Below are 41260 nucleotides of genomic sequence, written 5' to 3'. Positions count from 1 at the left end.
ATCTTCGTGAAGGGCGAGGTCATCAAGACCGTGCCGGAGTCGAAGATCGTGGAGACGCTGATCGATGAGGCGATGAAGATCGCCGAGCAGATGGAAAAGGACGGCGTCGCTTCGGGCGAGCCGCAGGTGTCGGTAGCAGGCTGACCCTTCCCTCCCACGCCCCGGCCCCCCCGCTCTCAACCGCTGGGGGGCTGGAGTTTGCTGGCTGGGTCAGGGGTGGATCCCCGAGGGCGAAGCTCCCGGAGCTGTTCGAGGAGCGCAGCCCCTGACCGGGTCCGGGGCGAAGCCCCGAGGAGGACTTGGGGCGAAGCCCCGACCGGGGGTCCGGGGCGGGGCGCCCCGAAGAGGGTTCAGCGAGCGGAGCCCGCGGGAGGGTGCAGGGAGCGGACCCCCCCGAGCGAGGTGCGGCGGGCGAAGCGCAAAGGGGTGCAGGGGGCGGAGCCCCCGCCGGGGTCGAGGGGCGGAGCCCCTCGTGGGGGTAAGGGGGCGAAGCCCCCAGGGGGTCTGGGGCGCAGCCCCAGGGCTCAGCCATCCCAACCCCTTGCACCGGCGGGCGGGTGGGCAACGCCCGGGGGTCCGGGGGGCGGAGCCCCCGAGGGGGTCTGGGGCGGAGCCCCAGGGGCCGGGCCTTCCGACCCCGAGTCGCGGGCGGGTGGGCAGCCCCCCGGTCTGGGGCGGAGCTCCGGGGTGTGGGGGCGCTGTCCCCAGGGTGGCGGGTACAGTGCGGAGATCAGCAGAACCGTACCCGTGAGGCCCCCTCGTGTTGACGCAGACCACCACCCGGGTCCTCGAACCCGGCGACCTCGGCGCGGCGCTCGCCATCCTGGAGAGCGACCCGGTCGCCAACGCCTTCGTGACCTCCCGCGTACAGATCGCCGGCCTCGACCCCTGGCGGCTCGGCGGCGAGATGTGGGGCTGGTACGCGGACGGCCACCTCCGCTCGCTCTGCTACTCCGGCGCCAACCTCGTACCGATCTGCGCGACGCCCGAGGCGGTACGTTCCTTCGCCGACCGCGCCCGCCGCACGGGCCGCCGCTGCTCCTCGATCGTCGGCCCCGCCGAACCCACCGCCCAGCTGTGGCGCCTGCTCGAACCGCACTGGGGCCCGGCCCGCGACGTACGCCCGCACCAGCCGCTCATGGTCACCGAGCGGATGCCGGACGACATCGCCCCCGACCCGTACGTCCGCCGGATCCGCAAGGACGAGATGGACACGATCATGCCGGCCTGCGTCGCCATGTTCACCGAGGAGGTCGGCGTCTCCCCGCTGGCCGGTGACGGCGGCCTGCTCTATCAGGCCCGCGTCGCCGAACTCGTAGGATCCGGCCGCTCGTTCGCCCGCATCGAGGACGGCAAGGTCGTCTTCAAGGCCGAGATCGGCGCCGCCACCACCCAGGCCTGCCAGATCCAGGGCGTCTGGGTCGCCCCCGAACACCGGGGCAGGGGCCTGTCCACCGCCGGCATGGCGGCCGTACTGCGCTACGCCCTCGCCGACGTCGCCCCCGTCGTGAGCCTGTACGTGAACGACTTCAACGCCCCCGCCCGCGCCTGCTACCGGCGGGTCGGATTCCGTGAGACCGGGGCGTTCATGAGCGTGCTGTTCTGAGGTTAGGGTGCGCCCATGCCTCCTGACTCTGACGCAGTGGTCGGACCGCTCGACCTCGCGGCCCGCGTGGACGAGGCGCTCGCCGTGCAGGCGGTCGCCTTCGGACTGAGCGCCGACGAGGTCGAGGTCCGCCGCCACATCGTGCTGCGCCACCTGTCCCAGCCCGGCGCGAGGGCGCTGGGGGCCACCACCCCCGAGGGACGGCTGGTCGGCTTCGTGTACGGGATGCCCAACGACCGCACGCACTGGTGGTCCACCGTCGTGGAGCCGTATCTGCGCAGCAACCGCACCGACGGATGGCTCGACGACTCCTTCGTCATCACCGAACTGCACGTCCACCCCGCCCACCAGGGCCGGGGCCTGGGCCGGGCGCTCATCACCACCATCACCGACACCGCCGCCCAACCCCGCTCGATCCTCTCCGCGATCGACACGGAGAGCCCCGCCCGAGCCCTGTACCGGGCGCTCGGCTACATCGATCTGGCCGGACAGGTGCACTTCCCGAGCGCGGCGCGGCCGTACGCGGTGATGGGCGCGCCCCTTCCACTGCTGCGGCCCGGACGAACGGCATTCGGCTAAACGGATTTCCGCGCACTCGGGCCGCCCGGCTAACCTCCAGGCATCACCCCGTGCACGTACAGGAGAGAAATCCATGGCAGCCGCCCACGTCCAGCGCATGTCCCGTCTGATGGCCAAGACACTGCGCGACGACCCGGCGGACGCCGAGACGCTCAGCCACAAGCTCCTGGTCCGCGCCGGATACGTGCGCCGCAACGCCGCCGGCATCTGGACCTGGCTGCCGCTCGGCAAGAAGGTCCTGGACAACATCTCCACCGTCGTACGCGAGGAGATGGACGCCATCGGGGCGCAGGAGGTCCTGCTGCCCGCGCTGCTGCCCAAGGACGCGTACGAGGCGAGCGGCCGCTGGGAGGAGTACGGCGACCTGCTGTTCCGCCTCAAGGACCGCAAGGGCGGCGAGTACCTGCTCGGCCCGACCCACGAAGAGATCTTCACGCAGACGGTCAAGGACCAGTGCACGTCCTACAAGGACCTGCCGGTGATGCTGTACCAGATCCAGACCAAGTACCGCGACGAGGCGCGCCCGCGCTCCGGCGTGCTGCGCGGCCGCGAGTTCCAGATGAAGGACTCGTACTCCTTCGACACCACCGACGAGGGCCTCGCCGAGTCGTACGCCCTGCACCGCGCGGCCTACCAGAAGATCTTCGCGCGGCTCGGCCTGGACTACCGGATCGTCTCCGCGGTGTCCGGTGCGATGGGCGGCTCGGCCTCGGAGGAGTTCCTGGCGCCGGCCGCCGCGGGCGAGGACACCTTCGTGGACTGCCCGGCGTGCGAGTACGCGGCGAACACCGAGGCCGTGACGTTCGTGGCCGCCCCCGTCGACGGCTCGGCGCACGGGCCCGTCGAGGAACTGGCCACCCCCGACACCCCCACCATCGAGACCCTCGCCGCCCACCTGGGCGTCCCGGCCTCGGCCACCCTGAAGAACCTGCTGGTCAAGGTGGACGGCGAGATCGTCGCCGTCGGCGTCCCCGGCGACCGCGAGGTCGACCTCGGCAAGCTCGGCGAGCACCTGGCCCCCGCGGTCGTGGAGCTCGTGACGGCCGAGGACTTCGCCGACCGCCCCGATCTCGTCCGCGGCTACGTCGGCCCGCAGGGTCTGGAGAAGGTCCGCTACATCGCCGACCCGCGCATCGCGCCGGGCACGGCGTGGATCACCGGCGCCAACAAGGCGGACACGCACGCCCGCAACGTGGTCTGCGGCCGGGACTTCGAGGTCACCGACTACCTCGACGTCGTCGTGGTAGAGGAGGGCGACCCCTGCCCGTCCTGCGGCGCGGGCCTGAAGCTCGACCGGGCCATCGAGATCGGCCACATCTTCCAGCTGGGCCGCAAGTACGCCGACACCTTCCAGCTCGACGTGCTCGGCCAGCAGGGCAAGCCGGTGCGGGTCACGATGGGCTCGTACGGCATCGGCGTCTCGCGGGCGGTCGCCGCGCTCGCCGAGCAGACGGCGGACGCGCAGGGGCTCTGCTGGCCGGCCGAGATCGCCCCGGCGGACGTGCACGTCGTCGCCGCGGGCAAGGCGCTCCAGACGGAGGTGGCCCTCGACGCCGCCGAGCAGCTGCGGGCGGCCGGGCTGCGGGTCCTGGTGGACGACCGGGCCGGGGTCTCCCCGGGCGTGAAGTTCACCGACGCGGAGCTGATCGGCGTCCCGAAGATCCTGGTCGCCGGCCGCCGCGCCGCCGAGGGCGTCCTGGAACTGAAGGACCGCCGCACGGGCACCCGCGAGGAACTCCCCCTGGCCGAGGCGATCGCCCGCCTCACCACCTGATTCCGACGCGACTGGAGCACGGTCGGGGGCTCTGCCCCCGACCGTGCTCCACGGCAACTACAGCCAGCCGGCGAACTCCAGCAGGAGCTCCGCGTCCCGGTGGCGGCCCGCCGCGCGGGCGCGGAGGCCGGACTCCACCGCTCGGAACAGGGTCCAGCCGTGCAGCCGTACGGGGTCGACGTCCAGCGAGTCGGCCAGTTTGCCGACGCGGCGGCGGGCCGCGGACGCCCCGCTCGGTGCCGCGATCAGGTCCTCCACCCGGTCGCGGACCAACCGCGCCAGGTCATAGGCCCGTTCACCCACCAGCGGCTCGGGACCCACCGTCAGCCACGGCGCCCGCTCGCCCGAAAGCACCTTGCTCTGCCGGAAGTTGCCGTGCAGCAGGACCAACTCGCCCGCCGATGAGGCCAGTTCGTCGCGGGCCGCGAGCGCGGCCGAGACGAGCGGGGCGAGTTCGGGGTCCTGTGGTGCCCGCATCGGCACGGACTGGCGCTCCGAGCGCTCGGCCACCGTCTCGAAGGCGTGGCCGCCCGGCGGCTCCACCCACAGGCGCCGCACCGTGCCGGCCGCCTCCAGGAGCGCCTTCGCCTCGGGCAGCGAGCGCAGCGACACCTCGGGGTGCAGCCGTTCGAGGAGCAGCGCGCCGTCGGGCGCCTCCTCGTCGAGCAACTGGGCCGCGCCCCAGCCGTTCCAGTGCGCCAGGGCCGCGCGCTCCAGGTCCGGGCGGGCGAAGTCCGGGGCGACCTTGAGTGCGGCCGGGCTGCCGTCCGGACGGTGTACGAGGGCGACCAGGCTGGAGCGGCCGCCGGGCGCCTGCACCCGGTCGACGGTGAGACCGCGGCGGGCCGCCGCCTGCTCGGCCAGCTCGGGCAACCGGTCGAGCCAGGGCCCGGCCAGCTCGTCCCCGTACGTCTCGCCGAGCGCGCGGACCAGCCGCTCAGGCGGTTCGAAAGCCATGCGTGTTGTGCCCCTTGCTCAGGTACTAGCTGGTGGAACCGGTGCGCTCGGGCGTTCCGCGAGCCCAGGAAAGGCTACGCTGCCGCCCCGCCAGCGCACGGCCCGCACCGCTGCCTCCCGCAGCGCTGCGGCCGCATCCTGGCGCAGCGGCCCCTCGGCGGCCCGCACCAGATCGGAGTACACACCCGCGACCCGGTCCTCCAGCTCCGCGGCGAGCCGCAGCGCCGACGCGGCGTCCGGCACGGCGAACGGCAGGGCGTAGGCCGCGGCCGCCGCCACCGGCGATCCGCCCAGGTCACGCACCGTACGGGCGAGTGAGTCGCGCCGGGAGCGGTGGGCGGCGTAGGCCTCGCGGGCCTGGGCGCCGCGGGCGTCGGCGAGCCGGCCGCCGAGCGCCCCGTACCCGTACACCGCGGCGTGTTCGGCGGCCAGCGCGGCCTGCGCCGCATCCAGTGCCTGGGCGGTCACAGGGCACCTCCGGCGAGCAGATACGCGTGCCCGGCGCCGGACGCCGCCACCGAGGCGAGCAGCCGGGCCAGCTCCGGCGGCGCGGTGGCGAGGGCCGCCAACTGGGCGTCGGAGGTGCGCCGTTCGGCGTCCGCGAGCTCCTTGACGGCCTCGTCGGCGTCGGCCGGAACCGCCGAGATCGCGGGCGTCGAGGAGGGAGCGGGGGAGGAGGTGGGGGCGGGGCCGAGTGCGGTGGTGTGCCGGTCCGCCTCGTCGCGCAGGGGCGCGAGGCGGGGGCGCAGCGCGGGGTGCATCGCGAGGACCGCGTCGTACCGGTCGACGAGCGCCCGGCTCGCGGCCGAGGTGCGGGCGCGCAGCGCCGCCTCCGCGCGGGCCGCGGCCTCCCGCGCCCCGGGTGCGCGCGTACCGCCGTCCGATGCGCCGTCCGATGTGCCGGACGAGCAGCCGGTCAGCAGCCCGGCGGCGGCCGCGCCCGTCACGGCCAGCACACGTCGTCGTGTGGTCCCCGTGTGCCGCACGTGCGTCTCCCCTGTGTGCCGGTCCGCCGGTGACCGAGTGATCACCGCAGGCGAGCGTACCCGCGGGCGCCGGGCCGTGGACGGCAACACCCCCCGGGACCGGATACCCTTTGACCTGACGGCGGCGGTTCGATGACGGCCGCCGTACGCGACGATCCCCACAACAGCAGACGCGGCCGAGGAGTCACCCGGATGAGCACGACCCAGAGCGACAGGCTGCGCGGTCTCCTTGAACCGCTCGTCAGCGCGGAGGATCTGGACCTCGAGGAGATCGAGGTGTCCCGGGCGGGCCGTCGTCGCGTGCTGCGGATCGTGGTCGACTCGGACGAGGGCGTGGAGCTGGACGCCTGCGCGCAGCTGAGCCGGGCCGTCTCCGAGCTGCTGGACCAGAGCGATGCGATGGGCGACGAGGAGTACGTCCTCGAAGTGACGTCCCCGGGCGCCGAGCGCCCGCTCACCGAACCGCGCCACTACGTGCGCGCCACCGGACGGCTCGCCAGGCTGCACCTGCACGACGGCGGCGAACTGGTCGCGCGGATCCTCAAGGCCGACGACGAAGGCATCGACGCCGAGATCCCGGGCGTGAAGGGGCGCAAGCCCACCGCCCGCCGGATCGCGTTCTCGGAGATCGCCAAGGCGCGGGTCGAGATCGAGTTCAACCGCAAAGACAAAGACATCAAGAACGACGTTGACAACGAAGAGGAGGCGTAGCCGTGGACATCGACATGAGTGCCCTGCGGGGTCTGGTCCGGGAGAAGGAGATCTCCTTCGACCTGCTGGTCGAGGCGATCGAGTCGGCGCTCCTCATCGCCTACCACCGCACCGAGGGCAGCTTCCGGCGTGCGCGCGTGAAGCTCGACCGTGAGAACGGTCATGTCACGGTGTGGGCGAAGGAAGACCCGGCCGACCTCGAAGAGGGCCAGGAGGCCAAGGAGTTCGACGACACCCCGTCCGACTTCGGCCGGATCGCGGCGAGCACCGCCAAGCAGGTCATCCTGCAGCGGCTGCGCGACGCCGAGGACGACATCACCTTCGGTGAGTTCGCCGGCCGTGAGGGCGACGTCATCACCGGCGTCGTCCAGCAGGGCAAGGACCCGAAGAACGTGCTGGTCGACATCGGCAAGATGGAGGCCATGCTGCCGGTGCAGGAGCAGGTGCCGGGCGAGGAGTACACGCACGGGCTGCGCCTTCGCACGTACGTCGTACGGGTGGCGAAGGGCGTGCGCGGTCCGTCCGTGACGCTGTCGCGCACCCACCCGAACCTGGTGAAGAAGCTCTTCGCCCTCGAAGTCCCCGAGATCGCCGACGGCTCGGTGGAGATCTCGGCGATCGCCCGCGAGGCCGGTCACCGCACCAAGATCGCGGTGCGCTCGACGCGCAGCGGCCTGAACGCCAAGGGCGCCTGCATCGGCCCGATGGGCGGCCGGGTCCGCAACGTCATGGCCGAACTGCACGGCGAGAAGATCGACATCGTCGACTGGTCGGACGACCCGGCGGAGATGGTGGCCAACGCGCTGTCCCCGGCCCGGGTCTCCAAGGTCGAGGTCGTGGACCTGGCGGCCCGTTCCGCCCGGGTGACCGTGCCGGACTACCAGCTCTCGCTGGCCATCGGCAAGGAAGGGCAGAACGCCCGGCTCGCCGCCCGCCTCACCGGCTGGCGCATCGACATCCGTCCGGACACCGAGCAGCCCGCTCGGGACTCCGGGGAATAACGAGTGGCCCTGCCCCTGTTCTTGGGGGCAGGGTGGGCTTTCTGGACAACAACCGTTCGATTTTTGCCCCCAAGGGGTGAGGTCGGTGCGGGGAGGTAGACTTAAACGTGTCTGGCCGGACGCACGCCCGCGCCTGCCCTGAGCGAACCTGCGTGGGATGCCGGGAGCGAGCGGCCAAGAGCGATCTGCTGCGCATCGTGGCGGTCGAGGGTGCTTGCGCCCCCGATCCTCGCGGTACGCTGCCCGGCCGGGGTGCCTATGTGCACCCTGCCTCGGTCTGTCTCGATCTGGCGGTCCGCCGCCGGGCGTTCTCCAGGGCCTTCAGGACCAAGGGAGCGCTCGACACCGCGGTACTGCGGGAGTACGTCGAGCAGGCAGCAACGTAAGAAGAAGTACGGCACGGAATCCCGTGCGGTCAGGTACCTCGCGAGTTGGAAGTAGGTCGAGATTGCGATGAGCACTCGATGAGTACGCGATGAGTACGCCCATGAAGTAGCGACGGTCCGGCGGTAACCCGGACCTAAAAGGAGCGAAGTGGCTAAGGTCCGGGTATACGAACTCGCCAAGGAGTTCGGGGTGGAGAGCAAGGTCGTCATGGCCAAGCTCCAAGAACTCGGTGAATTCGTCCGTTCGGCGTCCTCGACGATCGAGGCGCCGGTTGTACGCAAGTTGACTGACGCACTGCAGGGGCCCGGCGGCAACGCCGGCAAGTCCGCTGCCAAGCCCGGCGCGCCTCGCAAGGCCGCGCCCGCAAAGCCCGCGGCGCCCGCCGCGGCACGTCCTGCTGCCCCGAAGCCCGGCGCCCCGGCCCCCAAGCCGGCCCCCGCCGCGCCTGCGGCCCCGGTCACCCCGGCCGCCCCGGCGAGCAGCACCCCCGCTTCTCCGGCTCCGGCCGCCTCGGGCCCCCGCCCGGGTCCGAAGCCCGCCCCGGCCAAGCCGGCCCCGGTCACCCCGGTGCCCGCCGCCGAGTTCTCGGCGCCGGCCCCGGCCCAGCCCGCGGCGCCCCAGGCCCCGCGTCCCGCCGGTGCCACCCCCGGTCCGCGTCCCGCCGCTGCCCGTCCGGCTCCGGCCGGTCAGCGTGACGGCGGCCAGCGCGACGGTGGCCGTGGCGGCGACCGTCCGGCCCGTCCCGCGGGTCAGGGTGCCCCCCGGCCCGGCGGTTCCCGTCCGGCCGGTCCGCGCCCCGGCAACAACCCCTTCACCTCGGGCGGCTCCACCGGCATGGCGCGCCCGCAGGCGCCCCGTCCCGGCGGTGGCGCCCCGCGTCCCGGCGGCGACCGTGCCGTTCCGGGTGCCCCGCGTCCGCAGGGCGGCCCCGGCGGCGCTCCGCGTCCCCAGGGTCAGGGCGGCGCCCGTCCGAGTCCGGGCGGCATGCCCCGTCCGCAGGGCGGCGCACGTCCCGGCCCCGGCGGACCTGGCGGCGCTCCCGGTGGTAACCGTCCGAACCCGGGCATGATGCCGCAGCGTCCCGCTGCCGCACCGCGTCCCGGTGGTGGCCCCGGTGGCCGTCCGGGTGGCCCCGGTGGTCGTCCGGGTGGCGGCGGCGGTGCCGGTCGTCCCGGTGGCGGCGGCGGCTTCGCCGGCCGTCCGGCCGGTCCCGGTGGCGGCGGTCGTCCCGGTGGTGGCGGCGGCTTCGGCGGCCCCCGTCCGGGTGGCGGCGCTCCCGGTGGCGGTGGCGGCGGCTTCGGCGGTCGTCCCGGATTCCAGGGCCGTCCCGGTGGCCCGGGTGGCCGCGGTGGCACGCAGGGTGCGTTCGGCCGTCCCGGCGGGCCCGCCCGTCGTGGCCGCAAGTCGAAGCGCCAGAGGCGCCAGGAGTACGAGGCCATGCAGGCCCCGTCGGTGGGCGGCGTCATGCTGCCCCGCGGCAACGGACAGTCCGTCCGCCTGTCGCGCGGTGCCTCGCTGACCGACTTCGCGGAGAAGATCAACGCCAACCCGGCGTCGCTCGTCGCCGTGATGATGAACCTCGGCGAGATGGTCACCGCCACGCAGTCCGTCTCCGACGAGACGCTGAAGCTCCTCGCGGATGAGATGAACTACATCCTTGAGATCGTCAGCCCCGAGGAGGAGGACCGCGAGCTGCTCGAGTCCTTCGACATCGAGTTCGGCGAGGACGAGGGCGGCGAGGAGTTCCTCGTCGCGCGTCCGCCGGTCGTGACCGTCATGGGTCACGTCGACCACGGCAAGACCCGCCTCCTGGACGCGATCCGCAAGACGAACGTCGTTGCGGGCGAGGCCGGTGGCATCACGCAGCACATCGGTGCGTACCAGGTCGCCACCGAGGTCAACGGCGAGGACCGCAGGATCACCTTCATCGACACCCCGGGTCACGAGGCGTTCACCGCCATGCGTGCCCGTGGTGCGAAGTCCACCGACATCGCGATCCTCGTGGTGGCGGCGAACGACGGTGTGATGCCCCAGACGATCGAGGCGCTGAACCACGCCAAGGCGGCCGACGTGCCGATCGTGGTCGCGGTCAACAAGATCGACGTCGAGGGCGCGGACCCGACCAAGGTGCGCGGTCAGCTCACCGAGTTCGGTCTGGTGGCCGAGGAGTACGGCGGCGACACGATGTTCGTCGACATCTCCGCCAAGCAGGGCCTCAACATCGAGTCCCTCCTGGAGGCCGTCGTCCTCACCGCCGACGCCTCGCTCGACCTGCGGGCCAACCCGGAGCAGGACGCGCAGGGCATCGCGATCGAGTCCCACCTCGACCGCGGCCGCGGCGCCGTCGCGACCGTCCTGGTCCAGCGAGGCACCCTGCGGGTCGGCGACACGATGGTGGTCGGCGACGCGTACGGCCGAGTCCGCGCGATGCTCGACGACAAGGGCGAGAACGTGGAAGAGGCGGGTCCCTCGACCCCGGTCCTCGTCCTCGGTCTCACCAACGTCCCGGGCGCCGGCGACAACTTCCTGGTCGTCGACGAGGACCGTACGGCCCGTCAGATCGCCGAGAAGCGTGCCGCCCGTGAGCGCAACGTCCGCTTCGCCCGCAAGGGCGTGCGGTTCTCCCTGGAGAACCTGGACGAGGCCCTCAAGGCCGGTCTGGTGCAGGAACTCAACCTCATCATCAAGGGCGACGCGTCCGGTTCGGTGGAGGCCCTCGAAGCCTCGCTGCTCCAGCTCGACGTCGGCGACGAGGTCGACATCCGCGTCCTGCACCGCGGTGTGGGCGCGGTCACCGAGTCCGACATCAACCTGGCGACCGGCTCCGACGCCATCGTCATCGGCTTCAACGTCCGCGCTGCGGGCCGCGCGGCGCAGATGGCGGAGCGCGAGGGCGTCGACGTCCGGTACTACTCGGTGATCTACCAGGCCATCGAGGAGATCGAGGCGGCCCTCAAGGGCATGCTCAAGCCGGAGTACGAAGAGGTCGAGCTCGGCACGGCGGAGATCCGCGAGATCTTCCGCTCGTCCAAGCTGGGCAACATCGCCGGTGTGCTTGTCCGCTCCGGCGAGGTCAAGCGCAACACCAAGGCGCGCCTGCTGCGCGATGGCAAGGTCATCGCGGAGAACCTCAACATCTCCGGTCTGCGCCGCTTCAAGGACGACGTCACCGAGATCCGCGAAGGCTTCGAGGGTGGTATCAACCTCGGAAACTTCAACGACATTAAGATCGACGACGTCATCGCGACGTACGAGATGCGCGAGAAGCCGCGCGGCTAGTCCGCGAGGCTGACCCGTACCTCAGCAGTCGGGGCCGATCGGCGGGAAGATATTTCCGTCGATCGGCCCCGGCCGTTCCGGTACGGTTCTGATGTCCCTGCCAAGTCTTTGGCGGGGTCCTCTAACCCGGACCGGCGGGACATCCGGACATCCATGTATGTGGGGACGCTGTCCTTCGATCTACTCCTCGGCGACGTACGGTCGTTGAAGGAGAAACGCTCCGTCGTCCGGCCGATAGTCGCCGAACTCCAGCGCAAGTACGCGGTGAGCGCGGCGGAAGTCGGCGACCAGGACCTGCACCGCAGGGCCGAGATCGGCCTGGCGGTGGTCTCCGGGGACACGGGGCACCTCACGGATGTGCTCGACCGGTGCGAGCGGCTCGTCGCCGCCCGGCCCGAGGTGGAGCTGCTCTCGGTGAGACGCAGGCTCCACAGCGACGAAGACTGAACACTGAGCAAGGCTTGAGAAGGAGAAGGACCAGTGGCCGACAACGCGCGGGCGAAGAAGCTGGCGGACCTCATCCGGGAGGTGGTGGCCGAGAAGCTGCTGCGGGGTATCAAGGACCCGCGCCTGGGAACGCACGTGACCATCACGGACACCCGGGTCACCGGCGACCTGCGGGAGGCCACGGTCTTCTACACGGTGTACGGGGACGACGAGGAGCGGGCGGCGGCCGCGGCCGGCCTGGAGAGCGCCAAGGGCATCCTGCGCTCCGCGGTCGGCTCCGCCGCCGGCACCAAGTTCACGCCGACCCTGACGTTCATCGCGGACGCGCTCCCCGAGAACGCCAAGACCATCGAGGACCTCCTCGACAAGGCGCGGGCCTCGGACGCCGCGGTGCGCGAGGTGTCCTCGGGCGCCAAGTTCGCCGGTGACGCAGACCCGTACAAGAAGCCCGGCGACGAGGACGACGCCTCCGCATGAGCACCGCAGCAAAGACGCCCGACGGCCTGGTCATTGTCGACAAGCCGTCGGGCTTCACTTCGCACGACGTCGTGGCCAAGATGCGCGGCATCGCCAGGACCCGCCGCGTGGGCCACGCGGGCACCCTCGACCCGATGGCGACCGGTGTGCTCGTCCTGGGCGTGGAGCGGGCCACCAAGCTGCTCGGGCACCTCGCCCTGACCGAGAAGGAGTACCTCGGTACGATCCGGCTCGGCCAGGACACCGTCACGGACGACGCCGAGGGCGAGATCATCTCGTCCACCGACGCCTCCAAGGTGACCCGCGAGGGCATCGACGCGGGGGTCGCCGCGTTGACCGGCGACATCATGCAGGTGCCGTCCAAGGTCTCCGCGATCAAGATCGACGGCAAGCGGTCCTACGCGCGGGTGCGCGGCGGCGAGGAGTTCGAGATCCCGGCCCGTCCGGTGACCGTCTCCTCCTTCCGCGTGTACGACGTCCGCGAGGCGGTCGCCGAGGACGGCACCGCCGTGCTGGACCTGGTCGTCTCCGTGGTCTGCTCCTCCGGCACCTACATCCGCGCGCTCGCCCGTGACCTCGGGGCGGGGCTCGGCGTCGGCGGCCACCTCACCGCGCTGCGCCGCACCCGGGTCGGCCCGTACGGGATCGACGCGGCCCGCACGCTGGACCAGCTCCAGGAGTCGCTCACCGTGATGCCGGTCGCCGAGGCCGCGGCCGCCGCCTTCGCGCGCTGGGACGTCGACGCACGCCGCGGCGGGCTGCTGCTCAACGGCGTCCGCCTGGACATGCCCGACGAGTACGAGGCCGGGCAGCCGGTCGGGGTGTTCGGGCCCCAGGGCACCTTCCTCGCGCTGGTCGAGAACCAGAAGGGCAAGGCCAAGAGCCTCGCCGTGTTCGGCTGAGCGCTGAGCGAAGTTCACCGTGGAGCGGGCGGTCGGCCCGCTCCACGATCCCCCTCGCAAGGTGTCTGTCCGCCCGGTCCCCGGGATTCACCCCATCGAGCAGGCGCTCGGAGTGAACCACGGGAGCGTGCGGGGGCGCTTTCGGCAGGCGTTCTTCTCGGGCAGATCGCCCCAGAACTACCGTTTCGACATGGGACGCGGGGCTGGGGGAGAGGACCGGGACACGCTCGTACGGATCTGTGATCTGGCCGGGCGGACCCGGGGCACCGGGTTCGTCGCCGACGACAAGGGGACCGTCGTCACCAGTCACGAGGCCGTCGACGGGCTGACCCGCGTGGTGCTGCACGCCCCTCGCGAGCGGACCTGGCTGGCCGAGGCCGACGACCTCACCGCGCTGCCCGAGGCGGGCCTCGCGCTGGTCCGCACCGACGGGCTCGGGGTGCGGCCGCTGCCCATCGCCGCGCGTGACGGGATCGGCGCGGGCACTTATGTACGGGTCGCGGCGCGCGGCTGGCGCGAGGCGCGGGTGCTCGGCACGTCCGTCGTCACCTACACCGCCACCGACCGCTTCCATCTCCTGGGCGGCGTACTGGAGTTGGCGATCGGCACCGACGGCAGCGAGGCCATGCGGCTCGGCGGCGAGGCCAGCGGGGGGCCGGTCGTCGACGCCGTGACCGGGGCGGTCGTCGGGGTGGTCGGCACCGCGCTGCACGCCGCACACCAGGCCTGCGGGTTCGCGGTGCCGCTGCGCGCCGACGAGGGACCGCTCACCGAACTGCTGCGGCGCAACGCCGCCACCGTGCCCGCCTACGGCCGCGATCTGAACCTGGCGGGGGCGCTCCAGCTGACCGCCATCTCCGTGGGCTCGGTCGGCGGGCCCGGCGTGTGGCAGGACCCGGTCGAACGGCGCTCCACCAGCAAGGAGTTGGGGGCCTTCTGCACGGGAGACGCGCTGGTGCTCGGGCTCGTCGGGGACCCCGGGACCGGGCGCACCACCGAACTCGCCGCGTTCGCCGGGCGCCGGGCGAGCGGCGCCGAACCCGCCCCGACCCTCTGGCTGCGCGGCGCCGACCTGCGCGCCGACGACGCCTCGGTGGCCGACGCGGTGGCCCGCGCGCTGCGCCAGGCCGGGCGGATCGTCGCCACCTCCGCCGCGCCCGGCGACCCGGACCCGGCCACCCCCGACCGGGTGGCACGCCTGGCCCGCGAGGCCGGACGGCCGCTGCTCGTGCTGCTCGACGGGCCCGAGGAGATGCCGCCCGTCCTCGCCCACCGGCTCGCCGAGTGGAGTGCGGGGACGGCCCGTTGGCTGCGGGCGGCCGGGGTGCGGATGGTGGTCGCCTGCCGGCCCGAGCACTGGGAGCAGGCCGGTAGGCACTATCCCGAGGGCGTCCTGCATCCGGCCCGGCTGCCGCGGCTGCCCGACGGCGTGCGCGTCGGTGACCTCGGGCGCAAGGACGCCGCGCGGGCCCGGGAGCGCTACGGCATCCCGGACGGCGCGCTCGCCGAGTGCGACGCCCGCCACCCGCTCACCCTCAGACTGCTCGCCGAGGTGCGCGCGGCGCTGCCCGGCGAGGTCTGCGGAAGGCCGGACCGGGAGGACGTCTTCTCGGCCCATCTGGACCTGATGTGCCTGCGCATCGCGGTACGCATCGCCGCCGCCGCGTGCCCGCCGGTGCGCGGGAGCGAGGTGCGGCGCCTGGCGGCCCGCGTCGCCGGGCAGGTGCACGAGGCTGCGAGGCGCTGTCTGGGCCCCGGCCAGGGCGGGCTGGACCGGGAGTCGTTCGAGGAGATCTTCCCGTGGCGTACGGGATCGGCGTCGGCGGTGCTGACCGAGGGGCTGCTCGTGCCGGCCGGCTCCGGCTACCGCTTCGCGCACGAGGAACTCGCCGACTGGGTGCAGGCCGCCCACCTCGACCTCGACGCGGCCCTGTACGCGCTGGTGCACCGCTGGTACGAGGAGAGCGATCCGCAGACCGTGGTGCGGCTGCCCGCGCGGCCCGCCGTCAGCGCCGTGCCCGACGGGCACCTGCCGCCACCGCCGGGCTCGGGGCCCGCCGCCCGCTCGCTGCCGGTGCCGCGGCACCGCATCGGGCCCGTCCTCCAGGCGATGCTGCTGCTCGGCAGCCACCAGGGATCCACCCAACTCGCCCTGAAACTCAAGGAGTTGGTGGACGTCCTCGACCGGCCGCCGCTGCCGGGAGCCGATGCCGCCCGGCTCGCGGACGCCCAGTGGTGGGCGGTCCGGCTGCTCGCCGAAACCCTGCTCAGGGTGCCGGACGTACGCCCCTATGTGGAGGTGCTCCGGCTGCTCGCGGACCGGATCAGCGGGCGGTCCGTACGGGACGGGGGGCCGCAGCACCTGGGCGCGCTCGGGGAGTTCGGGCCCTGGTTCTGGACGCGGCTGCGGCTCTGCGACGACCGCAGGCTCGAACTGCTGCGCCGCCTGGTGCCCGCCGACGGGGTGCCCGGCGCCGCGCCCGGCCTGCCGAGGTATCTGGACGCGGTGGACCGGCGGCTCACCGTCGAGCCCAGAACCGTGCAGCCGCTCCTGTGCCGCTGGTTCACCGACGAGCGGCCGCTGCCCGTGCCGCCCGGATCCGATGTGCGCCCCACCGTCGCGCGCGCCGCGCAGGCCCTGCTGTACGCGCGCCGGGCGCTGGCCGTCGACGACCTGACCGAGGCCCTCGTCGCCACCGCCCACGCCCGCGCCGACGAACTGCTCACCGCCCTCGCCGAGGACGAGCCGTCCGCGCTCTGCCGGGCCGTGGACCGCTGGGCCCACGACGACCGGCCCGAGCGGCGGCTCGCCGCCGCCACCTACGGCCCGCGGGTCGCCCCGCGCGCCGACACCCCCGCCGACCGCGACCTGCTCCGCTACGCGGCCCTCGCCCTGCTCGCCCGCCCCGGGGACGCGCCCCTGCACGGGGCCGCGCTCGCCCTGCTCGTCCGCGATCCGCACACCCGCGGCCCCCACCTGGGCAGGGCCCTCGCCGTGTTCGAGGCCGGGGACCCCGCGCTCCCCGCGTCCGCCCTCGTCACCGCCCTCGCCACCCACCCCGAGCCCGTCCTCGCCGCCTTCCGGACCGGTCTTGACCAGCCCGGCGGAGCGGCGGCCGAGGTCGTCGACGCGCTCGCCGGGATCAACACCCCGGCCCTTGCCCGCCGGGCCGCGGCCCTGGTCCAGGACCACGTGGAGCGCCACCCCGACGGCGCGGTGCACGCGGCCGCCTTCGTGGAGCGACGCCTGGAGTACGGTCCGGCGGCCCGCGCGGTCCTCTTCCCGATGGTCACCGGTCTGCTGCGGGGCCGCGCCCACCCCGTCCGCCGCGCCCTCGCCCCGGTCCTCGCGGCGCCCGGCACCGGCGCCTCGCGCCCGCTGCGCGCCGAGCTCCTGGACGTCCTCCTCGAAGGCGAGCGGTACGAATCGCGCGATCCGGCGGTTCTGGACGCGCTGCTGCGGGCCGCGGCCGACGGCTCGGGACAGCGGGCCGAGGCGCGCACCCGCGACCTCGTCCACCGCACCGGGCTCCTCTTCGTCCGCACCCCCGAGGGCGCGGCCGCGTTCGACCGGCGCCTGGTCGAGCTGTGCAAGGAGGTCCCGGGCTTCGCCGTGCAGGTCGCGGGATGGCTGGTCCAGGCGCCGCAGGAGTGGTCGGCGGTGGTCGGGCCGAGCGCCCGCCGCGTGGTGGAGACGCTGGGCAGTCCCATGCCGATGCGATCCCGGGCCGCCGGGCATGGCAGTCTTAGACCTGCATAACGCGTAAGGGTCAACGACGTACACGGGTTCGAGGAGCGGTCACAGTGCAGCGCTGGCGTGGCTTGGAGGACATCCCCCAGGACTGGGGACGCAGCGTCGTCACCATCGGCTCCTACGACGGGGTGCACCGCGGACACCAGCTGATCATCGGGCGGGCCGTGGAGCGGGCCCGTGAGCTGGGCGTGCCGTCCGTCGTCGTCACCTTCGACCCGCACCCCAGCGAGGTCGTCCGCCCCGGCAGCCACCCGCCGCTGCTCGCCCCGCACCACCGGCGCGCGGAGCTGATGGGGGAGCTCGGCGTCGACGCGGTCCTGATCCTCCCCTTCACCAGCGAGTTCTCGAAGCTGTCGGCCGCCGACTTCGTGGTGAAGGTGCTGGTCGACAAGTTGCACGCCAAGCTCGTCGTGGAAGGCCCCAACTTCCGCTTCGGCCACCGGGCCGCGGGGAACGTCGAGGTCCTCGCCGAGCTCGGCCGGACGTACGACTACGAGGTCGAGGTCATCGACCTGCGGGTGCGCGGCGAGGCGGGCGGCGGCGAGCCGTTCTCCTCCACTTTGACCCGCAGGCTCGTCGCCACCGGCGACATCGAGGGCGCCGCCGAGATCCTCGGCCGCCCGCACCGCGTCGAGGGCGTCGTCGTCCGGGGCGCCCAGCGCGGCCGTGAGCTCGGCTACCCGACCGCCAACGTCGAGACCCTGCCGCACACCGCGATCCCGGCGGACGGCGTGTACGCGGGCTGGCTCACAGCCCCCAAGCTCTCGACTTCGCTCGAACAGGGGGGACCCCCAGACGTCGAGCGGATGCCGGCCGCGATCTCGGTCGGCACCAACCCGCAGTTCGACGGCACCGAGCGGACCGTCGAGGCGTACGCCATCGACCGCGTCGGCCTCGACCTGTACGGCCTGCACGTCGCCGTGGACTTCCTCGCCTATGTGCGCGGCATGGCCAAGTTCGACTCGATCGAGGCCCTCCTCGAAGCGATCGGCAACGACGTGAAGCGGTCCACCGAACTGATCGAGGCGTACGAGGCCCGCCAGGACTGAGCGCTCCGCGCGGAGCGGCGTTCTTCGGCTGCCGCCGTGCCCTCACTCGTTCCCGACCGCCGCCGCCCAGTGGCAGGCCACCCGCGCGCCCGGGGCGCCGGGCAGGATCGGGAGGTCCTCGGTGCGGCAGCGGTCGGCCACGCCCGCCCGGTCCGCCTCGCCGGAGGCGAGCACGTGGCAGCGGGCGTGGAAGCGGCAGCCCGGCGGGACGCGGGACGGGTCCGGGGGCTCGCCCATCAGGACCACCGGGTCGCCGGGGGACTCCGGCAGGACCGACAACAGGGCCTGGGTGTACGGATGTTGAGGGCTCGTCAGGATGTCCTCGACGGGGCCCGTCTCCACGATGCGGCCCAGGTACATGACCGCCACCCGGTCCGCGATGTTCCAGGCGAGGCCCAGGTCGTGGGTCACGACCAGCGCGGAGAGCCCGAGTTCGTCCCGCAGGCGCAGCAGCAGCGCCAGGATCTCGCCGCGTACCGACGCGTCCAGGGACGCCACCGGCTCGTCGGCGACGATCAGTTCGGGGGACAGGACGAGCGCGCCCGCGATGACCACGCGCTGGCGCTGGCCGCCCGACAGCTCGTGCGGGTAGCGCAGGAAGAAGCGCTCGGGCGGGCGCAGCCCGGCCCGGGACAGCGCCTCGGCCACCAACTCCCGCTCACTGCCGGCCGAGCCGTGGATGCGCAGGCCCTCGGCGACCGCGTCGTACACCGTGTGCCGGGGGTTGAGCGAGCCGCTCGGGTCCTGGAGGACGAGCTGGGCCCGTCTGCGGTACGCCTTGAGCGCGCGCGGGCGGTGGTCCAGCGGGCTGCCGTCGAAGGCGACGCCGCCCCCGGTCGGGGTGACCAGGCCCAGCAGGGTGCGGGCGAGCGTCGTCTTGCCGCAGCCCGATTCGCCGACCAGCGCGACGATCTCGCCCGCGCCGACGGTGAGTTCGACACCGTCGACCGCGCGGGCCGGGGGAGCCCCGCGCCGCCCGGGGAAGGCGACCCGCAGGGCGGTGGCGGTGAGGAGGGGGGTGGGGGTCGTCGTGGTCATCGGGTCGCTCCTGCGTAGGGGGCCGGGCCCCGGGGTCGGGACGGGGTCAGCCCGCCAGGACGCACGCCGCGCTGCGCCCCGGGCCGGCCTCGCGCAGCGCCGGGTCCTCGGACGCGCACGAGGCGAGGGCGACCGGGCAGCGGGGGTGGAAGGCGCAGCCCGACGGCAGGGCGGCCGGGTCCGGCGGGTCGCCCGGCAGGCCGCGGGGGGCGCGCCGCGATGCCGCGTCGCCGATGCGGGGGAACGCGGCGGACAGCGCCCGGCCGTAGGGATGGGCGGCCGCCTCGTACACCTCGCGCGCCGGGCCCTCCTCGACGACGCGGCCCGCGTACATCACCGCGAGCCGGTCGCAGGTGTCGGCGAGCACCGCCAGGTCGTGGCTGATCATCAGCAGACTGATGTCCTGGTCGGCCACCAACTGCTCGATCAGGCGCAGGATCTGGGCCTGGATCATCACGTCCAGGGCTGTTGTCGGCTCGTCCGCCACGATGAGCCCCGGGTCGCAGGCCAGGGCCATCGCGATCATCACGCGCTGGCGCTGGCCGCCGGAGAGTTCGTGCGGGTAGGCGTCCGCGCGCGATGCGGGCAGGCCGACCTGTTCGAGGAGCGCGGCGACCCGTCTGCGGGCCGCGGCCGGGGTGGCGGGGCCGTGCAGCAGGACCGGCTCGGCGATCTGGTCGCCGATGCGGTGCACCGCGTTGAGCGAGTGCATCGCCCCCTGGAAGACGATGGACGCGCCCGCCCAGCGGACCGCCCGCAGCCGCCCCCACTTCATGGCGAGCACGTCCTCGCCGTCGAGGAGCACCGAGCCCGTCAGCTTGGCCGAGGCGGGCAGCAGCCGCAGCAGCGCCATCGCGAGCGTCGACTTGCCGCACCCCGACTCGCCCGCGATGCCCAGCTTCCGGCCGGGCGCGACCGTCAGGTCCACCCCGCGCACGGCCGCCGCGCCCGTCCCGTACGTGACGTACAGGTCCCTGATCTCCAGCAGGCTCATCGGGCCCCCAGTTTCGGGTTCAGTACGGCCTCGACGGCCCGGCCGCAGAGTGTGAAGGAGAGGGCCACCAGGGCGATCGCGATGCCCGGCGGGGCCAGGTACCACCAGTGTCCCGAGGACACCGCGCCCGCCTCGCGGGCGTCCTGGAGCATGCCGCCCCACGAGACCACGGTGGGATCGCCGAGGCCCAGGAAGGCGAGCGTGGCCTCGGTCAGGATGGCGTTGGAGATGCCGAGCGTGGTCTGCGCCAGGACCAGCGGCATGACGTTCGGCAGGACGTGCCGGGTCATGATGTGGCCGTGGCCGCCGCCGAGCGCGCGGGCGCGTTCGATGTACGGGCGCGACTCGACCGCGATGGTCTGCGCCCGCACCAGGCGGGCCGTCGTCGGCCAGGACGTCACGCCGATGGCCAGGATCACCGTCCAGACGCTGTGCGACATCACGGTCGCCAGGACGATCGCGAGGACCAGCGTCGGCATCACCAGGAACCAGTCGGTGATCCGCATGAGCACGGTCGAGAACCAGCCGCCGTAGTGGCCGGCGACGATCCCCACCAGTGTGCCGATCGCGACGCTCAGCGCGGCCGCGAGCAGCCCGACCGCGAGCGAGATCCGGGCGCCCCAGATCAGCAGACCGAGCAGCGAGCGCCCGAACTGGTCGGTGCCGAGCGGGAATTGACCGCTCGGGGACTCCAGGGCCGAGCCGGGCGCCGAGGTCACGCTCTGCACGTCCTGGCCGACCGTGAGCGGCGCGGTGAGCGCGATCAGCGCGATGAGGGCGAGGCCCGCGAGACCGTACAGACCGGCCCGGTGCGTACGGTACGCGCGCCAGAAGCGGGCCAGCGAGTCGCGGCGGCGCGCCCACGCCAGCGAGCCCGGCTTGCCGGGGGCGGCGGTCGTGGTCATCGGACCGCCCCCGAACCGGGCGGGGCGCATGCGGTCGTGGTCATCGGCCCACCCTCGGATCGAGCAGCGGATAGAGCAGGTCGGCCAGCAGGTTCATCACGATCATCGCGCCCGCGAAGACCACGAACAGGCCCTGGACCAGCGGGAGATCGGGCACGCTCAGCGCCTGGTAGAACAGCCCGCCCAGGCCCGGCCAGGAGAACACCGTCTCGACCAGGATCGAACCGGCCGCCACATGCCCCAGGTTGATGAACAGCATCGTGACCGTGGGCAGCAGCGCGTTCGGCACGGCATGGTGACGGCGTACGGCATCGTCGCGCAGGCCCTTGGCGCGGGCCGTCGTCAGATAGTCGCCGCCCATCTCGTCGAGCAGCGAGGACCGCATGACGAGCAGGGTCTGCGCGTACTGCACCGCGACCAGTGTCAGCACCGGCAGCACCATGTGGTGTGCCACGTCGAGGACTTGGGCGAAGCCCGTCGTGTCGCCGGACTCCATGCCCCCGGTCGGGAACAGGCCCGGGAACGGGCCCGCCCCCACCGAGAACGTGATGATGAGCAGCAGCCCCAGCCAGAACGAGGGCACCGACCACAGGGTCAGCGCGAGCCCCGTGTTGAACCGGTCGCCGAGCCCGCCGTGGCGCCAGGCCGAACGCGTGCCGAGCCAGATACCGAGCGCCGAGTAGAGCACGACGGCCGTTCCGGTCAGGAGCAGCGTCGCGGGCAGCTTCTGGGCGATGAGCGAGCCGACCGGGGCGTGGAACTGGTACGAGGTGCCCAGGTCACCGGTGAGTGCCTTGCCGCAGTAGTCCGTGAACTGCTGCCACAGGGGGAGATCGAGCCCGAACTGGCTTCTGAGATGGGCGAGTTGCTCCGCGGAGACCTGGCGGCCGTGGGTCATGGTGCGGACCGGGTCGCCCGGGATGATCCGGAACAGGAAGAAACTCGTGACGAGGACGGCGAACAGGGAGACGACCGCCCCCGCCAGCTTGTCGCCCGCATGGCGCAGATACGTGAGTGCCGACCCCGCGGCGGCCGGGCGCCGGCGCCGCTCGGTGCGCGCCTCGGCGACCACCGCCGGAGTGTCGGCCGAACTCGCCGTCGTCATCCGCTACTCACGGTCGTCGGCGCCGGCCCGGCGGCGCAGGGCGAGGAATCCACCGACCCCGGCGAGTACGACCACGCCCGCGACGATGCCGAGGACGACGACGCCCGCGGAGGATCCGCCGCCCGACGTGGTGGCCGAGCCGCCCGCCGGGACCGCCGACCACCAGCTCCAGTAGCCGTCCTGACCGTAGATGTTGCCCGCGGCCTCGGGCATCGTCGTGATCGACTCGATCTGGTCGGTGCGGTACGCCTCGACCGCGTTGGGGTACGCCATGACGTTCATGTACCCGGTGTCGTACAGCCGCGACTCCATCTGCTTGACCAGGTCCGCCCGCTTGGCGGTGTCGTACTCGGCCGACTGCTTCGCGTACAGGTCGTCGAACTGCTTGTCGCAGATGAAGTCGTCGGTCTGGCCGCTCACCTTGGGGGTGGCGGGCAGCGCGGCGCAGGTGTGGATGGACAGCACGTAGTCCGGATCGGGGTTGACCGAGTAGCCGTCCAGGGCGAGGTCGTACTCACCGGCCGTCCACGGGTCGGTGACGTTGTCGACGCAGTCCACCTTGAGGCCGATGCCGAGCTTGCCCCACCACTCCTGGAGGTACTTGGCCACGGCCTTGTCGTTCGGGTCGACGGCGTGGCAGAGCAGCCGCAGATCGAGCGGCCTGCCGTCCTTGCCGAGCCGCTTGCCGTCGGCGCCCGTGCGGTATCCCGCCTCATCGAGCAGCGAGGCCGCCCTGGCCGGGTCGTACGCGATCTTCTGGCCCTCGGCCGGCCTCCAGAAGTAGTCGGCGAACCGGGGCGGGATGTAGCCCTCTCCCTCGACGGCGTGGCCCTGGTACACCTTGTCGACGATCGCCTTGCGGTCGATGGCGGCGAACAGCGCCCGGCGCACCTTCTGGTCGAGCAGCGCCGGGTTGCCGTTGCCGAACTTCTTGCCGTCCTTGGACTGGGCGCCCGGGTTGGTGGCGAGCGCGAAGAAGCGCCGGCCGGGGGCGTCGTTGACCTTGATGTCCGGCGCCGACCGGAGCGAACTCGCCTGCGCGGGGGTCAAGTTGGAGACGAAGGACACCTCGCCCTTCTGGAGCGCCGCGACCGCCGCGTCATTGTCCTTGTAGTACTTGAAGACCAGCTCGTCGAACTTGGGCGCACCCTGCCAGAAGCTCTTGTTCGGCTTGAGCTTGATGTACTGGTCCACCTTGTAGTCGGTCAGGACGTACGGCCCGTTGCCGACGACGGGGAACTGCTGGTCGTTGTTGAACTTCGAGAAGTCCGTGACCTTCTCCCACACGTGCCGGGGCACGATCGGGACGTCCAGGGCGGTCATGGTGGCCTGCGGCTGCTTGAGTTCGACCACCAGCGTGGCTGGGTCGGGGGCCGTCACCTTCTTGAAGTTCGAGACGAAACTGCCGTTGGCGGTCGCCGCGCTCTTGTCCGTCATCATCTTGTTGAACGTCCACGCCGCGTCCTCGGCGGTGGCCTGCTGCCCGTCCGACCATCTGGAGTCGGTACGGATGGTGTACGTCCAGGTCAGCTTGGAAGGCGAGGTCTTCCAGGCGGTGGCCAGACCCGGAACGGGGTGGCCGTCCTTGGCGTCGTAGTTCGTCAAGTACTCGTACATCAGCCGGTGCACGCTGGTGCTGATCAGCCGCTGGGCGAGGAAGGGACTCAGCGAGTCGACGCTCTGGGAGACGGCGACGGTGAGCACCTTGCCCCCGCCCTTCGCGTCATGGGCCGCCGCGCCCTGGGCGGGGAGTACGGCCCCGGCCGTCAGCGCGAGGGCGGCGGCGGCCGCGCCGAGCAGGCGCCGGGGCCGCGGCCGGTGCAGGGTCTTGTGCGATGGAACTGTTCTTGCCATGGGACGGTGACCTCGCGTCATCACTCGCACGGAAAAGCAGGGTTGATCGCAGATTCTTCGCCGGCCGGCTCCGGTCGATCGCCGGGTTGACGGTCGGTCGATGGCCGGGTTGATCTCGGTTGAACGGGGCGTGGCGGCCGGTGTGGGCGAAGGTCTACCAGCGGTGGTCTAGACGTGTCAACGGCGCATCGCAGGCCGGGTGGTCTGCGGAAACGCCCGAGGGCCCGCACCGTTCGAACGGTGCGGGCCCTCATTGGTCCAGTCCTCTGACGCCTTACTGCTGAGGGGCTGACGGAGGCTGCTCGGCCCCGGGCCACCCGGCCGGGGGAACGGGCGCCTGCGGGCCGGGCTGACCGGGCGCGTTTTCGGCGGCGGGGGGCTGCGGCGGCTGGAGCTGCCATTCCGCGGGCTGCTGCGGGGCAACCGGGTAGGGCTGACCCTGCGGCTGAGCGGGGAACTGACCCTGCGGGGGCTGCGGTTGGGCCGGGGGGAGCTGGCCCTGCGGCGGCTGACCCGGCTGAGCCGCGTACGGCTGGCCCGGGAAGGGCTGACCGGGCATGGGCTGGGCCTGCCCCGGGAAAGGCTGGCCGGGCAGCGGTTGACCCTGCGGAGCGGGGTGGGCCTGGTTCGGGAACGGCTGGGCCTGGGCGGGGAAGGGCTGCCCCGGCTGCGGTTGACCCGGGACCGGGAAGGGCTGGCCCGGCGCGGACTGGCCTGGGACGGGGTAGGGCTGGCCCGGCTGCGGCTGCGGCTGTGCCTGCTGCTGTGGCTGGGCTTGCGCCGGGAACGGCTGGCCGGGGGCGGGCTGGGCGTGGCCCTGGGCCTGGTTCGGGAAGGGCTGGCCGGGCTGCGGTTGGGCCGCCGCCGCCGCGGGTTGGCCCGGGTGGCCGGGGTGGCCGTGCTGGCCGGGGTGGAACGGCTGGCCCGGCGTGGGCCGGCCCTGGCCGGGGAACTGCTGGGCGGGCGCGCCCTGCTGGCCCGGCAGCGGCGGGGCCATGGTCGGGGGCGGGTTGAGACCGTCGCCCGTCCACAGGCCTTGCTGCTGCTGAGCCCGTACGAAGTCCTCGGCCACCAGCGCCGAGAGGTTGAAGTACGCCTCCCGGGTCTTCGGCCGCATCATGTCGAGGTCCACCTCGGCACCCGCCGACAGGTGCTCGTCGAACGGCACCACGACCACACCGCGGCAGCGCGTCTGGAAGTGCTGCACGATGTCGTCCACCTTGACCATCTTGCCGGTCTCGCGCACCCCGGAGATGACGGTGAGGGAACGCTGGACGAGCTCGGCGTACCCGTGCGCCGAGAGCCAGTCCAGCGTGGTCGAGGCGCTGGACGCGCCGTCCACGGACGGCGTCGAGATGATGATCAACTGGTCGGCGAGGTCGAGCACGCCGCGCATCGCGGAGTACAGCAGACCCGTACCCGAGTCGGTGAGGATGATCGGGTACTGCTTGCCCAGGACGTCGATCGCGCGCCGGTAGTCCTCGTCGTTGAACGTCGTGGACACGGCCGGGTCGACGTCGTTCGCGATGATCTCAAGACCGGACGGCGCCTGCGAGGTGAAGCGGCGGATGTCCATGTACGAGTTGAGGTACGGGATCGCCTGGACCAGATCGCGAATGGTGGCCCCGGTCTCGCGGCGCACCCGGCGGCCGAGCGTGCCGGCGTCGGGGTTGGCGTCGATCGCCAGGATCTTGTCCTGCCGCTCGGTGGCCAGGGTCGCGCCGAGCGCGGTCGTGGTGGTGGTCTTGCCGACGCCGCCCTTGAGGGAGATGACGGCGATCCGGTAGCAGGACAGGACCGGGGTCCGGATGAGGTTGAGCTTCTGCTGCCGCTCGGCCTCCTCCTTCTTCGCCCCGAACTTGAAGCGCGAGGCCCCGGCGGCCGGACCCCGGCTGCTCTTCGGCTTCGGCTTGTTGTTGCGCAGCAGCCGGTCGGACGACAGCTCGACGGCGGCCGTGTACCCGAGCGGCGCCCCGGGCATGGACCGCTCCCGCTGGTCGTGCGTCACCGGCGAGGGCCACGCGGTCCCGGACCGCGGATCGACGGGCGGCGCGGGCTCCGGCATGGGCTGGGCAGCGGCGGGCGGGTTGGCCCCTGGGGCGGCTCCCGGGTGGGGGAAGCCGTAACCGGCCTGCGGGGCAGGGGAGTTGGGTGTCTCGGCCGGGGTGGGGGTTTGCGGGGTGGCGGGTTGGTTGGCTCCGGGGTGGGGGAAGCCGTAACCCGGCTGCGGTTCGGGCGCGTTCGGGGCGGCCGGGGGGTTGGCCGGGGCGGAGCCCTGCTGCGGGAAGCCGTAACTTCCTTGCGGCGCAGGGGGGTTGGGGGCAGCCGGCGGGGTCGCTCCCTGCTGGGGGAACCCGTAACCACCCTGCGACTGGGGCCACGCGGGCGCCGGTGCGGTCGGCTCCGGGAACGGGCCCGGCATCGGCTGTGCCTGCGCCGGTACCGGCCACTGCGACGCGGCGGTGGGCGCGGCGGGCTGGAACGCGGGCGGCAGCGGAGGCAACCCGGGCTGCGCCTGGGCCTGGGCCCGGTCGGCCCACGGCTGATCGGCGGGGGCGGGCGGCGCGGGCGGCGCAGGCGGCGCGTCCTGGGGTTCCGCGACGGCGGCGGCGTCGATACGTACGGCGTCCGTAGGAACGGCATCCGCGGGTGCGGCGTCCGCAGGATCGGCATCCGTGACGGCGGCCGGTGCGGGCCCGCTGGGGGCCGCTTCCGGAGTCACGGAAACGGAATGGGAGGCGGAGCCGATGGCGGTGTCGTCAGGTGCGGCGTCGGCGGGGGCGGTGTCCCCAGCGACGTCCGCAGGAATGGCGTCGGCAGGGACGCCATCGGCAAGAGCCGCATGGGCAGGAACGGCATCGGCAGGGGAAGCGTCCACCGGCGCGGTGTCTGTCGGCGAGGTGGCCTCGGCCGGGGCGACATCTCCCTCGCCGGGCGACGCCTCCGCGGTGACGGCGGCCTCGGGCGCCTCCTCGGCCCCGGCCCGCAGCACGGTCGTACCCGCGAACCGGTCCTCCGAGAAGTCGCCGGAGCCGTCCGATTCCCCGGAGTCGGCAGCGTCCTCGTGGGCGGTCGGTGCTGCGGCCTCCTCGCCGATGTCCGTACCCGTACCCGTCTTGCCCACCTCGTCCGCCACCTCGGCCGGGGCCGAAGCGGCCACGTCGGTGTCGGGCACCACGACTGACGGTTCGTCAGAAACCGGTGTCGGCGCGGACGCAGGCGCGGATGTCGGCACCGGTGCCGACTCGCCGCGGGCCGCGGCCGCCGCCGCTTCGAGCTGCTCGAACTCCCGCTTCAGCGCGGACGGCGAGAACCGCATCGTCGCGCCGCTCTCGACGTCGCCCCCGCCGAAGGCCTGGCCCTCGTTCGTAGGGCGGCTCACCTCGGGCGCGGGCGGCGGCGTCGTCGGCGCCGGGAAGGCGGGCGGTGCGGGCGGGGCGGGGGGCGTCTGCGCGGCCGGGGCCGGGCCCGGGGGCGGCGGGGTGGGGCCCCAGTTCGGCTGGAACCCGCCGCCCTGCGGCAGTCCCGGCACGTCGACCGGCGTACCGACCGGGGGCGGCGGCAGCGGAGCCCCCGTGCCACCGCCCTGCTCGCCGGCCGGGGCCGTGGTGTCCTGCGCGCCCTGGGTGTACCAGGCGGGCGGGGTGTAGTCGATGGTGAACTCACCCGTGGTCTCGGGATCGGCGTCGGACCGATTCTCGTCGCGCGCGTTCCCGCCGGTGCGGAACTGGTCCTGGTCGCTGTTCACCGGTTTCCTTTCGTTCGCCTGTGACCGGGTGTAGGCCGTGGGGTTCATTGGCATCCATGTGCCGGGGCGGGGCAAGCCCTGTGTGTAGTGGTCGCAGAGTCGTGCGCATCGGCCCGCCCCTGCCCGCCGCGAGTGGCGCGGCATCCGGACCGTACGGACGACGCGCATTCGCCGCGGAGCCCTGCCCCCGGTCCGTCCCAGCCTAATCGTCGGCAATACCGACGCGGCAGGCCCGGTCACCTCGATCGACTGTCCCTTTCGTCACCCTCGCCCCACGGGTGCCGGTGAAGTGACCTGCCGGGGGCGGAGCGTTCGGGGCGAATCGGTCAGACCGGGCCAACTTGCGCCGCGCTGCTGCTGTTCAGTCGACCCGTCGGGCTTTCCCCAACAATCCGGTCTCGGTCTCGGTCGCGCGGGTCACCGCGAGGGACCGGTCCCGATCGCTGCACCAGAGCGTCACCCCGTCGGCGAGCGTCGAGAGGGATTCCCGATCGGTGCGCGGCAGGTTGACGAGGCGGCCCAGCTGCGCCGCAACCAGCTTTGTTTGTCGCAGAGATAACAGAGATACCGAGACGCAGAGATTGGGGAAGCCGTGCCCAGCGGTAACGGCGATGTTCTCGGAGTGAAGTACGGCAGTCTTGAGCTCGCGGCCGCGGACGTCCAGAAGCAGGCCGACAAGCTCTATGAGGACCTCCGGGACATCCAGCACCTGGTGGCGAAGGCCGCCACGAGCCGGGAGGGCGAGGCCCATGAGGCGTACGCGGCGAAGCAGCGGGACTGGAACACCACCGCACACAGCGTCCACACCTCGCTCACGCAGATCGCCAAGGCCGTGGCCGAGGCGGGTCCGGCCTACCGGGCCGGTGACCACAAGGCGGCCGGCTACTTCCAGTAGGAGTGCCGGGCAGCAAGGACGGGGTGGGCACGCGCGGGAGGTGCCCACCCCGTTCGGCGTCGGTGCGCCCCGGTGCTACTGCGCCGAGCCCGCCTCGATCCCGCCGTTGCGGACCGAGGGCTCCAGGTCGAACTCCCCGTCCCGCGCCCCCAGTACGAACGCCTGCCACTCCGCCTCGGTGTACCGCAGCACGGTGTCCGGGTCCACGGAGGACCGCATGGCCACGGCGCCGGCCGGCAGATAGGCGATCTCGACGCGCTCCTCGTCCTCGGACGTACCGGGCGCGCTGTGCCACTCGACGCCCGAGATGTCGAGGGCGTACAGCTCGTTCTTCTCGCGCTCCTTGCGCTCCCGGAGTTCCTGGTCCTGTTCCTCAGCCATGACGGAGCGATTCCTTCCAGACGTACTGATCCACACGTACTGATGGGGCGGGCCAACCGGCCGTCCGTTCAGCCTACTTGGCGCTGTGCGCGGCGGGCGGGGGTGCGGGAAGAATGCACGAGAACGAGAGCGCCCCCGCGCGCCTTCAGTTCTCAACCTCCGTCAACCCCGTCTGCACCAGCGGCTTCCCCCGCCTGCGGGACACGAACACACCGCGGCCCGTCGGTATCGGGCGGGGCGGACGCCGGCCAGGACGTCGCCCTCGGCCGGGTCGCCTGCCAGGACCACGCCCTGGGCGTCCAGTTCCTTCACGCGCTGCATGAAGGGCTCGTAGGCGGCGCGGCCCGCGCCCGCCGTGGAGCGGGCGATGATGAAGCGGACGCCGACATCGCGGGCGAACGGCAGCAGTTCGGTGAGCCCGCCGAGCGGGTTTCCGCTGGACGTCGACACCAGCTCGTAGTCGTCCACCACCACGTACACCGTGGGGCCACGCCACCAGCTGCGCTCGCGCAACTGCCGCGCGGTGACCTCGGCGCTCGGCGCCGCATCAGGTCGGCCGGCGCGTCCATGTGGTGGTCCATGGCGTTCGACATCGGGATGTACTCGGCCAGGTGGGAGGGCGGGGTCGCATCGAGCAGGGCGCGCCGGTTGTCCACCACGAACAGCTTGCACGCGTCGCCGTCGTACCGCTGCGTGAGCTGGGTGATCAGGAGCCGCAGCAGGTTCGACTTGCCGGATTCGCCCTCGCCGAAGACGAGGAAGAACGGGTCCTGCTCGAAGTCGACGAAGACCGTTTCCAGGCTGCTCTCGTCGAGCGCGAAGGCGACGCCCCGGTCCGGGAAGGCGTGGCCGGGCGGAAGCTGGGCGGCCGGGAGTTCGCGTGGCAGGAGGCGGACCCCACGCCGTACACCTCGGCCACCGTGCGCCGCACCCGCTCGGGGTCCAGCCGGGACGCGACGCCGCCGACGTGCGGCAGGCCCGCGACCGCGGCCATGCCGCCGCCTCCGAAGTCGAGCCCGTAGAACTGCACTTCCCGCGGGGTGTGGGTGAGCGCGAACGACGCGAGCAGGGTGCGCACCAGCGTCGACTTGCCGGACTGCGGGCCGCCCAGGATCTGCAGACGGCCGGCCGCGCCCGAGAAGTCGCACCACAGCGGGTCGCGGCGCTGCTCGTACGGCTTGTCCACGGGGCCGGGCGGCACGATCAGCCGCCCGGCGCCCTCGTGGTCGGGCCGGGTGAGTCCGCGGCCCCGCACGGGGGCGAGGCCGGGCAGCAGCGAGTCGAGGGCCGGCGGGCTGTCCAGCGGCGGCAGCCACACCTGGTGGGCGGCCGGGCCACCGGCGTCGCCATGCTCATGCGGGCCCGCCTCTCCCGCTACACCGCCCAGGCCGCCGCCACCCTGACCGCAGGGCTCGGCGCCCTCGTGCTGCTCGGGCTCGGCCTGTGCGTCAACGCGCCGCTCGGCCCGACGGCGGACGCGCTGTAGGGCGACACCGCCGCCCTGGACATCCGCACCCTGTGGCTGGTCGCCGCGATCGCCCCGTTCTGGGGCCGCTTCCTGGAGATCGCCGAAGGATTCGTCCTGCTCACCCTCCTGCCGCTGACCCTCGCCGTCTTCGGCGTGTACGCCAGGGCCCGCGCCCTGACCAGCTGACCCCGTTCCCCCGGGTCAACCGCCACCCGGGGGGCTGGTACGCTGTGTGACGGCCGTTTGTGTACGCGCTCCCGGAAGAGCCCCGCTCCTCTGGAAGCTGCGCTCATCGGACCTTCGCCTCCGAGTCACGGAAGCTCCCCTGAGATCTGGACCAGGGGCACTCGTGGGCGCACGAACACCACTGAGGAGTACGAGTGTCTCTCGACGCCGCTACGAAGAAGCAGATCATGGCCGAGTTCGGCACCAAGGAGGGCGACACCGGCTCCCCCGAGGTTCAGGTCGCCATGCTCTCCCGCCGCATCTCGGACCTGACCGAGCACCTCAAGATGCACAAGCACGACCACCACTCCCGCCGTGGTCTGCTGATCCTGGTCGGCCAGCGCCGCCGCCTGCTGCAGTACCTGGCCAAGAAGGACATCCAGCGCTTCCGTACGCTGGTCGACCGCCTGGGCATCCGCCGCGGTGCGGCCGGCGGCGCCAAGTAAGCATGCTGCGAAGGGAGCGGTTCCCACCTATTAGGGGGCCGCTCCCTTTGCTGTACGTGCGGGACGTACCGAACGCTCAGTAGTCTGGTACGGACAACAGAACAAGCTTCACCAAACGCGCTTCACCGCGCGAGCGAGCAGAGGCCCTCCTCCGCCGCCGGTCCTCGGTAGTGGCCCCCGGAACGCAAGGAACCCCGGGTGCTTCGATCGAAGACCGGCCCGCCCTCAGGAGCGCTTCTCCGCCGCTCACCCCACCGTCCCCGCGCCACACGGGCCCGGGGACGAAAAGACGACATTGCATCCAACAAAATGGAGAAAACGCTAGTGGAGAACGAGACCCACTACGCCGAGGCCGTCATCGACAACGGCTCCTTCGGCACCCGCACCATCCGCTTCGAGACGGGCCGCCTGGCCAAGCAGGCCGCCGGCTCCGCCGTGGCGTACCTGGACGACGACACGATGGTCCTCTCGGCCACCTCCGCGTCCAAGAACCCCAAGGACCAGCTCGACTTCTTCCCCCTCACGGTGGACGTCGAGGAGCGGATGTACGCAGCCGGCAAGATCCCCGGCTCCTTCTTCCGCCGCGAGGGCCGGCCCTCCGAGGACGCGGTCCTCACCTGCCGCCTCATCGACCGCCCGCTGCGCCCGTCCTTCAAGAAGGGCCTGCGCAACGAGATCCAGGTCGTCGCGACGATCATGGCGCTCAACCCCGACCACCTGTACGACGTCGTCGCGATCAACGCCGCGTCCGCGTCCACCCAGCTGGCCGGCCTGCCCTTCTCCGGCCCGATCGGCGGCGTCCGCGTCGCGCTGATCAACGGCCAGTGGGTCGCGTTCCCGACGCACACCGAGCTTGAGGACGCCGTCTTCGACATGGTGGTCGCGGGCCGCGTCCTGGAGGACGGCGACGTCGCGATCATGATGGTCGAGGCCGAGGCCACCGAGAAGACCATCCAGCTGGTCCAGGGCGGCGCCGAGGCGCCGACCGAGGACGTCGTCGCCGCCGGTCTGGACGCCGCGAAGCCCTTCATCAAGGTGCTCTGCAAGGCCCAGTCCGACCTGGCCGCCAAGGCTGCCAAGCCGACCGCCGACTTCCCGGTCTTCCTCGACTACCAGGACGACGTCCTGGAGGCGCTGACCGCGGCCGTCAAGAGCGAGCTCACCCAGGCGCTGACGATCGCGGGCAAGCAGGACCGCGAGGCCGAGCTGGACCGCGTCAAGGGTCTGGCCGCCGAGAAGCTGCTCCCGCAGTTCGAGGGCCGCGAGAAGGAGATCTCCGCCGCCTACCGCGCGCTGACCAAGAAGCTGGTCCGCGAGCGCGTCATCAAGGACAAGGTCCGCATCGACGGCCGCGGCATCACGGACATCCGTACGCTGGCCGCCGAGGTCGAGGCCATCCCGCGCGTGCACGGTTCGGCGCTGTTCGAGCGTGGCGAGACCCAGATCCTGGGCGTCACCACCCTGAACATGCTCCGGATGGAGCAGCAGCTGGACACCCTTTCCCCGGTGACCCGCAAGCGCTACATGCACAACTACAACTTCCCGCCGTACTCGGTCGGCGAGACCGGCCGCGTGGGCTCGCCCAAGCGCCGCGAGATCGGCCACGGCGCGCTCGCCGAGCGCGCCATCGTGCCGGTCCTGCCGACCCGCGAGGAGTTCCCGTACGCGATCCGTCAGGTGTCCGAGGCCCTCGGCTCCAACGGCTCGACGTCCATGGGCTCGGTCTGCGCCTCCACCATGTCGCTGCTGAACGCCGGTGTGCCGCTGAAGGCCCCCGTCGCCGGTATCGCCATGGGTCTGATCTCCCAGGAGATCGACGGCAAGACGCACTACGTCGCCCTCACCGACATCCTCGGTGCCGAGGACGCGTTCGGTGACATGGACTTCAAGGTCGCCGGTACGAAGGAGTTCGTCACCGCGCTCCAGCTCGACACCAAGCTGGACGGCATCCCGGCCTCCGTCCTGGCCGCGGCCCTCAAGCAGGCCCGCGACGCCCGCCTCCACATCCTCGACGTGATGATGGAAGCGATCGACACCCCGGACGAGATGTCCCCCAACGCCCCGCGGATCATCACCGTCAAGATCCCGGTGGACAAGATCGGTGAGGTCATCGGCCCCAAGGGCAAGATGATCAACCAGATCCAGGAGGACACCGGCGCCGAGATCACGATCGAGGACGACGGCACCATCTACATCGGTGCCCAGGTCGGCTCGCAGGCCGAGGCCGCCCGCGCCACGATCAACAGCATCGCCAACCCGACCATGCCGGAGGTCGGCGAGCGCTACCTGGGTACGGTCGTCAAGACCACCACCTTCGGTGCGTTCGTGTCCCTGATGCCCGGCAAGGACGGTCTGCTGCACATCTCGCAGATCCGCAAGCTCGCCGGTGGCAAGCGCGTCGAGAACGTCGAGGACGTGCTCGGTGTGGGCGCCAAGGTCCAGGTCGAGATCGCCGAGATCGACTCCCGCGGCAAGCTCTCCCTGGTCCCCGTGATCGAGGGCGAGACGGCCGACGACGCCGAAAAGGACGACGCTGCCAAGTGACGTCCCGTAGTTCCGCGACGACGGCCCGCCCCTCTTCGGAGGGGCGGGCCGTCGCCCGTACCCAAACGCTCCTGAAGGGTCAGAACGGCATCGGCACCGTCCGCCGTACGACCCTCCCCGGCGGCCTGCGGGTCGTCACCGAAACCCTTCCCTCCGTACGGTCCGCGACCTTCGGCATCTGGGTCCAGGTGGGTTCGCGCGACGAGACGCCGACGCTGAACGGCGCCACGCACTACCTGGAGCACCTCCTCTTCAAGGGCACCACCAAGCGCAGTGCCCTCGACATCTCCTCCGCGCTCGACGCGGTCGGCGGCGAGATGAACGCCTTCACGGCGAAGGAGTACACCTGCTATTACGCGCGGGTGCTCGACACCGATCTGCCGCTGGCGATCGACGTCGTGTGCGACATGCTGACGGACTCGCTGATACTCGCCGAGGACGTCGACGCCGAGCGCGGCGTGATCCTCGAAGAGATCGCGATGACCGAGGACGACCCGGGCGACTGCGTGCACGACCTGTTCGCGCACACCATGCTCGGCGACACCCCGCTCGGCCGCCCGGTCCTCGGCACCGTCGACACGATCAACTCCCTCACCCAGGCGCAGATCTCGCGCTTCTACAAGAAGCACTACGATCCGCGCCACCTGGTCGTCGCGGCCGCCGGGAACGTCGATCACGCCACCGTCGTACGCCAGGTCCGCAAGGCCTTCGAGAAGGCCGGCGCGCTGTCGCGTACGGACGCCGTCCCGGTCGGTCCGCGCGGCGGCGCCCGCGCCCTGAAGACCGCGGGCCGGGTGGAGCTGCTCAACCGCCGCACGGAGCAGGCGCACGTCGTGCTCGGCATGCCGGGCCTCGCCCGCACCGACGAGCGCCGCTGGGCGCTCGGAGTGCTGAACACGGCACTGGGCGGCGGCATGTCGTCCCGGCTGTTCCAGGAGGTCCGCGAGAAGCGCGGCCTGGCCTACAGCGTCTACTCGTACACCTCGGGCTTCGCCGACTGCGGCCTGTTCGGCGTGTACGCGGGCTGCCGCCCCAGCCAGGTCCACGACGTCCTGAAGATCTGCCGGGACGAACTGGACCGGGTGGCGAACGAGGGCCTCTCGGACGACGAGATCGGCCGCGCGGTCGGCCAGCTCTCCGGCTCCACCGTCCTCGGCCTGGAGGACACCGGCGCGCTGATGAACCGCATCGGCAAGAGCGAGCTGTGCTGGGGCTCCCAGATGTCGGTCGACGACATGCTGGCCCGGATAGCCGAGGTCACCCCGGACGACGTCCGTGAGGTGGCACGTGATGTCCTGGGGCAGCGTCCCTCGCTGTCCGTCATCGGCCCGCTGAAGGACAAGCAGGCCGACCGCCTCCACGAAGCGGTCTCGTAACCCTTAAGGAAACAAGCGAATGAGCAAGCTGCGCGTGGCGGTCCTCGGCGCGAAGGGCCGGATCGGTTCCGAAGCGGTACGAGCCGTGGAGGCCGCCGAGGACATGGAGCTGGTCGCGGCCCTGGGCCGCGGCGACAAGCTGGAGACGCTCGCCGAGACGGGCGCCCAGGTCGCGGTCGAACTGACCACCCCCGCCTCGGTGATGGACAACCTGGACTTCTGTGTACGCCACGGGATCCACGCCGTCGTCGGCACCACGGGCTGGACCGAGGACCGCCTCGCGCAGCTGAACACCTGGCTGGACGGCTCCCCGTCCACCGGGGTGCTCATCGCCCCGAACTTCTCCATCGGCGCCGTCCTGACGATGAAGTTCGCCCAGCTCGCGGCCCCGTACTTCGAGTCGGTCGAGGTCGTCGAGCTGCACCACCCCAACAAGGTCGACGCCCCGTCCGGCACCGCGACGCGCACCGCCCAGCTCATCGCGGCGGCCCGCGCCGAGGCGGGCGTGGGCCCCGCGCCGGACGCCACGGTCACGGCGCTCGACGGGGCCCGGGGCGCCGACGTCGACGGCATCCCGGTGCACGCCGTCCGGCTGCGCGGTCTCCTGGCCCACCAGGAAGTACTGCTCGGCGCGGAGGGCGAGACCCTCACCGTGCGCCACGACTCCCTCCACCACAGCAGCTTCATGCCGGGCATCCTGCTCGGCGTCCGCCGCGTGGTGACCACTCCGGGCCTCACCTTCGGCCTGGAACACTTCCTCGACCTCAACTGAGCGGCACCGTCGGCCCCATGCGCGCGAAAATCACCTACCTCATCACGGCCGCCGTCCTGGTCTTCTACTTCGTCCTGGCCGGCAGCCGTGGCGTGATGCTCATCGAACAGGGCACCTGGATCACCGTCACCATGGGTGTGGCCGTGCTGATCCTGCCGTTGATCGGCATCTGGTTCCTCTGGGCGAACACCCGGTTCGTCACCAAGGCCAACAAGCTCGCCGCCGAGCTGGACGCCGAAGGCGGCCTGCCCGTCGACGAGTTGGTCCGCACGGCGGGCGGCCGCATCGACCGGGACTCGGCCGATGCCGTCTTCGCCCGGCGCAAGGCGGAGACGGAGGACGCCCCGGACGACTGGCGCTGCTGGTTCCGCCTCGCGATCGCCTACCAGGACGCCCGCGACACCCCGCGGGCCCGCAAGGCGATGCAGCGGGCGATCGCCCTGCGCGAGAGCGAGCCGGCCGGGGCATAGCCCGACCGGGGCTTCGAGGCCGGGACGTGTCGGGTCAGCCGGCCCGGTACTCGTCGCCCCAGGCCTCCACCAGGTCCGCGGCGCGGTCGAAGGCCTCGCCCCGCGCCAGGAAGTCCGCACCGTGATCGGTGAGCAGGGGCGGCAGCGCCCGGCCGTCCTGCCGCTCGGCGATCAGCGCCTGCCCCTGCACGGTCCGCGGCAGCCCGAGCCAGCGCACCGGCTGCTGAACCGTCCGTACGCCGCGGATCTGCCGCCACGCCACCGTGCTGGTGGAGAAGAAGGCGACCCGCCGCAGCCCCGCCCGGCTCACCCAGGTCCCGACCCGCAGCAGCCGCAGCGACGAGGCGATCACGAGCACGGCGACGGCCAGGACGACCAGCCCGCCCGTGGGTTCCCCGGCGGCGGCGATGATCACGGCGGCGAGCAGCACGAATGAGGCGAGGAGCAGCAGCACGGCCGCTGCGGCGACCCGCCACGGGCCGGGCCGGTAGGGGCGCCGCCAGCGATCGTGGTCGTCGAAGGGCAGCGCGTTGTCGTCGGAGTACTCACCGGGTGCGTCAACTGCGCGGTCGGCCGTCAGGAAGGGCAGGGGCACGACTGATCCTCACTCACAAGCACGCTCGATTGGGCTGTGCGGGGTGAGGCTACCCAGGAGGTCACCGTGCGGCCACCTCCGGGGTCCGGGCGCGCGTCGGCGCGTTCGGAGCCGGTCAGCGGCCGGTGGAGGCCTCGGACTGCTGGCTCTGCCCGGGGGAGCGGGGGCTCTCCATGGCGGGCATCCCGAAGAGCAGCGCGCCGGTGAGCCCGGCTATGACGGTGAGCCCGACCAGGGTCCGGCCGACGAGCTGACCTGCGCTCGCGCGCTCGCGCGGCGGTGGCTCGACGTTGCTGCGGTACCGGTCGGCCTCGGCGACGAATGCGAACGGAACGGGCTCACGCCGGCGGAACATGGGGGCACATCTCCTTGGAGGTTCGAGGGGCTGTCGAACTTGCTGCTGCTTACTGGTACAGACGCACGGAACTGCCGATTGGTGCCCGAATTCCCCGAATTGGCCGAAGAATGTGGTGACGACCCGTCAGGGATGGAGTTGTCGGTGCCGGGCCGTAGAGTGGGCGCCGCCCGAGCGACGCAATGGGAAGGACCCGCCGGTGACCGACACCCCCGCCTCAGACCTCAAGCCCAGTTTCCGCAGCGACGTCACCGTCGAGCTGGTGAAGCACTCGGCGTCCGACTCCGACGTGCTGTGGGCAGCCCGTGTCTCCACGGCGGGCGAGCAGTCCCTGGAGGAGCTGCAGAAGGACCCCGAGCGCTCCAAGGGCCTCATCAACTACCTGATGCGGGACCGGCACGGCAGCCCCTTCGAGCACAACTCGATGACCTTCTTCATCAGCGCCCCGATCTTCGTCTTCCGCGAGTTCATGCGGCACCGCGTGGGCTGGTCGTACAACGAGGAGTCGGGCCGGTACCGGGAGCTCCAGCCGGTCTTCTACGTTCCGGGTGCCGAGCGCAAGCTGGTGCAGCAGGGCCGCCCCGGCAAGTACGAATTCGTCGAGGGCTCGTCGGAGCAGCAGGAGCTGACCGCCCGCGCGATGGAGGACTCGTACCGGCAGTCGTACGAGGCGTACCAGGAGATGCTGGCGGCCGGTGTCGCCCGCGAGGTGGCTCGGGCCGTGCTCCCCGTCGGCCTCTTCTCCTCCATGTACGCGACATGCAACGCGCGTTCGCTGATGCACTTCCTCGGCCTGCGGACCCAGCACGAGCTGGCGAAGGTCCCGTCCTTCCCGCAGCGGGAGATCGAGATGGTCGGCGAGAAGATGGAAGAGGAGTGGGCCCGGCTCATGCCGCTCACCTACGCGGCCTTCAACACCAACGGCCGGGTGGCCCCGTAGCCGCACGGGTTGACAGCCGACTGAGCCTATACCGGGACAGATGTGCGGATACGCCGTGCAAAGTGTCCGTATTGCGGCGTTTCGTGAAGTTCATCTAGGCTGATCAAACGGACCCGGCACTGCTTGAACCCCCGAGCAGGCAGTGCCGGGCTCCCTCTGCCACCTGCCCCCGAGGGGGGACCCGGCGCTGAGCAGCGAGTAGCGTGTTACCCATGGCTCCGATCTCCACTCCGCAGACCCCCTTCGGGCGGGTCCTCACCGCCATGATCACGCCGTTCACGGCGGATGGCGCACTCGACCTCGACGGTGCCCAGCGACTCGCTGCCCACCTGGTCGACGCAGGCAACGACGGACTGATCGTCAACGGCACCACCGGCGAGTCACCGACCACCAGCGACGCGGAGAAAGACCAGCTTGTACGGGCCGTACTGGAGGCCGTCGGAGACCGGGCCCACATCGTGGCCGGAATCGGGACCAACGACACGCGCCACACCCTCGAACTCGCCCGTACGGCCGAGCGCGCCGGCGCACACGGCCTGCTCGCCGTGACGCCGTACTACAACAAGCCCCCGCAAGAGGGACTGTTCCGGCACTTCTCGGCCATCGCCGACGCCACCGAGCTCCCGGTGATGCTGTACGACATCCCCGGCCGCAGCGGCGTCCCGATCGACACCGAGACCCTCGTCCGGCTCGCCGAGCACCCGAGGATCGTCGCCAACAAGGACGCCAAGGGCGACCTCGGCCGCGCCAGCTGGGCCATCGCCCGCTCCGGCCTCGCCTGGTACTCCGGCGACGACATGCTCAACCTGCCGCTGCTCTCGGTCGGCGCCTGCGGCTTCGTCTCCGTGGTCGGCCACCTGGTCACCCCCGAGCTGCGCGCCCTGCTCGACGCGTACCTCGCCGGCGACGTACGCAAGGCCACCGAGATCCACCAGCAGCTGCTCCCGGTCTACACCGGGATGTTCCGCACCCAGGGCGTCATCACCACCAAGGCCGCCCTTGCCCTCCAGGGGCTCCCGGCCGGACCGCTGCGCCTTCCCCTGGTCGAGCTCACGGCGGAAGAATCCCGCCAGCTGGGGCTCGATCTGGCAGCCGGTGGGGTACAGCTCTAACCACAGACTTCACAACTGAATACGCGCAAGACGAACGCGCGAAAACCCATACACAACAGCAAGTGCACGAATGACATACGCGCCACGTGCCCTACAGGTACGTGGCGCGTGTGGTGAGGAGAGTCTTTTGAGTCATCCGCATCCTGAACTCGGTACCCCGCCGAAGCTTCCCAAGAACGGCCTGCGCGTCACACCGCTCGGCGGTCTCGGCGAAATCGGCCGGAACATGACGGTCTTCGAGTTCGGCGGCCGCCTGCTCATCGTCGACTGCGGTGTCCTCTTCCCCGAGGAGGAGCAGCCCGGCATCGACCTGATCCTGCCGGACTTCAGCTCCATCCGGGACCGCCTCGACGACATCGAGGGCATCGTCCTGACGCACGGCCACGAGGACCACATCGGCGGCGTCCCGTACCTGCTCCGCGAGAAGCCGGACATCCCGCTGATCGGCTCCAAGCTGACCCTCGCGCTCATCGAGGCCAAGCTCCAGGAGCACCGGATCCGCCCGTACACGCTGGAGGTCGCCGAGGGCGACCGCGAGCGCCTGGGCCCCTTCGACTGCGAGTTCGTCGCGGTCAACCACTCCATCCCGGACGCCCTCGCGGTCGCCATCCGCACCCCTGCGGGCATGGCCGTCGCGACCGGCGACTTCAAGATGGACCAGCTTCCGCTGGACGGCCGTCTCACCGACCTGCACGCCTTCGCCCGGCTGAGCGAGGAGGGCATCGACCTCCTCCTCTCCGACTCGACGAACGCCGAGGTCCCCGGCTTCGTACCGCCGGAGCGGGACATCTCCAACGTCCTGCGCACGGTCTTCGCCAACGCCGACAAGCGCATCATCGTGGCCAGCTTCGCCAGCCACGTGCACCGCATCCAGCAGATCCTGGACGCCGCGCACGAGTACGGCCGCCGGGTCGCCTTCGTCGGCCGCTCGATGGTCCGCAACATGGGCATCGCGCGCGATCTCGGCTACCTGAAGGTCCCGGCCGGCCTCGTCGTGGACGTCAAGACGCTGGACGACCTGCCGGACGACGAGGTCGTACTGGTCTGCACGGGTTCCCAGGGCGAGCCGATGGCCGCGCTGTCCCGGATGGCCAACCGTGACCACCAGATCCGGATCGTCCAGGGCGACACCGTGATCCTCGCGTCGTCGCTCATCCCGGGCAACGAGAACGCGGTCTACCGCGTCATCAACGGCCTGACCCGCTGGGGCGCCAACGTCGTCCACAAGGGCAACGCCAAGGTGCACGTCTCGGGCCACGCCTCGGCTGGCGAGCTGCTGTACTTCTACAACATCTGCAAGCCGAAGAACCTGATGCCGGTCCACGGCGAATGGCGTCACCTGCGGGCGAACGCGGAGCTCGGAGCCCTCACGGGCGTGCCGAAGAACCACATCGTCATCGCCGAGGACGGCGTGGTGGTCGACCTGGTCGACGGCTCCGCCAAGATCGTCGGCAAGGTCCAGGCGGGTTACGTGTACGTCGACGGCCTTTCGGTCGGCGACGTGACGGAGTCCTCCCTGAAGGACCGCCGCATCCTCGGAGACGAGGGCATCATCTCGGTGTACGTGGTGGTGGACTCCAGCAGCGGCAAGATCACCAGTGGCCCGCACATCCAGGCGCGTGGTTCCGGCATCGAGGACTCCGCGTTCGGCCCGGTGGTCTCGAAGATCGAGGAAGCGCTGAACAGGTCCGCCCAGGACGGCGTGGTCGAGCCGCACCAGCTCCAGCAGCTGATCCGCCGCTCGGTCGGCAAGTGGGTCTCGGACACGTACCGGCGGCGCCCGATGATCCTCCCCGTGGTCGTCGAGGTCTGACGCTCACAGCGGTTGTACGCCCGGAGCGGGGCGCCTCGATTTGCATCGGGGCGCCCCGCTCCAGTACGTTTACGTCTCCGCCTGAACGGGAACCCCGGCACACTCGTGTGCGTACGGGAGCGCCCGACCGGGGCGGGAAATCCGACTCAGAATCTCTGATAAAGTCGGGCCACGCCGAAAGGAAATCGCGAAAGCGAGAAACTCGAAGCGAACCCCATTTCGACGGGGAATCGGACACGAAAGCGTCTGATAGAGTCGGGAACACGAAATACCGAAGGGAAGCGCCCGGAGGAAAGCCCGAGAGGGTGAGTACGA

33 protein-coding genes and 3 pseudogenes are annotated in these 41260 nt (G+C 71.9%); 23 read left to right on the top strand and 13 right to left on the bottom strand.

What is annotated here, in order from left to right; genetic code table 11:
* The 4 genes and pseudogenes from ACIQ8J_RS32545 to ACIQ8J_RS32530 form a co-directional block, all read left to right on the top strand.
* Positions 1-144, top strand: a pseudogene (locus ACIQ8J_RS32545) (4-hydroxy-3-methylbut-2-en-1-yl diphosphate synthase); the annotation flags it as partial.
* A 619-nt stretch (positions 145-763) separates the two neighbouring features.
* Positions 764-1606 (top strand): GNAT family N-acetyltransferase, encoded by an 843-nt coding sequence (locus tag ACIQ8J_RS32540; protein WP_403277159.1) that lies wholly within the window; start codon positions 764-766, stop codon positions 1604-1606.
* Between the two features lie 15 nt (positions 1607-1621).
* Positions 1622-2185 carry a GNAT family N-acetyltransferase gene (locus ACIQ8J_RS32535; protein ID WP_403277073.1) on the top strand — a complete coding sequence of 188 codons (564 nt, stop codon included), beginning with the start codon at positions 1622-1624 and terminating at the stop codon, positions 2183-2185.
* Between the two features lie 73 nt (positions 2186-2258).
* Positions 2259-3959, top strand: coding sequence for a proline--tRNA ligase (locus tag ACIQ8J_RS32530; protein WP_403277075.1), 1701 nt, complete (start codon positions 2259-2261; stop codon positions 3957-3959).
* A gap of 57 nt (positions 3960-4016) precedes the next feature.
* Here ACIQ8J_RS32530 and ACIQ8J_RS32525 read toward each other — a convergent pair whose 3' ends face one another.
* Genes ACIQ8J_RS32525 through ACIQ8J_RS32515 form a run of 3 tightly spaced genes read right to left on the bottom strand, consistent with a single transcriptional unit; the run spans position 4017 to position 5872 of the window.
* On the bottom strand, positions 4017-4916 hold the full coding sequence (locus tag ACIQ8J_RS32525; protein ID WP_403277079.1) for an aminoglycoside phosphotransferase family protein: 900 nt from the start codon (positions 4914-4916) through the stop codon (positions 4017-4019).
* An 18-nt stretch (positions 4917-4934) separates the two neighbouring features.
* Positions 4935-5384, bottom strand: a complete 450-nt coding sequence (locus ACIQ8J_RS32520) for a ferritin-like domain-containing protein (protein ID WP_403277082.1) — start codon at positions 5382-5384, stop codon at positions 4935-4937.
* A complete protein-coding gene (locus ACIQ8J_RS32515) occupies positions 5381-5872 on the bottom strand; it encodes a hypothetical protein (protein WP_403277084.1) in 492 nt (163 codons plus the stop codon). Before ACIQ8J_RS32515 ends, ACIQ8J_RS32520 begins: the two co-directional genes overlap by 4 nt.
* 222 nt (positions 5873-6094) lie before the next feature.
* On the opposite strand from ACIQ8J_RS32515, the gene rimP reads away from it, so the two are divergent.
* The 9 genes from rimP to ACIQ8J_RS32470 all read left to right on the top strand — a co-directional run bounded on the left by rimP (position 6095) and on the right by ACIQ8J_RS32470 (position 17909).
* Positions 6095-6613, top strand: coding sequence for a ribosome maturation factor RimP (gene rimP / locus ACIQ8J_RS32510; protein WP_403277086.1), 519 nt, complete (start codon positions 6095-6097; stop codon positions 6611-6613).
* A gap of 2 nt (positions 6614-6615) precedes the next feature.
* Positions 6616-7614, top strand: a complete 999-nt coding sequence (nusA, locus tag ACIQ8J_RS32505) for a transcription termination factor NusA (protein ID WP_399056113.1) — start codon at positions 6616-6618, stop codon at positions 7612-7614.
* Between the two features lie 107 nt (positions 7615-7721).
* Positions 7722-8000, top strand: coding sequence for a YlxR family protein (locus tag ACIQ8J_RS32500; RefSeq protein WP_403277088.1), 279 nt, complete (start codon positions 7722-7724; stop codon positions 7998-8000).
* A gap of 148 nt (positions 8001-8148) precedes the next feature.
* Complete coding sequence (gene infB / locus ACIQ8J_RS32495) at positions 8149-11280, top strand: translation initiation factor IF-2 (RefSeq protein WP_403277091.1); 3132 nt, start codon at positions 8149-8151, stop codon at positions 11278-11280.
* 153 nt (positions 11281-11433) lie between these two features.
* Positions 11434-11727, top strand: coding sequence for a DUF503 domain-containing protein (locus ACIQ8J_RS32490; RefSeq protein ID WP_053728948.1), 294 nt, complete (start codon positions 11434-11436; stop codon positions 11725-11727).
* A 33-nt stretch (positions 11728-11760) separates the two neighbouring features.
* On the top strand, positions 11761-12204 hold the full coding sequence (gene rbfA / locus ACIQ8J_RS32485; RefSeq protein ID WP_403277094.1) for a 30S ribosome-binding factor RbfA: 444 nt from the start codon (positions 11761-11763) through the stop codon (positions 12202-12204).
* Positions 12201-13106, top strand: a complete 906-nt coding sequence (gene truB / locus ACIQ8J_RS32480) for a tRNA pseudouridine(55) synthase TruB (RefSeq protein WP_403277097.1) — start codon at positions 12201-12203, stop codon at positions 13104-13106. The genes rbfA and truB overlap by 4 nt, the downstream gene beginning before the upstream one ends.
* Positions 13107-13296: 190 nt before the next feature.
* On the top strand, positions 13297-16866 hold the full coding sequence (locus ACIQ8J_RS32475) for a trypsin-like peptidase domain-containing protein (RefSeq protein WP_403277100.1): 3570 nt from the start codon (positions 13297-13299) through the stop codon (positions 16864-16866).
* Between the two features lie 44 nt (positions 16867-16910).
* Complete coding sequence (locus tag ACIQ8J_RS32470) at positions 16911-17909, top strand: bifunctional riboflavin kinase/FAD synthetase (protein WP_403277103.1); 999 nt, start codon at positions 16911-16913, stop codon at positions 17907-17909.
* Positions 17910-17951: 42 nt separating this feature from the next.
* Here ACIQ8J_RS32470 and ACIQ8J_RS32465 read toward each other — a convergent pair whose 3' ends face one another.
* From ACIQ8J_RS32465 to ACIQ8J_RS32440, 6 genes are all read right to left on the bottom strand, one after another.
* A complete protein-coding gene (locus ACIQ8J_RS32465; protein ID WP_403277106.1) occupies positions 17952-18947 on the bottom strand; it encodes an oligopeptide/dipeptide ABC transporter ATP-binding protein in 996 nt (331 codons plus the stop codon).
* Positions 18948-18993: 46 nt separating this feature from the next.
* Positions 18994-19941 (bottom strand): ABC transporter ATP-binding protein, encoded by a 948-nt coding sequence (locus ACIQ8J_RS32460; protein WP_403277109.1) that lies wholly within the window; start codon positions 19939-19941, stop codon positions 18994-18996.
* Positions 19938-20846: an ABC transporter permease gene (locus ACIQ8J_RS32455; RefSeq protein WP_403277112.1), complete on the bottom strand. Its 909-nt coding sequence runs from the start codon at positions 20844-20846 to the stop codon at positions 19938-19940. The genes ACIQ8J_RS32460 and ACIQ8J_RS32455 overlap by 4 nt, the downstream gene beginning before the upstream one ends.
* Before the next feature lie 40 nt (positions 20847-20886).
* Complete coding sequence (locus ACIQ8J_RS32450; RefSeq protein ID WP_403277115.1) at positions 20887-21951, bottom strand: ABC transporter permease; 1065 nt, start codon at positions 21949-21951, stop codon at positions 20887-20889.
* Positions 21952-21954: 3 nt separating this feature from the next.
* On the bottom strand, positions 21955-23805 hold the full coding sequence (locus ACIQ8J_RS32445) for an ABC transporter substrate-binding protein (protein ID WP_403277122.1): 1851 nt from the start codon (positions 23803-23805) through the stop codon (positions 21955-21957).
* 274 nt (positions 23806-24079) lie between these two features.
* Positions 24080-27553 (bottom strand): SCO5717 family growth-regulating ATPase, encoded by a 3474-nt coding sequence (locus ACIQ8J_RS32440; RefSeq protein ID WP_403277125.1) that lies wholly within the window; start codon positions 27551-27553, stop codon positions 24080-24082.
* Positions 27554-28145: 592 nt separating this feature from the next.
* Between ACIQ8J_RS32440 and ACIQ8J_RS32435 the strand changes: the two genes are divergently transcribed.
* A complete protein-coding gene (locus ACIQ8J_RS32435; RefSeq protein WP_403277128.1) occupies positions 28146-28448 on the top strand; it encodes a WXG100 family type VII secretion target in 303 nt (100 codons plus the stop codon).
* Positions 28449-28523: 75 nt separating this feature from the next.
* On the opposite strand, the gene ACIQ8J_RS32430 is transcribed toward ACIQ8J_RS32435, so the two are convergent.
* Positions 28524-28829, bottom strand: coding sequence for a DUF397 domain-containing protein (locus ACIQ8J_RS32430; protein WP_403277131.1), 306 nt, complete (start codon positions 28827-28829; stop codon positions 28524-28526).
* Positions 28830-28974: 145 nt separating this feature from the next.
* Positions 28975-30174, bottom strand: a pseudogene (locus tag ACIQ8J_RS32425) (FtsK/SpoIIIE domain-containing protein); the annotation flags it as partial.
* On the opposite strand from ACIQ8J_RS32425, the pseudogene ACIQ8J_RS32420 reads away from it, so the two are divergent.
* The 6 genes and pseudogenes from ACIQ8J_RS32420 to ACIQ8J_RS32395 all read left to right on the top strand — a co-directional run.
* A pseudogene (locus ACIQ8J_RS32420) lies at positions 30163-30483 on the top strand (type VII secretion integral membrane protein EccD); the annotation flags it as partial. The pseudogenes ACIQ8J_RS32425 and ACIQ8J_RS32420 sit on opposite strands and share 12 nt — an antisense overlap.
* 194 nt (positions 30484-30677) lie before the next feature.
* Positions 30678-30968, top strand: a complete 291-nt coding sequence (gene rpsO / locus ACIQ8J_RS32415; protein WP_403277134.1) for a 30S ribosomal protein S15 — start codon at positions 30678-30680, stop codon at positions 30966-30968.
* A gap of 324 nt (positions 30969-31292) precedes the next feature.
* Positions 31293-33512 carry a polyribonucleotide nucleotidyltransferase gene (locus tag ACIQ8J_RS32410; RefSeq protein WP_403277137.1) on the top strand — a complete coding sequence of 740 codons (2220 nt, stop codon included), beginning with the start codon at positions 31293-31295 and terminating at the stop codon, positions 33510-33512.
* The gene (locus ACIQ8J_RS32405; RefSeq protein WP_403277140.1) at positions 33509-34888 is read left to right on the top strand and encodes a M16 family metallopeptidase; all 1380 of its coding nucleotides are present in this window, start codon (positions 33509-33511) and stop codon (positions 34886-34888) included. The genes ACIQ8J_RS32410 and ACIQ8J_RS32405 overlap by 4 nt, the downstream gene beginning before the upstream one ends.
* Positions 34889-34907: 19 nt before the next feature.
* Positions 34908-35660, top strand: coding sequence for a 4-hydroxy-tetrahydrodipicolinate reductase (gene dapB / locus ACIQ8J_RS32400; protein WP_403277143.1), 753 nt, complete (start codon positions 34908-34910; stop codon positions 35658-35660).
* A 17-nt stretch (positions 35661-35677) separates the two neighbouring features.
* Complete coding sequence (locus ACIQ8J_RS32395; protein ID WP_403277146.1) at positions 35678-36130, top strand: hypothetical protein; 453 nt, start codon at positions 35678-35680, stop codon at positions 36128-36130.
* 34 nt (positions 36131-36164) lie between these two features.
* Here ACIQ8J_RS32395 and ACIQ8J_RS32390 read toward each other — a convergent pair whose 3' ends face one another.
* Both ACIQ8J_RS32390 and ACIQ8J_RS32385 read right to left on the bottom strand, forming a co-directional pair.
* Positions 36165-36725, bottom strand: a complete 561-nt coding sequence (locus ACIQ8J_RS32390; protein ID WP_403277149.1) for a hypothetical protein — start codon at positions 36723-36725, stop codon at positions 36165-36167.
* Positions 36726-36840: 115 nt separating this feature from the next.
* Complete coding sequence (locus ACIQ8J_RS32385) at positions 36841-37080, bottom strand: hypothetical protein (RefSeq protein ID WP_399056050.1); 240 nt, start codon at positions 37078-37080, stop codon at positions 36841-36843.
* 199 nt (positions 37081-37279) lie between these two features.
* Between ACIQ8J_RS32385 and thyX the strand changes: the two genes are divergently transcribed.
* The 3 genes from thyX to ACIQ8J_RS32370 all read left to right on the top strand — a co-directional run bounded on the left by thyX (position 37280) and on the right by ACIQ8J_RS32370 (position 40945).
* Positions 37280-38020: an FAD-dependent thymidylate synthase gene (gene thyX, locus ACIQ8J_RS32380; protein WP_403277151.1), complete on the top strand. Its 741-nt coding sequence runs from the start codon at positions 37280-37282 to the stop codon at positions 38018-38020.
* Between the two features lie 212 nt (positions 38021-38232).
* Positions 38233-39132 (top strand): 4-hydroxy-tetrahydrodipicolinate synthase, encoded by a 900-nt coding sequence (gene dapA, locus ACIQ8J_RS32375; protein ID WP_403277154.1) that lies wholly within the window; start codon positions 38233-38235, stop codon positions 39130-39132.
* Positions 39133-39259: 127 nt separating this feature from the next.
* Positions 39260-40945 (top strand): ribonuclease J, encoded by a 1686-nt coding sequence (locus tag ACIQ8J_RS32370; protein WP_403277156.1) that lies wholly within the window; start codon positions 39260-39262, stop codon positions 40943-40945.
* Positions 40946-41260 lie beyond the last annotated feature (315 nt).

The sequence above is a fragment of the Streptomyces sp. NPDC094147 genome, assembly GCF_044764265.1.
Classification (GTDB): Bacteria; Actinomycetota; Actinomycetes; order Streptomycetales; family Streptomycetaceae; genus Streptomyces.
This window is presented reverse-complemented; position numbering and strand designations above follow the sequence as displayed.

Bases quoted from the DNA above. Each gene is read 5' to 3' on its own strand.
- ACIQ8J_RS32535 (WP_403277073.1), top strand. From the start codon at position 1,622: ATGCCTCCTGACTCTGACGCAGTGGTCGGACCGCTCGACCTCGCGGCC.
- ACIQ8J_RS32530 (WP_403277075.1), top strand. From the start codon at position 2,259: ATGGCAGCCGCCCACGTCCAGCGCATGTCCCGTCTGATGGCCAAGACA.
- ACIQ8J_RS32525 (WP_403277079.1), bottom strand. From the start codon at position 4,916: ATGGCTTTCGAACCGCCTGAGCGGCTGGTCCGCGCGCTCGGCGAGACG.
- rimP (WP_403277086.1), top strand. From the start codon at position 6,095: ATGAGCACGACCCAGAGCGACAGGCTGCGCGGTCTCCTTGAACCGCTC.
- ACIQ8J_RS32490 (WP_053728948.1), top strand. From the start codon at position 11,434: ATGTATGTGGGGACGCTGTCCTTCGATCTACTCCTCGGCGACGTACGG.
- truB (WP_403277097.1), top strand. From the start codon at position 12,201: ATGAGCACCGCAGCAAAGACGCCCGACGGCCTGGTCATTGTCGACAAG.
- ACIQ8J_RS32475 (WP_403277100.1), top strand. From the start codon at position 13,297: ATGGGACGCGGGGCTGGGGGAGAGGACCGGGACACGCTCGTACGGATC.
- ACIQ8J_RS32465 (WP_403277106.1), bottom strand. From the start codon at position 18,947: ATGACCACGACGACCCCCACCCCCCTCCTCACCGCCACCGCCCTGCGG.
- ACIQ8J_RS32460 (WP_403277109.1), bottom strand. From the start codon at position 19,941: ATGAGCCTGCTGGAGATCAGGGACCTGTACGTCACGTACGGGACGGGC.
- ACIQ8J_RS32455 (WP_403277112.1), bottom strand. From the start codon at position 20,846: ATGACCACGACCGCCGCCCCCGGCAAGCCGGGCTCGCTGGCGTGGGCG.
- ACIQ8J_RS32450 (WP_403277115.1), bottom strand. From the start codon at position 21,951: ATGACGACGGCGAGTTCGGCCGACACTCCGGCGGTGGTCGCCGAGGCG.
- ACIQ8J_RS32445 (WP_403277122.1), bottom strand. From the start codon at position 23,805: ATGGCAAGAACAGTTCCATCGCACAAGACCCTGCACCGGCCGCGGCCC.
- ACIQ8J_RS32430 (WP_403277131.1), bottom strand. From the start codon at position 28,829: ATGGCTGAGGAACAGGACCAGGAACTCCGGGAGCGCAAGGAGCGCGAG.
- dapB (WP_403277143.1), top strand. From the start codon at position 34,908: ATGAGCAAGCTGCGCGTGGCGGTCCTCGGCGCGAAGGGCCGGATCGGT.
- ACIQ8J_RS32395 (WP_403277146.1), top strand. From the start codon at position 35,678: ATGCGCGCGAAAATCACCTACCTCATCACGGCCGCCGTCCTGGTCTTC.
- ACIQ8J_RS32385 (WP_399056050.1), bottom strand. From the start codon at position 37,080: ATGTTCCGCCGGCGTGAGCCCGTTCCGTTCGCATTCGTCGCCGAGGCC.
- dapA (WP_403277154.1), top strand. From the start codon at position 38,233: ATGGCTCCGATCTCCACTCCGCAGACCCCCTTCGGGCGGGTCCTCACC.